Source organism: Nocardia altamirensis NBRC 108246 (assembly GCF_001612685.1).
Classification (GTDB): Bacteria; Actinomycetota; Actinomycetes; order Mycobacteriales; family Mycobacteriaceae; genus Nocardia; species Nocardia altamirensis.
This window is the reverse complement of the sequence record NZ_BDAY01000014.1, coordinates 1-57,671: the sequence shown is the minus strand read 5'-3', so window position 1 is coordinate 57,671 and position 57,671 is coordinate 1. Positions and strand designations below refer to the sequence as shown.

Genomic DNA, 57,671 nt, shown 5'->3' with positions numbered 1-57,671 from the left:
TCGATGCGTTCCTGGCGCCCTGCGGCATCGGGCACATCGGCGAGCTCTACATCGGTGGCCCGCAACTGGCACGTGGCTATCACGGGCGACACGGCCTCACGGCACAGCGTTTCGTCGCGAATCCCTTCGAGGCGGGCGAAAGGCTCTACCGGACCGGCGATCTGGCGCGCTGGCAGGCCGACGGGCAGCTCGAATACCTCGGCCGTGGCGACGATCAGGTCCAGATCAGGGGCTTCCGTGTCGAACTCGGCGAGGTGGAGTCCGCGGTCGCCAACCACATCGACGCCGATCGGGTCGTCGCCGATGTGCGCACCGGTCCGAACGGGGCGCCGAGGCTGGTGGCATACCTGGTCCGCCGCGACACCGAGTGGGCCGCACCGACCATCGATGCGCTGCGCCGCGCGCTGGCGGACGAGCTGCCCGACTACATGATCCCGGCGGCCTTCGTCGGCATCACCGAACTTCCGTTGAGCCCCAACGGAAAGGTCGACAGGACGGCACTTCCCGAGCCGCAACTCGCGAACGGCGATGCGGGCGCGCCGATCGCCGACGACCTGGTGCGCGCCATCTGCTCGGTGTTCGCCGACCTGCTCGACCTTGCCGCCGTCGGTCCCGACGACGACTTCTTCAGCCTCGGTGGCGACAGCATCGTCTCGATCCGGTTGTCCACCAAGCTGAAACAACTCGGCCTCGGGACCACTCCGCGCGATGTGTTCGAGTGCCGCACACCCGCCGCGCTCGCGGCGCGTGGCCGGTCGACCGTCGCGGCGACGGTGCTCGAGCCCGCGGGCTACGGCATCGGCGAGCTGCCACGCACCCCGATCATTGCCAGGGTCATGGCGCACGGTGGGCGGCTCGACCGTTTCTCCCAGGCGATGGTGCTGCACGCGCCTGCGGCGGTCCAGCTGGCGACGCTCACCGAAGCCGTTGCCACGCTGCTGGATACGCACGACATGCTGCGCGCGAGCTTGCGTGGCGAACTGTTGACGGTGGCGGCCCCCGACGAGGTCGACCATGCGCCAGTGGTTTCCGAGCAGCTGCTCGACGCGCCAGGAGACGAGCGGACCGTGCTCGATCGACTCGCCGACGAGCTCGACCTCGCCGCCGGGTCGGTGTTCCGCATCATCCTGCTGCGCTATCGTTCCGGCGCACTCCCCCGGCTCGGCGTGCTCGTGCACCACATCGCCGTCGACGGCGTCTCGTGGCGGGTGCTCCTCGACGACCTTGCGGCCGCCTACGACCTCGCGGCCGCCGGGTCGCCCCTCGCGCTGCCGCCGGTGCCGACTTCGTTCCGGCGCTGGGCCCAGTCGCTCGAAGAGCTCGGCCGCACCGGGCATTTCGACGCCCAGCTCCCCTACTGGCGGGAGACCGCCCGCCGCTCTGGCACACACGCGCTCGCCGCCAGAGCGCTGGACGAGCGACGCGACCTCGCGGCCACCGCCGAGACCATGACCGTCGAGGTGCCCGCCGAGATCACCGAACGTCTGCTGGGCGAGCTGCCACGGCGGTTCAACGCCGGCGTGCAGGACGGCCTGGTTGCCGCGCTGGCCGTGGCCGTGGCCAGCACCACGGGCGATACCGACTTCGTCTTCGATATCGAAGGTCACGGCCGCGAAGAAACCGTTGCCGTCGGCGCCGACCTTTCCCGCACGGTCGGCTGGTTCACCAGCTTCTATCCGGTGCGGGTCGCGCTCGGCGACCTCGACGTGCGCCACGCGATGCAGGGCGGCGCCGCCGCGGGCAGCGCCCTCAAGCTGGCCAAGGAACGCCTGCGTGCGGCGCCCGACAACGGGATCGGCTATTCCGTTCTCGCCGAACTCGATCCCGCCGACCGCCTCGCCGCGCTCGACGGCGACCGACCGGAGGTCCTGTTCAACTATCTGGGCAGGATGGGCACGAGTTCGGTCGATCCGCACCCGTGGACGCCGGCCGACCCGGACCGCCCCCTACAGGTTCGGCGTGACCCGTCGATGCCGTGCAGCCATGCGCTGGTCATCAACGCGATGACGGTGCCGAGCACGGCAGGAAACCTGATCCGCGCGGAATGGTCGTGGCCTGCCGAGCTGCTCGCCGCCGACACCGTCGCGGAACTGCACCGGAACTGGTTGCGCGCGTTGACCGGTCTGTCCACCTACCTCGCCGAGAGCGACACCGCAGGACTGACTCCGTCCGACACCGTGGTCAGCGGGCTCACCCAGGACGAGATCGACGAGTTCGAGGCCGACTGGGACCTCTGACGGCGGCGTCCACCCGCACGAAAGGCCGGGCCCGGTAACCATTCATGGTTACCGAGCCCGGCCTTTGATGCTGTCACCCGCGACTTTTCTTCAGCTGCTCATCGTGTTGTCGACACCGGAACAGGCTCGGCCCAGGACAATCCGTCGGCCGAGGGCACCAGACCGCCGTCGAGCAGCGGCGGCTCGACCGTCGCCGTACCGCTGAGACCGCGCGCCTGCAGCGCGTTCATCTCCTCCATCACCGAGCGGACCACCGGAGCGTTGAACAGGTGGCCCATCCGCTGCCCCGAATCGGTGTCCATGCCACCGGTTTTCGTGGTTGCGGTGGTGAGCGCCTCGGTCGAGGCCCGGAACTTGCCGATCAGCGCCTCCGGGTCGGTGAGCGCGCTCTCGCCCGAGAAGCCGCCCGCGACAAGGGAAACGAACGCGGCGACATCGTCGCGATCCATCTTGGTGACCTTGCGTGCGCGCCAGAAGTAGGAGTCCTCGGACTGTTCCATGTCGTAGAAGGCCGAGAGGAACTCGTAGAACACCGCGTACTCGCGCCGGTAGCGGCCCTCGAACTCGCCGAACGCACGGTCCTCGGTGAGCTCGCCGGACAGCACGCTGTTGATCGAACGCGCCGCCAGCACCGCCGAATACGTGGCCAAGTGGACGCCGGTCGAGAACACCGGGTCGATGAAGCACGCGGCGTCGCCGACCAGCACCATGCCGTTGCCCCAGAACTTGGTGTTGGCGTAGGAGTAGTCCTTGCGGGTGCGGATCTCACCGTAGGTGCCCTCGGTCACCCTGGTCGCGTCCGCGAGCATGTCCTCGACGATGGTGCAGCGGCCGATGAAGCGCCGCAACGCCGCTTCCTGATCACCCTGCACCTTCGCGGCGTGCTCCTTGGCGATGACCGCGCCGACGCTGGTGAGTTCGTCGGTGAGCGGGATGTACCACATCCAGCCCTCGTCGAATGCCGCGCACAGGATATTGCCCGAATCCGGTGCGGGCAGGCGCTTTCCGCCGGTGAAGTAGCCGAACAGGGCCACGTTCTGGAAGAAGTCCGCGTAGACCCGCTCGGCGCCGCTGTGCTTGGTGAGCCTGGTCTTGTTGCCGCTGGCGTCGACGACGTAGCGCGCCTCGATCCGCCGGGTGTTGCCCTCGGCATCGGTGTAGACAACGCCGCAGACGCGGCCGGTCGCATCGTTGACCACCTCGGTGACCCTGGCCTGTTCGCGGACGTCCACTCCCGACTTGGCCGAGTGCCGCAGCAGGATCTCGTCGAACTTCATCCGTTCGACCTGGTACGCGAACGACGAAGGTCCGGAGAACTCGGGAGAAATGGCGAAGAGGAAGTTCCACGGCACCGGGCTGGTGCCCCACCGGAAGCTGCCGCCACGCTTGTGCATGAAGCCTGCCGCCTCGATGTCCTTGTCGACGCCGAGCAGCCGGCAGACGCCGTGAATCGTTGCGGGCAGCAGCGATTCACCGATCTGATAGCGCGGGAACTGCTCCTGCTCCAGCAGCACGACCGACCGGCCGCTCTGGGCAAGCAAGGTCGCGACGGTCGAACCACCAGGCCCGCCGCCGACGACAACCACGTCGACCGTTTCGACTACGCCCATCTGTCATACCTCGAATCTGTCAAACCAAAACTGCTGGGAACCAACAACTCACGGAGCGAGCACGTCGAGCCACACGCCGAGGACCGGATCGGAGGCCAGCGTGACGAAGTCGGCGTGCGCCGCGCCGCCGGCCCGCCACCGCTCGACGAGCGACATCAGCCGGACCGAATCCATCCCGGCGTCGAGCAGATTGGTCTCCTCGGTCAGCTCGGCCGGGGCGATCCCCAGCATGGCGGCGATATCGGCGATCACCGTCTCGCGGTCGACGGTGGTGGTGGCATCCTCGGCCATGGCGTCTGCTCGTTTCTCTGGATATCGATCGGTGCGCGGTGTGCTCAACGGGAGGAGAGTTGGCCGACCGCACCCGGCACGGGCTGTGCCGGGTCGTTGCCGAGCGCGACGATCGCGTTGTCGGCGTCGACGTGCACGACCTTGGGCTGATGGGTCAGCACCTCGGCGGCATCGAGTTGCAGGAAGGACATGATGATCACCAGGTCGCCAGGGTGCACCAGATGTGCCGCCGCGCCGTTGATGCCGATCACGCCCGAGCCTGCGGCCCCGGTGATCACGTAGGTCTCCAGCCGGGCGCCATTGGTGACATCGACGACCTGCACCCGTTCGCCCTCGACCAGATCGCTTGCCCGCATCAGGTCCGCGTCAATGGTGATCGACCCGACGTAGTGCAGATCGGCCTGCGTGACGGTAGCGCGGTGGATCTTTCCGTTGACGAGCGTCCGAAGCATTCACTCTCTCCCACTGGGTAATTCGATGGGCTGAACGGCAGTGTGCCGGACCCCGGTACCGGAGTTAGGCTACACTAACTTTCAGTGAAGTTGCTACCCGAGACGCTGTAGTTCTGTATAGGCTAATAAGTCGGGTCAGTCGTCTTCGGCGTGGTGGTCCAGATTCACCGTGCCGCGCCGCCAGTACCCATCGATCTTGAACTGGGTCTTGGGCAGCTTCAGCTCGTCGACCAGGTAGCGACGGATCGGCTTGAGCGAATCGGCCTCCCCTGCGGCCCAGGCGAACAGCCGCCCGCTCGGCGGCTCGAGCGCACGGACCGCGTCCGCGAGCAAGCTGGTGCTGCCCGGCGCGGCATCGTTGCGATGCAGGTACCGCACCCGCGCCCACTCGGGCAGCGCGATCTCGTCCGCGGCGTCACGGACCTCGATCAACGCGGTCACCTCTTTGCCGACGGGCAGCTCTTCGAGCCAGCGGCTCAGCGCAGGCAGCGCGGTCTCGTCGGCCACCAGCAGATAGCAGTCGTAGCCGACCGGATAGATATGGGAACCACGGGGACCGACCGCGCCGATCCGGTCGCCGGGGCGGGCAGTGGCCGCCCATGTTCCACCGACGCCGTGCGTGTGCAGCACGAAATCGATGGTCAGCGCCCGCTTTTCGGCGTCGAAGGCGCGAATCGTGTAGTCGCGGAACTCCGGTCGCCGCCCGTCGGGGCGCGGTTGCATCCCGGTCGGACCCATGACCGGCATGATCAGCTCGCCGGTCGCCGGATCGGGGAAGAACAGCTTCAGATGGTCGTCGGGAGCCATCGGCACGAACGGGAAGTCCGCCTCCAACTCCGCGCCGCCGAGCACGATCCGCTGCATCCGCGGGGTGAGCCGCTGCGAGTCGAGCACCTCGAGGGTGCGCGGGTGCAGCGGATGCAGCACCAGGCTCACCGTGTCCAGGTCTGGCGTTCGTACGTGGTTCACAACAGTTCCTTCCATGTCGAGGTTTCGCTGACGCGCTGTCTTTCCCGCTCGCGTACCCGCGGAATCACCAGTGGCGTACCGGATTCCGGGTCGTCGATGATCCGGCAGCGCAGACCGAAGACGGACTCGACCAGCTCGGCCGTGATCACCTGCGCCGGTGCGCCTTCGGCGACAACGGCGCCGTCTTTCATCGCGATGAGGTGATCGGCGTAGCGGCACGCGTGGTTGAGGTCGTGCAGCACCGCGACGAGGGTGTGACCGTGGTCGCGGTTGAGATCGGCGAAGAGCTCAAGCAATTCGATCTGATGGGCGATGTCGAGGAAGGTCGTCGGCTCGTCGAGCAGCATCAGCGGCGTCTGCTGCGCGAGCACCATCGCCACCCACACGCGTTGGCGCTGCCCGCCGGACAGCTCGTCGACCAGCCGCGCCGACAGCTCGGTGACCCCGGTCGCCGCCATCGCCGCGACCACCGCCGCCTCATCCGCGGTCGACCACTGCCTGATCAGCTTCTGATGCGGATAGCGACCACGCGCGACCAGATCGCCGACCGAAATCCCTTCGGGGGCAACCGATGTCTGCGGCAGCAAGCCGAGCCGCCTGGCGACCTCCTTCGCCGGATAGGACGATATCGCCTTGCCGTCGAGCAGCACCTGACCCGCGGTGGGCGCAAGCAGGCGCGACAAGGCCCGCAGCAGTGTCGATTTCCCGCACGCGTTCGGGCCGACGATCACGGTGAACGCGCCGTCGGGGATCGCGACGGTCAAATCCGCGCTGATCACCCGTTTGTCGTAGCCGATCGTGATGTCGTTCGCGGACAGTCTCGATGGAGCCGAATTCATCGTCGCACCTCCCTGGCAAGCAGCCAGACGAAATACCCACCGCCGATGGATACCGTGACCACCCCGACCGGCAGCTGGGTCGGGGAAAACACGCGCTGGGCCAGCAGATCGGCGGTAACCAGCAGCAGCGCGCCCATCGCCGCGGCAGGCAGCACCGCGACGGACGACGTCTTGGTCAACCGGCGCGCCAGCTGTGGCGCGGCCAGCGAAACGAACGCGATCGGCCCCGCCGCCGCCGTCGCGAGGGCCGTGAGGCCGACCCCGACCATGACCAGGCCGAGTCGAGTCGGCTCGGTCCTGATACCGAGCGCCCGCGCGGCGTCGTCCCCCAGATCGAGCACCGGTATCCGATAGGCAAGCAGCACCGCGCAAGTCAGCAGCACCGGCAACGCCACGGCCACCGGGACGACCTGCTCCCAGTGCAGTCCGGAGAGCGAGCCGGACCCCCACACCGCCGCCGTCATCGCGGCGGCCAAGTCGACCTTGATGATCAGCCAGACATTCATCGAATGCAGCATCGCGCTGATCGCGATGCCGACGATGATCAGCCGGAAGCCCTGGACGCCGTGCCGGAAGGCGAGCACGTATACCACTGCCGCCGTGGCGATTCCGCCGACCATCGCACCCAGCGCGGTCTGGTAGTAGCCGCCGTTGGTGAACAGGATGACCACCAGTGCTCCGGTATAGGAGCCGGTGTTGAACCCGATGATGTCAGGGCTGCCGAGCGGGTTCCTGGTCAGCGACTGGAAGATGGCGCCGCTCGCGCCGAGCGCGGCGCCGAGCATGATCGCCAGCAGCACCCGAGGCATCCGCCACTGATAGACCACCAACTCGACCTTGCGCGAGGCCGTTCCGAAGATCGCGCGCAGCACCTCGCCCGGCGCGATGGTGTACTCCCCGGTGCCGAGTGCGAGCACCGCGACCGCGGCGGTCACCCCGAGCAGCACCAGGACCACGGTCAGCACGCGCAGACCGATCCGGGCCGAGAAGCGGTCGTTGATCCGGACCACGGCGACCCGACGGCCGAAATCTATTGCGGTGCCTCGTGTCACAGTCCGCTCACCTTCTTGCGCCGGACCAGCACGATCAGCACCGGCGCACCGACGAACGCGGTGACGATGCCGACCTGCAGCTCCGCCGGGCGGACCACCAGCCGCCCGACCACATCGGCGATCAGCAACAGCGCGGGTGCGCCGAACACCGCGTACGGCAGGATCCAGCGCTGATCCGGGCCGACAATCCAGCGGGCGACATGCGGAATCATCAACCCGACAAAGCCGATCGGTCCCGCCGCCGCCGTTGCCGCACCGCACAGCAGCGTCACCGCGAGCACGCCGAGCCTGCGGGTGCCCGCGATATCGGCGCCGAGCGCGCGGGCCATGTCGTCACCGAGCGCAATCGCGTTGAGCGGCCGCGCGATAGCCACCGCGACCGCGAGCCCCGCACCGACGAACCCGGCGACCGCCCACACGACGTCCATATCGGCGCCTGCCGTCGAGCCGGCATTCCAGCTGCGCAGCTGATCGAAGGTGGCCGGATCGAGCAACATGAGCCCGGTGGTGACGCCGCTCAGGACGGCGCCGATCGCCACACCTGCGAGCGTGATCCGGATCGGGGTGGTGCCGCCGCGACCGAGCGAGCCGAGCGCATACACCGCAACGGTGACGACCACCGCACCGAGGAACGCGAACCAGACGTAGGACCAGATGCTGGTGAACCCGAACAGCGTGACGGCGAGCGCGACGAAGAACGCCGCGCCCGCGTTGACCCCGAGAATGCCGGGGTCCGCCAAGGGATTTCGGGTCATCGCCTGGATCAGCGCCCCGGACACCCCGACTGCCATGCCGACGAGCAGTCCGAGGATGGTCCGCGGCACCCGCAGCGACCGCACCACCAGCTGATCCGCCGAGCCGTCGAAATGCCACAGCGAGTCCCACACGGTGGGCAGCGGGATATCGCGTGTGCCGATGGTCAGGCTGAGCACACACGCCACCACCAGGATGCCGAGGACGACGAGCAGCCCGGTCGTGCGCGCGGTGGTCGAGGTGACGGTCCCCACGGGCGCCGTTGCCGCACTGTCTTTCTCGACGGGTGCGCCAGGGGATGCCGCGGCGATCGCGTGGTGTTCCGCTGTCGCAGTGCTGTTCCGCTCCTGCGTCATACCGGGATCCCCGCGCCGATCGTCCACCGTTGTGCCCGTTCTTGTTCGTGCCAGAAGCTCGCATACCTGCCGCCGAGGGCGAGTAGCTCGGTGTGCGTACCGGTCTCGGCGATGCGGCCGTGCTCGAGGAAGACGATGCGGTCGGCGGTGCGCACCGTCTCCAGCCGGTGCGCGATGACAAGGACCGTGCGATCGTGGGTGAGCGCCGTGGTCGCGGACCGGATCGCGGCCGCGTTCTCGGCATCCAGCGCCGACGTCGCCTCGTCGAGCAGCACCACGTCCGCGTCCTTGAGCAGCGCGCGGGCGAACGAGATCCGTTGCCGCTCACCGCCGGACAGCGCGGAGCCGACCTCGCCGACCCTGGTGTCCCAGCCGTGCGGCAGCCGGTCGACGATCTCGTCGACCCTGGCCAGCCGCGCCACCTCGGCCAGCTGCTCCGGCGTGGCGTCGGGGCGCGCGAGCAGCACGTTCTCCCGGATCGTCGCATCGAACAGGAACACGTCCTGGAACACCATCGACACCCGCGCCATCAGGTCGGCCGCACGGAGTTCACGAATATCGGTGCCGCCCACCGTGATCGATCCGCTGTCGACATCACGGAAACGGGCGGCCAGCCGGGCGAGCGTGGTCTTGCCCGACCCGGAGGGGCCGACGACCGCACACACCGAACCCTGCGGCACCTCGAACGAGACACCGTCGAGCACCGGGTCACCTGGTGCATAGCCGAACACCACGTCCCGGAAGACAATCGACGCATCGTCGGTGGTCGCCGAGACGTCGGGTTCGGGAAGCACCGGCGTCTCGATGATCTCGGCAATCTCGGCGATGGTGCGTTCGGCGGCCCAGATGACGCTGCCGGTGCGGCCGAGCGCGGCCGTCGCGTCGACGAGCAAGGCGGCGAGCACGATCACCGTCAGCGCACTCACGACGCCGATCGTCGCCGCACGGAGCAACGCGGTGATCAGCACCGAGGACAGGAACACGGCGGTGCCGAGCTGGAACGCGACCGAGCCGATGATGGCGCCGCGGAAATACGCAGCGGCCGCCGACCGCACCTTGGTCAGTGCCGCGGTCAACTCGGCGTTCGCCTGACCGGCGCGCCCGTAGGCCCGCAGCACCGATTGCTGCCTGGCGAATTCGAGTAGTTCACCGTTGATCTGTTCGGTTGCGGCGTTCTCCGCTGCCGTCACACCACGCAGCAGCCGAGCCGCCGAGAAGAACAGCACCACAAGCAAACCGAGGCCCGCCGTGGCCACCACGCCGGTCACCGGGTCGACGACGACCAAGGTCAACCACACAACCGCGGACAACGTCACCGCTCGAATATTCACCGCGACAACACCATTGAGTGCGGCAGCCAGCATTCTGGCGGCCTCGTTGGTCAGCCGGGTCAACGCATCGGTGCGGGCAGGTCCGAACCAGCCGAGCGGTAGCCGGACCACCTGCTCGGCCAGCCGATGCTGCAACGAGGCAACGATCGCGCTGGTCACCGCGCGCTGGCGGGCCGAGGCCGACCGGCCTGCGGCGACCGCAACCACCAGCAGCCCGACCAGCGCCGCCGCCAACCAGCCTGCCGCCGCGAAACGCTGCTCGAGCAGTGCGCCGAGTAGCGGAACGAGCACGACGAAACACCCGCCCTCGACGAGCGCCGCCGCAGCGACGAGCCCGAAGCACCGGCGCAGCCTGCGCCGCACTGGTTCCGCGACAACCCCGTCGGAGATTCGGATCATCGTGCGGCCGCCTTCACATCATGTGGTGCCGCGCCGTTGGCCGCGGCCCACATCTGCGCATACCGTCCGTTCGAAGCGAGCAACTCGGCGTGGGTGCCGACCTCATCGATGCGGCCCCGGTCGAGCAGCACGATCCGGTCGGCATCGACGATGCTGGCGAGTTGATGCGCGATCACCAGAATTGTCTTGTCCGCCATCAGGTTCGACAGCGCGTCCTGGATCCGCGCCGCCGACTCCGGATCGGCGGACGCGGTCGCCTCGTCCAAGACCAGGATCGGCGCGTCCGCGAGGATCGCCCTGGCGATCGCGACGCGTTGGGCTTCGCCGCCGGAGAGCAGTGCGTCCTCCCCCACCACCGAGGCGTAGCCGCGGGGCAGTTCCTCGATCCTGGTGTCGATGCAGGCCACGCGGGCGGCCGCGGCGACGGCCGCGGCATCGGCGTCCGGCCGACCGAGCCGAATGTTGTCCGCGATCGAACGGCGCAGCAGGTCCGGGTCCTGGAAGACGAGCGCGATCATCCGATAGAGCTGCTCGGGTGGATAATCACGAATATCGCGGCCGCACACCCGGATCGCGCCACCGTCGACATCCCAGAAGCGCGGCAGCAACCGTGCGAGCGTCGATTTGCCCGATCCGGACGCGCCGACCAGGGCGGTCACCGTCCCCGGTGCGAGCCGCAGATCGATGCCACGCAACACCGGAGTGTCGGGCCGGTAGCCGAATCGCACGTCCGCGAACTCGACCGCGGGCGCGGCGTCGACCGGTGCGGCCGCCCGCGTGGTGGTCGGGAGCGCCCGCTCCGCGAAGATCTCGCCGATGCCTGCCGCGACCGCGCGGGCCCGCCGCAGCACGAGCAGCACCAGCGGCAGCGACCACACACCGCGGGAGACGATCCACGACAGCAGCAGGAACGGCACGACGTCGACACCGTCGATCCAGCCCGCCGCGGTGAACACGGTGCCGATCACCGCGGTGCCGACGATGGTGACGAGCCACGAGGACAGGATCGAGGTCGCGCGGGTGCGCCGGGCTTCGACCGCCTCGGCGCGCAGGTAGGCCGCGGCGTACTGGTCCGCGGCCGCATCGAACCGGGCGGTACCGCGCTCGGCGCGGCCGAACATCTTGAACACCGAGATGCCCTGGGCGAGTTCGGTGGTCCTCGCGGTCAACACCCGTGCCGCGTCCTCGAACTCGGCGTCCTCGGCGGAGCGGTCGCGGCCGTGCCTGGTCAGCAGCACCGTCGCCGTCACCGCGGGCGCGAGCACGAGCAACGCCATCCGCCAGTCGACCACCACCAGGTATCCGGTGGCGAGCACCGTGGTGGTCACGAAGCGCGCAAGCATCGGGATCGTCTCGCCGACCAGACCGGTGAGCGAGCCGATGTCGGAGCCGACCGCCTTGCGCACCCGAGCGGAACCGTGCTCGGTGAACCAGCCGAGCGGAATCCGTTGCAGATGCGCGACGACGTCCTGCCGCGCCGTGAACTCGACCCGCCTGCTCGCCGCGAAACTCAGCGCGAACGACACACCATGCGCCGCGGGCACCACGAACTGGGCGATCACCACGACCCAGACCCAGCCCGGGATCGCGGCGGGTGCGCCGTCCCGGATCAGATCGATGAGAATCTGACTCAGTCCGACGAACGAGGCGACTGTCGCGACCGCGGCAACCACCTGCAGTAGTCCCGCAAGCACGAGAACCGCACGCACCGACCGCAACAGCCGGGCCAACTGCGCCAGGCCCGATGGAACGGGCACGGCAGCGGCCGCGACGGTATGTGCCATGGGGCGACCTCCTGAACCCAGCGCCCCGGGCCGGGCGACCTTTCCGTTTACATGCTTGCATAAAGAAAGTACAGGCTAAGTTGTCTGCGATGGGACCCGTCCCTGCGCCGCGACCGCCTCGGCTCGGTCGAAATCCCGCACGACCACGGCATTGACCTTGTCGTCGCACTTCTCGATGCGCGCGATGCTCAGCTTCCCCGAGCCGACGTCAGTCCTGCCAACCGCTGGCGTCGGTGAAGGTGTCCCAGCCGGGAAGCGGACGGTCGGGATGGATCGCGCGCAGGATCTCGGCGGCCAGGCTGACAGGCGGAGCCTTACGCGGGTTGGCGATGGCCTGGGCGGCGATGCTGGCGGTGAGCGCGCGGGTGCCGCCGAGACGCGGGTAGCTGGCGTGCACCAGGTCGGCGTAACCAGGCGGCAGGTCTGTCGGGGCGCCGCCGACGTCGATGCCGATGCCCTGAACGGCGATTCGGATCTCCGGGGGCCTGCGGCGCTGGAAGACAGGGGATTCGATGAAGCCGATGGTGTGCGCGGCGACCGCGTCCCAGATCGTGTCCACTCGCGCGTCGGTGACGCCGTTGTCCTCGAGGAATCGGGCGGCGACGTCAGCGCCGTCGATCTCGAACGGCAAGTCGCCGGTGGCGTTTTCCGCGAGGCCGAGGTCGTGCAGGACGCAGATCAGGTACATGGTTTCTTCGTCGTAGTCGATGCCTGGCTGCAGGCCGCGCTGCTGCGCGATGGCCCGGCCGAACAGGAACCCGCGCACGCTGTGATTGCAGAGGAAAGGCGGCAGCGTCTCGACCATCAGGGCAGTTGCTTTGTTCACCAACGGATTCGACGGCAATGCCAGTGAATCAGAGTGTGCCACCGCTGATACGACGGTATCCACCGTGGCAGCTCCGGCAAGATTGTCACCGGTGCGGCTGGATATAGGCATGCTTCTACTCCCAACTAATGACTTGCGACGAGAAATAGTTCAGCGAGCGGCCGTGCGAAACCGCTTGCGGTAATCACTCGGCGTGGTGCTGAGCGCTTCGAGGAAGGTGCGGCGCAACGTTTCCTCGGAACCGAAACCACTGCGCCGTGCGACCGTGGCGATCGGCTGGTCACCCGCCTCCAGCAGCGCCTGCGCCGCCTCCACCCGAACCTGTTTGACGTACTGCGCGGGCGTCATCCCGATCTCCTGCTGGAACAACCTGCTCAAATGGCGCTCGCTCAGCGCGGCGCGCTGCGCCATCGCAGGCAGGCTGTGGTCGGCCGACAGGTCCGTGACCACCGCGTCCACCGCTCGCCGCAGCCCGGCGCTACGCGCCAACCCGGCACTCTCGCGCACGCTGAACTGCGACTGCCCGCCGGGCCGCCGCAGAAAGACGACGAGGGTTTTCGCCAAGGAACGCGCCACCGCCGCACCATGATCGTCCTCGACAAGCGCCAATGCCATATCGATGCCCGCGGTCACCCCGGCAGACGTTGTCACCCGCCCGTCCCGCACATAGATGGCATCGGCATCCACCTGAACGTCCGGAAACCGTTGCGCCAGTTGCTCACACATCAACCAATGGGTAGTAGCCCGTCGTCCGCGCAACAACCCGGCCTCGGCAAGCACCATTGCGCCGGTGCACACCGAAGCCACCCGCCGCGCCCCCACGCTGACCGTCCGCACCGCAGCAACCAACTCCGCCGACACGTCCTGCTGGTGCGGATACCCCGGCACCAGCAACGTGTCGACCGCCCCGTCCACATCACCGATCGCACAACTCACCCCGAGCGGAACACCGACGTTCGTCCGCACCGCCTCCCCATCGGGCGAAGCGAACCGAACCCGATGCCCGGCCCAATCGAACACCTGCACCGGCCCGGCGACATCGACCAGCATCACACCGTCCGCCACCGCAACGACGACGTCGCCAACCAATTCCATACCGCCAAGTCTCATCGACCCACTCAACGTCCACAAGGACACGAACCCCACAAATCGAGACATCGCATTGAACACCGTTCAGCAAACTTTCCGTAACAGCTCACGGCAGGTCGAATGCGGCATGGTCGATCGTCGCCACCCACGTCAGCGCCCGGATCGGCACGGGCCGCAGCACGTCCGGAGCGATCGTGATGGCGGGGTGCGTCAGTCGCGGAAGCGGTCGCCGACCCAACCCGTGAGGTCGTCGCGGTCGTGGGTGAGGGTGGCGAAGTGGGCGCCGAGATCGCCGGGGTCGGGGTTCGGGATCTGGACATCGCCCTTCGGATAGCGCACGTAGAGGGGCTTGTTGTCTGTGTTCGTCGCCACCAGTTCTTCGTTGGCCAACACATCGACGCCGGGGATGATGATCTTTATCCCGAGCAGGTCGACCTCGGTGGTTTCGGCCTTGACCCGGACATCGTCGGCGGACTGCGAAATGCGGATAGGCACGTCGATTTCGACGTTGGGATTCATCAGCTCCAACTGGTCGACGAAGCGCTGCTGATCGTCGTTCGGGTTGCCGGGGAAGGAATAGGCGGGTTGCGCGCCCGGCAGGGTTTTGCGAAATTGCTCGATTCCCCGTACGCCGCCCCATGATTCGTCCTTGCTCAGATCGGCCCGGCACATGCTCAGAACATCGGGCCAGACACCGCGCGCCTTGTTCGACAAGACGTTGTCCACGCCGATCGTGGTGTCGCCGATGATCGCACCGGACAGGAACAATGGGGTGAAGGCGAATCCACCATCCCCGAACGTCGGCACCAAAGCACCCGCGCGGACAATGGCTTTGGGATGGTTGGCCGGTGCCACCGCGGCCACTCCGACGAGCCCTTCGACCCGATCCTTGGCGTGGTGTGCAGAGAACAGCGCTGCCTGCCCGCCCTGAGAATGCCCGACGATCGCGAACTTCGGCGAGATCACCTCGGGGAAGAGCCTGCGGGTGGTCTCGACGATATCCAGCACGCCGTACGCCTCGGATCGACCGAGCAGGTACGGGTGGCGCCGTCCGGTGACACCGAGACCCTCGTAGTCGGTCATCGCCACGGCCCAGCCCTGATCGAGGAAGTGGTTGAGCAGCGGCTGGGGATACTTGTTCATCAAGTGCGCACCGCGATCGACGGTGTCGCGGGACGGCGCGCACAGATGACAGACGCCGACGGTGCCGTGCGCCCAAGTCACCAGTGGATAGCCCGCCGGGTCGGTCGGCCGATCATGGGGCAGCGCAATGATTCCCGAGACCGCGATGACCTCGCCGTCGACACTGTTCGACCGATACAGCACCAGCCAGTTCCGCCCGTGCGTCAGCTCGGCTTCCGGATTGTCCAGCGGCCGAAGATAGATCGCGTCACCGACCGCGCCACCGGAGAGATCCTCGGGCGGATCGAAAAAGGCGTCACCCTCGGGCGCGTCCGGTCCATCGAATGTCAGATCGTCGTCCATGGCAGTTCCTTACGCGGCGGCACGGTGGCGACGTTGCTCGGAGAAATCCGTCGCCCCGGTTTGTTTCCTGGCGACGTGATCGACACTCCCACAATACTTTTCACGCCGCCGCCCAGACCTGCTTTCCGACAAATCGACGCCCCCTGCTCGCCAGGGGACTACGAACGTTCGGGCCGACGGCGCGGGCGGCAGCGGTCGCCGACCCAACCGATTCGGGATCAGATACCGAGGTCGGCGGCGATCTCGGCAATGGTCGCGAGCTCGGTGGCGACGAGTTCTCGCTCGGCACTGGACAGTTCGATCCCGCGCAGTTGACCGATCAGTTCGACAGCGCCCGCGCGATCGCCGGTGCGCTGACGCAGTTCGGCCAGATAGACCAGCGCAGGAAGCTGCTCGACCGGTGGTGCGTCGGCATGGCGAAGGAGGCCGTTCTCGAGCACGCTGATCGCCCTGGCCTCATCACCGTGCGAGTCACCCTGCCTGGCGGCAGTGGCCACCACGCGCGCCAGCCTGCCCACCGGCGCCGGTTCGTCATCGCCGAACGAACTGATGCGTATCCAGTTCCCACCCGGATCGACAACGGTGAATCCACCACCGGCACCAGACTTCTTGCGCGGCCGAGTCATTCGCGGAATCCCGGACACCGGCACCTTTCCGTACCCGGCACGCAACCCGGCCGCGAAGGCCGCGTGGAGCGCGATCGTATCCGGAACCAACACCACGCAGGTGCCATAGGAGTTGGCGGGGTCGAACGCTGGCATGCCGAAGAAGTGCAGATCAATGCCGCCTCGGCAGACGGAGGCCCATGGATTCGGGCGCTCCTGGCGATAGGTCACCTCGAAACCGAGCGCGGTGTAGAAGGTGAGGAGTTCCTCGAGATCGGAGCAGGGCAAGCCAGGGATGGCTCGTTCACGGAGCATGAAAATACTATACAACGTCCAGAGTATTGCGGAGGCGTTGCGCCGAGAAGGTGAAAACCGTTATCTGCCAAAGACTACGAGGATCCAGGCCGAGGTCGAGGAGGGCGGCGTTCGGAGCGGACCGACCGGAAAATCATTTCCCGCGCCCGCCGGGCTACGGCAGGATCCTTCTCGTGATCAACGCATCTCGCCGACGACCGTCCGGAGTGCACACATGGAATGGGTAAAGCCGTTCTTCGACACCGCAGCCGACTGGTGGGGACCACTGCAACCCCAGGAGTCGGACCGCCAACGCGCCGAATCGATCTCCCGGCTGGCGGGTCCGAACGTCCAGCGCATCCTCGAACTCGGTGCAGGCGACGGCACCACCGCCGCCGCGATGGCCGACCTCGGCTACTCCGTGGTGGCGGTCGAGCTCAGCTCGACCCGCGCGCAGCGCGCCGCCGCCCGCGCCGAGCAGGTCGCGAACCTGCGGATCGTCCACGGTGATTTCTACACAGTCGATCTCGACGAGCAGGTCGACTGTGTCGTCTACTGGAACGGCTTCGGCATCGGCACCGACGCCGAACAGCGCACCCTGCTGCGCCGGGTCAGCCGCGAATGGTTGCGACCGGGCGGCCGGATGATCCTCGATGTGTTCAGCCCGTGGAAGTGGGCACGCATCGCAGGCGAACTCGAATACGACCGCTACGTCATCGACCTCGCGAACTCGAACGACTATGACCCCGTGGCGAATCGGTTCAACGACCGCTGGTGGCCGGTCGGCGACGAAGCACGGGCCATCGACCAGTCCGGCCGCTGCTACACCCCCGCCGATCTCCTGCTGCTGCTCGAAGGCACCGGACTCACCGTCGAACGAATGGAACTCGACGGCAAGGAAATTCGGACCGACCACCGCAACCCCGCCGCCCATCCCCTCTGGGACGCATGGGAATACCGTGTCGTCCTGCGACACGACACCTGACGCTCACTCGTCGTCGAACAGGTGCCGGAGATACCGATCCGGTTCGGCGAGAAAGTCTCTGGTCAACCGCACCGGGAGCGCCTCGTCGTAGTCGACCGCCACGATCGCGCCGTCCTCGGCGATTTCGTAGATCGTCGCCCCCGGCAACGCGAGCAGGATCGGCGAGTGCGTCGCCACCACGATCTGACACCGCTGCTCGACCAGTTCCGCTAATCGAGCGAGCACGGCCATGCAGCCGCGCACCGACAACGCCGCCTCCGGCTCGTCGAGCAGATACAGCCCACCGGGGAAGAACCGCACGCGCATCAGGTCGACGAACGATTCACCGTGCGAACGCTCATGCGGCGACACCCCGTCGAACACCGCAAGCTGCTCGGGCCCGAGCGCCTCGGTTTCGGTGGCCACGTTGTAGTACGACTCGGCCCGCAGAAAGAACCGGCTCCGCGGCTTGGTGATGCCCCACTTCAGCACCAGGTGGGCGCCGAGCGAGGACTCACTCGCGCGCGTCGCGAACCGATAGTGCTGGCTCCCCCCTTCCGGATTCATCCCCGCCGCCACCGCCATCGCCTCGACCAGCGTCGATTTCCCGCTGCCGTTCTCGCCGACCAGGAACGTCACCCCCGGCGCCAACGTCAACCCGCCCACCCGCGCCAGCTGCTCGACCACGGGCAGGGTGAACGGATACTCATCCGGCCGCTCCCCCGCCCCGAGCAGCACCTCGCGGATGTAGCCACCGTCCGTTCGCACACCTCATGCTAGCGAGTAGCCAGGCGACGGGCGCTGCGCTAAACGGCGAAGGCGGCGATCACCAGCGCGCAACAGCCGACCAGCACCGCGTAGGCGATGTACAACCCCCACGGCCGGTTGCCTGCCGGTGGCGGCGGAGCCGCGGTCTCCTGCATCGGCCGCTCTTCGACGTGCGCGGTCAGGAACGGCAACCACCTGCTGATCATGTGTCCGCGTTCGAAGTACTCGCTGTGCGCGAACGTGAACTTCTCTTGCTGAAGTCGTGCGTTGTTCGCCGTGAACCCGGCAAGCCCCGACGGCCCGGTGCCGGAGACGAACCAGCTGACCGCCCTGGTCCACACATCTTCACTGCCGTATTCGTTGCGCACCGCCTGCACTTGCCCGCGTTCGATGAGGAGATCCCAGGGAAAGTTCGTCGGCAGGATGGACCCGCAGAGCAGCACCTTGCGAAAACGCAAGTACGGATAGCGGATCAACGCGTTGCCGAGGATGTAGGTGCCGAAGCTGTGTGCGACGATCGACGGCATCTCGTGTGCGGCCGTTGCGGTGTTGCCGAATTCCCGCTGATAGATCTCTCTGAACCAGCGGACCTTGGCAAGGCGGGCCCACGGCATCAGAAATCGCAGAATCGAGAAATAGCCGAAGTTCCACAGATCCACATGGGTGCCGATGCCGGCGCGGCCTGCCACCTCCGTCAACGACCGCTGCCATGCCGCGTGCGTCCGAATCCCGTGCAGGGCAACGACTGCGGGGCCGCGCACCAGCAGCTGCGGTGCGCGTTTCGACAAGGGCGCAAGGCAGTCGTGCAGTTCGTCGACACTGGTGAACCGGCCCTTCGGATCCTGGCACAGACCACGAGTCAGCGCTGAGCGCAACCGATCGGGCAGCTCAGTGAGCAAACGCTGGTCCGGTTCCCACCCGGTCGGGACCGGGAAGGGCAACCGCGTTCCGGTCACGAGTTCGTAGAGCACGGCAACCACCGCATAGATGTCGGCGCGTCGACCGACCTGGCGGCCCTCCTGCATTTGCTCCGGCGCCGCGTAGGCAAGGTCGCCGACGAATATGCCGGTCTTCGTGAACGAGTCGACCGCCGGATTCTCGTGTCGGGCAATGCCCGAATCCAGCACGGTGACAAGCAGATTCTTGCCTGCGACCAGAATATTGCTCGGCTTGATCTCCCGATGGACGATGCCGCTCTCGTGGATGTGTTTGAGCGCCGCGCAGACCTGGATCACGATCCACACGGACTCGTCGAGGCGCAGGTCCCGGTTCTTGGCCAGCTCGGCGAGATCGATGCCGTCGACGATCTTGCTGACGATGTAGGGCGGATCGCTACCGAGACGGTTCTGCACATCCATGACTTCGACGACATTGGGATGTGGCGTCAGCTTCAACCACACGCGTCCGCCGCGTTGCAGACGCTTCTTCGTGTCCGCGTCGACGGCCTGCACGAGTTTGACGGCAACCAACTCACCCAGAATGTCGTCATAGGCTTTGTACAGATCGCCGGACAAGCCACGCGCCATGTGCTCGAGCAGGTGATAGCGGCCCCCGATCACCTGTCCGGCGAGATCTGCCGAGGTGCTTGTTCCCAATGGTTGAACTGTCGGCCACTGAGACTGACCTGGCACGAACGTGGGACTGTCGTCGATCGGTGGGGAAGCCGTCGGAATGGATCTCTCGAGCGTAATCCCGGCCATCGTCGGCAGCTCAGGCAAGGCCTGATCCAGCGCCGCCTCCGCGGCAGCGGCAAGCTCACCGCACGTGGGGAATCGGTCGTCTCTGTTCTTCGCCAGGGCTCGTGCAATGACCGCGTCGAACGCCTGGAGTCCTTGGCCCCCAAAGGGATGCTCGCCCAGTCGCGGGACCCCGCCGAGTAGGTGTGCGCGGATCAGGGCACCGGGAGTGCGGTAGTTGTACGGGACTACACCGGTCAACATGTGGAACAGCGCGCAGCCGAGCGCGTAGACATCGACGCGCCGATCGAGTTCGGTTCCTTCCAACTGCTCGGGCGCCGCGTAGCTGAGGCTGCCGACGATCTCGCCTTCCTGAGTCAGTTCGCGGGGACCCTCGGACAGCTTCGCGATGCCGAAATCCGCGAGGAACACGCGTTCGGGTTCGTCTGACGTCGGCCGTTCGAGCAAGATGTTCGACGGCTTGATATCGCGGTGCAGAATGCCACGCTCGTGCGCATGGTCCAACGCCTTCGCGATCTCCCGGGTGATCCGGACGGCCCTCGGGGCCGCGATCGGCCCGTCCCGGAGCGCGGCGAGCGCATCGGTGCCGTCGATGAACTGCATCGCTATCCAGCTCAGGCCGTCGGTGTGACCGCGATCGAGAATGGAGACGATGTTCGGGTGCTCGAGCCGGGCGGCAGTGTCGGCCTCGCGCTCGAAACGAACGCGGCTGTCGGCGTCACCGCCGAACATGTCGCTCAACACTTTGAGCGCGATCTTCCTCGGCAGCCTCGGATGCTGTGCTAGATAGACGCTTCCGGCACCACCGCGACCGATCAGTCTCTCTATCGCGTAGCCGGCGAATGTTGCCCCTGGCTGCACGCTGCTGCTCACCGGCATTCCTCCGCCGTGGCCCGTGACGACGATTGATTCCTCGCCACTTGTAGTACAGCAATCGTCCGGCATGGGGGTAAGTGTTAACAACCGCCGTCACGGCACCTGCGCCGTGGCGGCGGCGCAGGTGCTGTGGTCAATGGCGTCGGATCAGCCGGAGACCACCGGGTAGTGGTCGGAGAGGTTGGTGTAGGTGTAGTCCTTGCCCCAGCTGGTGACGGTCCACGGGGCGGACTTTTCCTTGATCACCCGGTTCTGCCAGTTCGCAGGGCGCGCATGCCCCTTGCGGTGCAGGACGTAGTCGAGGTCCTCGCGGGCGTCGTCCGGGTAGCGGTACGCGGCGATGGAGTTCTCCTTCGTGTCGAAGGAGTACGGGTGACCGGTGCGCTGGTTGGCGGGCTCCAGGCCGGCGTTCTCCAGCATCGTCGGGTATTCCGCGCTGTGCGAGTCGACGTTCAGATCGCCGACCACCATGACCTGCTCGGCCGCGGGGATCTTCTTGGCGTCCAAGAACTCCGCGATCTGGCGGAACTGCTTGGCGCGGTCCGACACGGCCTCGCCCGCGCGGCACCGGCTGTCGGTGGACTGCGCGTGCGTGCCGACGACGTGCACCTTGGCGCCGTTGACGTTCAGCACCACGTAGGCAAAGCCCTTGTTGGCCAACCAATCCGCGCCACAGCCGTTGTTGAAGAGGATCTGTTCCTTGCGCACGATCGGCCACTTGCTGAGCACGGTGACGCCGCCGTCCTCCGCGGTGTTGTCGGACCACTTGCCACCGGTGGCGTCCCAGCCGTCCTTGCTGCGCCCGACGACCGGCGTCTGGTGCGGATACTGCCGTGCCGCATCGGCTTTCAGCGAGTTCGAGGTGTCGTTGTCGAGCGCCTCCTGCAGCACGACGACATCGTTGCCCTGGAAGAAGTCGGCCGCCACGATGGCCTTGGCGCGGTGCGCCTGCCCCCAATTCGGGTACAGGGTCGTGCTGAACAGGAAGACGTTGTACGTCAACACCTTCAGCCCTGGCGCAGCCGGGGCAGGGGCGGCCTGCGCGGACTGCGGAAGAGCGACGCCGAGCACCGCGGTGGCGGCAAGGGCGGCAAGAGCTCGCACGGGTTTGCATCCGACTAGCGGCATGCTTTCTCCTTCGATCCAACAAGGCCCGTCCGGTTATCGGACGGCATCGCTGAATACAAATCGCCCGCACTTACGCACAGATGACCAATGGGTGATCGAACCATTATCAATCGATGCCAGCCCGGTGTCTCTCATCGAATTCCATACGGCCGCAATCTTATTGGCAGTGCAGGGCAGATTGTCGATGTCAGTTCCGCCCGATTGTCAAGCGTTCATTCCGCATTTCGAGCGTTCAAGTCCAATATTCTGGAGCCCCATACCTGTTGATTTTTCGGACCCGATGGGGCACGCCAATTCGTGTGCGGGAAAACAAAAAGGGTGCCGATCCTCGGCATGGATTTCGGGCGTCACACCTAGACAGTTCGGAGGTTGCCGAACCCGTCGAGCAGCGCGGTGAGGCCGAGCTGGAAGTGGTCGGCGTCCAGGCCCGCGAGCGGCGCCTCCCCCGTGCGCTCCGCGGTGACGGTGGCGATCGCCCGGCTGAGGATGTGACCGATCACGTACTCGCGCAGACAGCGGGTCAGCTGAGGCGCGACCGCCGGGGAAAAGCCTGCTGCCTGGAGGGTTTCGACCATCCATGCGCCGGTCTCGACGGCCGACGGGCTGTGCACCTGGCGGGTGGCGAAGATCGGCACCGCATTCGGGTGCTTGCGCAAGGTGGAGCGCAGCCGATCGGCGTACGCACGCAGCAGTTCACGCCAGTCCTCCTGCCACGGCAGGCTTTCCATGTCCAGCTCGGCGAACATGTACGCAGCGATGCCGTCGAAGAGGTCCTGCTGATCGGTGTAGTGGCGGTAGACCGCCATCGGGTCGGCGCCGAGCGCGGCACCGAGCTTGCGCATCGAGAACCCGTCCATGCCTTGCGCGTCGACCACCGAGACCGCAACGGCGGCAATGTAGTCGCGATTCAGCGTGGTCCGGACCGTCGGCGCCGGATTGCGCGTACTCATCCGCCGACCACCACCGGTATCCCTTTCCGCCCACTGAACAGCTGCCAGCTACACGGTAGACCACGGCGGAATCCGATTCGCTGCCCTCGCGACCGCGCGTCGCGGGCCGGTCGAGGCAGGCTCCGCCTCGACCGAGTAGCCGGCTACGAACGCTCGGCCGCCGACTCCTTGGTGCGTTCGGCGCGGGCGGCGTGGAAGGACTCGGCGAACGTTTCGAGTTCCGCGACCAGCCGCGGATCGTCGGCCGTCGCGACGATCTGCTCGGCCTCGCTCCATGCGGTATCGAGGTCACGCATTAGCCGAACGAGGCTGGCCTGTGCGGCCTCGTGTGCGGCTTCGGCGGACAGACCGGCCGCCGCGACGGCGCGCAGCCAGGCCATGGCCAGCTCGAATTCTGCGTTGGTGCTTGGCTGTGCTTCGTCTCGACTGCTCACCGTGCTTCGCTTCCTCGCGGACCGACAAACCCCGTCAGGGTGGCAGACTCCGTTGACCAACGCATCCTGGTGCGCGTCATCAAACGATCATCGAGCGTTGAGCTGGAGGATGTCGATTCCCCGGTTGTTGTCGGCTACGTAGGCGAACCCGCGGTGCCAGTACGGGGCCCACGCGGCGGCGTCGGCGGGGCGGTAGTACGCGATCTGCTTGGGGTTGGTCGGATCGCTGACATCCAGGAATCTGGTGCCTTGGGCATAGAACGACTGGACGAGGACCTTGTCGCGCACGTCGAAGTAGTGCGCCGAGCAGTCGGCGGACGCCGGGTCGCTTCCTTCCTGTCCAGCGACACTCCAGGTACCGATGGTGTTGAGCCGGAAGGGTTTCTGCGGCGTGGACCGCCAGCCTTCGCCGCCGTAGGAACCTGTCAGCGAGGCGATGACGAGCACGCCGTCGCCTGCGCAGCCGTCGACGAAGCTCTCCTCGGTGGCGTAGAGCAGGTTTCCATCGCCCCAGTGGCCGGTGTCACCGCCGTCCTTCGCGCGGTTACCGATCGGGCGGAAGCTGTTGTGCATGAACTTGGAGGGGGCCGCCGTCTCCTTGATGCCGCCGCCCGCATAGGGCACCGGATCGGTCGGCGTTGCCAGGCGGAGCTTGCCGGTCACCGGGTCCTTGTGCATGCCTGCTGTCCAATATCCGCGCACGCCACCGCGACCGGAGGCCCAGGCCACACCCGTCTCGTCCACCTGGACGTCGTGCACGTAGTCGGTCTTGCCGTCGTTGCGGGCCAGCTCGATCGGGTTGGGATTGACCTTCGGCTGACGCGGATTCCTGATGTCGGTGACCCAGATCGGGCGACCGCCCCATTCCGCGGGCTGGCTGTCCGCCTTCGCCGGGCCGCCGGTCCACAGGAACTGGCAGTCGTTGATGCAGGTGGTGGTGTGGCCTGCGGGGACCTTGACGTAGCTCATGACGGACGGCTTCGCCGGATCGGCCAGATCGACGACATAGATGCCGGACTCGCCGGTGCGGACGTTGCCGCCGAACGCGCGTGGGTCGCGGGCGAGGAAGACGCGCTTGCGCACGGGATCGACCTCGGTGTCCTCGGTTTCCCACATGCCGGGCAGGTTGAGCTGGCCGATCAGCTTCGGCTTCGCCGGGTTCGCGGTGAGGTCGTAGGTCTTCACGCCGAACTGGCCGGAGACCACCATGACATCGCGGTTACCGTACTGGAGGAACTGCAGTGCGATCGCGCCCTTGGCGTCCGGGACGTTGCCGACCGCCTTGACGTTCTTCTCCGCGCCCGGCGAACCGGTGGGCTGAGCGGCCATGCCGTGCGGGCCGTCCTCCTCTCCGCAGGCGGCCGCAGGCACGGCGGTAGCGGCGGCGGTGGCCAGCACCGTGGCCAACAGCAGGGACGTCCGGAACAACCAGTGACGCACGACTACCTCCCAGCGGGCGTGATCACCTGTATGACCAGGGAGTCCTGGTAGCAGGGATGCCTCACTGTAAGTGTCAACACCGCTTCGGCGCGATACCTCGCAGCGCTGAACACACTTTCATAGCGGTGGCCGCGTAATACCGCGCATAGCTGTGTAATTCGTGCAGGCACGGGTCAATGATGTTGCTATGTCTGGTAATCCACGCCACCACACCGCCCGACTCATCGCCGCGCTCGCCGCACTCCTGCTCGGCATCGCAGGCTGCGCCACGACGCCGGAGCCGCCGACGCCCGGCGTGCTCACGGTCGGCGTCCGCGATCCGGCCAGCCTGCTGCCCGCCGACCTGCGCGACCAGACCGGACAGCTGCTCGTCGGCGCGCTGTGGACGCCGCTGCTCGACTACGACGCGGCGACCGGGCAGCGCACGCCACGGGCCGCGGAGTCGGTCACCAGTGCCGACCAAATGACCTGGGAGATCAAACTCCGCGCCGACGGACAGTTCCACGATGGGACGCCCGTCACCGCGAAGTCCTATGTGGATACCTGGCGGACGGTCGCGGGCGAGCGCTGGGCCGGTTCCGGCGCACTCACCGAAGTGTTGCGGGCCAAGGAGATCAGCGCGCCCGACGACTACACCATCCGGATCGTGCTGGATCGGCCCTTCGGTCAGGTGCCTGCGGTGCTGGCCGCACCGGCGCTGCTCCCCTTGCCCGCATCGGTACTCGCTTCAAGGGACTGGACCGGTTTCTCCGCGAATCCCATTGGCAACGGACCATTCCGGATGGCGGAGCCATGGCACTCCGGTTCAGGCGGGCGACTCGTCCGGGTCGGCGAAGCGGCCGGGAAGGCACGCGAAATCCGGTTGCGGGTAGGCGATCCCACCGCACAGTACGACCAGGTCGAGGCGGGCTCGCTCGACCTGGCCACCGAGGTGCCCGACGGTCGGCACGACGCGATGCATCACGACTTCGCCGACCGGCACGCGATGTGGCCGCTGCCGGAGGCCGACTATCTGGTCTTCCCGGTGTCCGACAAGCGTTTCGAGGACGCGGCCGCGCGGCACGCGTTCGCCATGGCGGTGGACCGCGCAGCAATGGCGGCGGGCCCGCTCGCCCACCAGGTCGACCCGGCGCGCTCGATGCTGTCACCCGGCGTAGCACCGGGAGAACGCTCCGGCACCTGCCGACCGTGTACCCATGACGAGGCGGCCGCGAAGTCGCTGCTCGGACAGGTCGACTTCACCGGTCCGGTCACCATGTACTTCGATGCGAGACAAGAGCGTTGGGCCGCACCCTTCGCCCACCAGATCCGCACCGCGCTCGCGGTGGACCTGACCGCGAGGCCACGCGAGGGCGCCGCGAACGAAACCGTCGACGGCCCCTTCCTGACGACCCGCTCGCTGAGCACAGCGGGCCCGCACGAACTACTCACCGCGCTCGCGAAGACCGCCGGATACACCGACGAAGGCTTCGCCCAGCTGCTGGCCGCCGCCGATGCCGCGGGCTCGGCAGCGGAAAGCGCTCAGCTGTACCGGCTCACCGAGAACCAACTGCTCCGCGATCTTCCGATCGTGCCGCTGTGGTCCGGCCACGGACACGCGGTGTGGACGCAGCGGGTGCGGGATGTGACGGCAACGCCGATGCGCGGCATCGACCTCGCCTCGATCTCGGTGTGAGCGCGGATCGCTTCGGGCAGTTCCGCTTTCGTTTACCCGATGCTCGGCAGCTGCCGAGCATCGGGTAACGGTCCGGAAGATCGTTGCCGGACACACGAACACGGCTCCTTCGTCCGAAGGAGCCGTGTTCTCAGCTGGACGGCGTGCGACCGGCTGTCAGGTCACGGTGTCAGCGTCGGCTTGACCGGCTTCACCTGGGCGGGCGCGGGCGGTTGGGCCGGTTTCTGGTTCGCCGAAGGGATGGTCGGCACCGCAGGTTTCGCCGGCTGCGGAGCGGCCGGGGCCGGCTGCTGCGGCTTAGGCACCGCCGGGACCTGCGGCACCGCCGGGTTCGGCTGTTGCGGCTTAGGCACGGCCGGGACCTGCGGCACCGCCGGGTTCGGCTGTTGCGGCTTGGGCACGGCCGGGTTCGGCTGCTGCGGCTTAGGCACCGTCGGGACCTGCGGCACCGCCGGAATCGGCTGCTGCGGCTTGGGCACCGGCTGAGTTGTGGTGGGCTGAGCCGGTTTCGGTGGCACCGGGGCAACCGAGGATTGCGTCGGCACCTTCGGCGCGGGTCCCGGTGTCTTGACCGAAGGTTGGGCCGGTGTGCGCTCGGTTGTCGGCGGCACCGGGGCAGGCTGCTCCGGCTTCGGCTTGGCCGGACTCTGCGGCGCGGTTGTCGGCTCAGGCTTCGGCTTCGTGGTGGTCACCGGTGCCGGGATCGGCTGCGGCACAGCCGTAGTGACCTGCGTCGGCGCCGGCGGCACCGAAGCGGACGACGGTGTCGGGTTCGCCGTGCTGGATTCCGTTGTGGTAACCGGCGGTTGGGTCGTGGTCACCGGTGGCACGGTCGTGGTCGGCGCGGGGCTGGTCGTGGTCACCGGCGGCACGGTCGTGGTCGGTGCGATAGTCGTCGTCGTGACCGGCGGCTCGGTCGGATAGGGCGCGGTGACTGTCGTGGTGATGATCACCGGGGGCTGCGGTTCGTTCGGCCATGCGGGATCCGACGACGACGGACAGAAGATGCCGCACAGGACCTTGCCCAGGCCGGAGACATTGACGTACAGCTCGATCCGCAGTCCATTGCCGTCGGTCGTCGCCTCGGTCGTGATCGGCGCGTCGGGAGTCGTTGTGACCGGGTCGCTCGGCACATCGGTGGTCGTCTCGGGGATCGGCGCGTTTTCCTCGGCGGGCGGCGTATTCGGGTCTCCCTCGGCCACCGGCTCGGACACGATCATGCTCGACCCGGTCCCCCAGGGCATCGCGGCAAGCAGATCGGGCGGGTTCGGCGCCTGAATGCCTGCACCGCGGTTCTTGTACGCCTCGGACCAGGCGAACACCAGCGCGGCGTAGGACTTGGAATTGTTGTAGCGCAACACCGCTCGCATCGACTGATCGTGGTTACGCATGTCGAGCCCGCCCGAACACAGGTACTTGGCCGCCGCGAGCGCCGCGTCGAAGACATTGTTCGGGTCTTTGGCACCGTCCACGTTGCCGTCGGCGGCGTACATCGACCAGGTGCTCGGGAGGAACTGCATCGGCCCGACAGCGCGTACAGCGCTGCCGTCGGAGGCCTTGATGATCTCGTTGCCCGGCAGCGTGCCGTCCAGTGCCGGACCGTAAATTGCGGTCGGGGTGGTGCCGTTGACATCGGTGCGGCCGTTCGCGGCGTGATTCGACTCCACTTCGCCGATGCCGGCAAGCAAGTGCCATGGCACGGCGCAGTTCGGCGCCGAGGTTTGCATTGCCAGCTCTGCGTTGCGGTACGCCGCGAGGACGATTTCCGGGATGCCGAGCGGTCCGTCACCCGGCACCGCGAGCTTGCCGACCGACCCATCCGGTGGTGGCGCACCGTCCACGGGCCGGGTGACCGTGTCCGAAGTCAACGATTGTTTGAAGCTCACCGGGATCATGTCGGCGAATCTGTCGTGCACCTGCACCGCCGGACCGGCCGCATTGGCCCACGGGGTCTGGGGCGTTTTCGGCGGGCCGAGTTGGTTCGCCGACCCCGCGGTCACCAACCCCATCAATGCCAGCGCCGATACTGCGATAGATCCAGATATCCGCATTGGGAAACCATTCCCCTCGTCATTGTCGAACTCGTCGAGCGCAGCGGCGATCTGTGTGGCGGCGCACAGCAGTGTCAGTTAGGCCGCTTTCAACGAAAATAATTGCCGTGCAAGGCAATTCATGTCGGGTACGCGGTAATCGTATCGGACCGAACGTCCCGCATCGCGTGTTCAATGCATGCGATCTCACTGAGCGAGACCTCGGTCTCACTGACGGCGCGGGATCGTCTGCGACCGAAGACATCCCGCCACACCGCGCGGGGATTCTGCACCGCTCGGGTCAACTCGCCGCTGGGATCATTTACCGCCCGAAATCCGCTGCCGCGTCGACGCATACTGCCCAACCTGCGTCGACCAGGGTCCACAGCGCGGGAAGCTGCTGCCCCGCAGAGTACGCCGCGACGACGACCACCGTGACGATCAGGAATATCGCCGCAGCGAAGACAGCCCTGAGCTCAGCCGCGAATGGTTGCCACCGCGAGCGCATTCGAGCCTCCCCTTCTCGTGGGAAACCTCAGTAGATGTTGTGCACACCGTAAGGGATCCAGCACAGCCACAAAAGCATCGGAACTTTGAACACTGTTGCCTCGCATGTTTTTTGGTCGAGCCATCGGGTTCGTCGTCGACATGTTCTCGCCAGTGATTCCGAGCGGGCCGCCACCCCTGCGGGCGGCCCGCGATCGAATATCCGCTCGTCAATCTTTCCGGTGCTCGAGATGCGCCGCGATCCGCCGCCAGTCCTCGGCGAACCAATATGCCAGCTGAATGATCAGCCAGACATTGTGTGCGGGAAGCGCATCCACGACTTCCTCCAGCCCGGTGTTCGCACCGGCACACAGGTCGAGCCTGCGTAGTAGTGCCCGACCGGACTCGGTGAACCGCAGCGAGGGATCAGCCCTGAGCCGCTGGATCACCACCTTGGGGTCTTTGATCTGGGTGCGGTCGGCGAACCGGTCCGGTTGCGGTCGCTTGGCAGGCGTCTTCCCGAGCGGAACGCTCGGCGTGCCGCGATGCTGCCGCGCAGGCACCGGATCGTCGCCACGACGCAGCCGTTGCCGCACGTCGTGCGCGGTTCCGAGCGAAACGCCCGCCGCCTCGGCAACTTCGCGCAGCGGGGCCTGCGGTGAGCGCGCAATCATCTCGCTGGCGAGCCTGCGCCCCTCTTCGGTGCTCGATGAACGCGGTCGGCCGTCCCTGCCGATGCGCACGTTCGACTGGGTATCCGGCCCAGTCGAACGCCGGAGCACGCCAATTGTCTTGTGCGACAGTCCCGATGTCACACCGATGGCCCGATCCGACCATTCCGGCCGCTCACGGATGATCCGGGCGGCCGCGGCCTTGCGATCTGCCAGCGACAACGGCAGGCCGTGGGTGACGTTCATGCGCACGGCAACGATGAACGCCTCCATCTCGGTCCCGTCGAAGAAGCGCGCGGCGATCGTTTTGTCACCGCGTAACCGGGCCGCACCGACTCGATGCGCACCATCGATCACCCGCATGCTCGGGCGATGCACGAGGATCGGCGGCAGCGCTTCGACCGCCTCCGCCAGTGCGCGAATGTGAGCGGAGTCTTCACCCGCGAGTCGCGGTGAGTCGGCCAGGACCAAGGTGTCGACCCGCACCTCGATAGTGTGGGCACGATTCGTCGGTTGATGGTCATCGGTAAAGACCATCGATAACGGCGAGCTCGGGACGTCACGGCCGGTGGGCGTGACACAGGGTTCTTGGTTCATCGACGTAACTCCCCACACAAGGATGTCACCTTGATCAAGCGAACATGAATAGCAGCGATCACGCGGGTAGCGTGCCGGCTGTATGAAATTGTACTGCAAGGAGGTATTACATTCAGGGGCCGAAGCACTGTTCATGCACGCATTTACAGCGCGGTAACAGCGGAAATCATTTTCGGCCGATGGCCTGATTCGAATTTCAACCGATTGCGCGATCCATACCGTAGAGCAGTGGATGGTTTCAGCTGCAATCGCAGACTTGACAACAAGAGCAGCGCCGAATACTCACAGTCATCAATACCCGCCTAGTTCAATAGGAGAGAAATCCTTTAATAGCGATGACGACATTATAACAATCCGAACAGTAGGTCAACCGTCCGAGAAGATTGGTGGATTCCGCATTTTGCGCACGCTACGATGCCGATCCTCTATACGATATGGGGTTGGGGTCGCTTCCGCACAGAACCTGCTACCGGAGCGCAAACTTCGCCGCTCATCTGTAGTTTCCCGGAAAATTCAGTATCGAGATCGGTACCTTCGCGTACCTTCGGCGATCACAGAGCTACCCGGGGTTCTTAATAGACGGTGTCGCACGGCCGAATACTTGACGTCGGCGGCTCGAATGCGCGCCAGCGAAACCAGCGGCGATGGCGGACCCGCCGCCGGTCAGGGCGTTGGAAGTTCCAGTCGTTCTGCATGATTGCGATCGCAACCCTACGGTGCTCGATGGTGTGCAATCGGTACATCAACCGGTCGCTGACAACGATCCTACCCGGCTCTTCGCCATTGATGTGGTTACGGTGCGCACCCGGTCAAGCGCTTGGGTACCCCACCTTGCAAATCATCAGCGTATTCCACTCATCGCGAATCACGCAGCGCCGCAGGTCGCACCGATTCGGCCGCCTACAACAATCACACAAACGTAACGTCGTAATTCCGACAGCATCGGATTCGTGTGGGATAGTGCGCAGGACGGTCGGCGCAGCCATTCCGGCGCCGGGTCAGGGCGATCTACCTGGGCCCTTGTTCGCCCGTGATCGAGCCGAACCGAGGGCCGCCGCAGACGATCGGCGCACGATGTGCCGGATCCAGCGCGTTGAGCACCATCCGAATCACGACCGGATCAAGGGTGATCGCCATGTGCTCGGAAACGTCGCCGGGGCAAACGTCTTGCAGCGTGATGTTCTCTACGTTCGGGCCAGGCGGCAGAAAGCCGGTGGTGTACGGGGTGGCGAACTCGTCGGTTCTGGTCGCGATCACCGTGTAGTTGATATCTGGCAACGTTTCCCCGTCCCGGTTCAGCTCACGGAAGAAATCCGAGTCAGGCAATTGTTGGATACACGCCGGGCACAGCGCCGTCGGTCCCGCCGACAGGGAGACAGGCAGCTCGAACAGACCCCACGTGGTGCCGTGATTGTCAGGGGCGATGCCGACAAGCGTGTTCACCTTGCTCGCCCCACCGAGGTACTTCAGGTAGTAGCGCGAGAGCACGCCGCCCTGCGAGTGGCCGACGATGTCCACCTGCTGCGCGCCCGTCGCCGTGCGCACGCGGTCGATGAACACCGAAATCTCCTGAGCCGACACCGGCATCGAGCCGACGCCGGCAATCATGTCACCGAGCCCGCGCCCGTAATTGAGCGCATAGACGCAATATCCCGCCGCGGTGAGGGCAGGCGACATGGCGGGCCATGCGCTCAACCGGTTCGCAAATGTGCCATGAACAAGAACGACGGGTCGCGGATGCGCCGTGCTCGGCCTGCACGACCAATCATTGGCCCCCGGCGGTGCAGGGACGAGGTCGCTATCGGCGAGCTCTGAATCGGGCGTAGCGATCGGTGTCAGGCCACCCGGCGCATCAGCCGCTGCCATCCCGGTGGTCGCCGTGAACGCGGTCAGAATCAGGACAGCACCGCATAAGACGGATCTACGCACCGCACACTCCCTTGTGTCCGGCGCCCTCCATCGCCATTCTCTCGATGAAAAAGGCGCAGTGGTGAAGCAGCTCTGATAATTCCGAACGCTACAGGGATTCGGCGGCGGCGATCATCAACGCGAGCGACTCGCGCGGCGGCTCGGCGCGGACCGCGAGCTGGTCCATCACCTCGCGATAGAGCGCGATGTCTTCCCGGCGATCCAGATAGATCGCACTGGTCAGCTGTTCCAGATAGACGATGTCGGGCAGCTCACGCTCGGTGAAGCGCAGCATCGTGAACGAGCTGCCCGCCGCCGGATGACCGCCCGCACGGTACGGCAGCACCTGGATCGTCACGTTCAGCTTCTTCGACATCTCGATCAGGTGCTCGATCTGGTCACGCAGCACCGCCTTGCCGCCGATCGTCCGGTGCAGCACGGCCTCGTCCAGCACCGCCCACAGCGAAGGACCGCCCGGCAGGTCGAGGATCTCCTGGCGCTTCCTGCGCAGCTCGACCCGGCGGGCCGAGTCGGGACTCTTGTGCCCGACCGCGACGACAGCGCGGGTGTAGTCCTCGGTTTGCAGCAGACCCGGAACCAGTTGGCCTTCGAAGGTTCTGATCGTTTGTGCGGCGCCTTCCAGGCCGAGATACGTTTCGAACCACTGCGGAAGCAGATCGCTGTAGCGATGCCACCACCCCGGCTGGTTCGCCCTACGCACCAGACCGAAGAACAATTCCCGCTGTTCCGCTTCGGTGACACCGTAGAGGCTCAGCAGATCCTGGACGTCACGCTCTTTGAAGGCGTGCCGTCCGAGTTCGAGGCGGCTGATCTTCGCGTGCGATCCGCGGATGTACTCCGCGGCGTCCTCGCGCGTAATGCCGCTCTTTTCCCGCAGTCTGCGGAGTTGGCCGCCGATCGCGATCCGCAACGCGGTGGGGCCACGCTCAGCAACATGCGAGTCGACGACGCCGACCCTGACTGGTTCTGGGATCATGACCTTCCTACTCCGACGTTCGAAGATCAACGGGGCAGCACGAAGTGCCTTGCGAACTACACCGCATCCCACCGATGGTATCCCTCGAATACGCGCGGCCAACCGCCGAATCGGCGTTTCGCCATCACGTCCGGCAATTGTTCGGCGAGTTGCGCGTGTTGGACCCCCGCGACTCCTGGCCTCCGCGCCCCTCGCGTGCCGCAGCGTGCGCCGATACGCCGAACGGTCGCGACCGACATCCGTGCGGAAGGTTGCCGGAGCGTGTCGATCGAGCCGAAACCACCGTGTCTGGCAAACACAATCGCCGTTGACAACCGGCGGATTCGCCGAAATGCCGGAGCTGTCAGCGTTTTTGGTCGCCTGTCGAGAAACTGTCCGGTACCCAGGACCGGCGGGGCAGTGCGCCGCAGGCTCTGCGTTCGGCCGACAGCAAGATCAACTCGTCCTGCCGGCACCGGGAGCAGGTGACCAGGCTCACTATCCGACGGGCAGGTTCGGAATAAAACGCTCTGACCGTTGGTTTTGCCCTGAGACGCCGGTGGGAGGGAGGGAAAACCGGGTGATTTGTGTCGGTGCCGAACGGAATACTGACCCGCGCCCGATTAGTACGAGCGACCCACTCCGTCAGAACCACTGTGGCTGCGGGACTCGACCCGGTAGGGCCACCCGTTTCTGTCAGCACTGACCTTCCGGAGGTACCCCGATGTCCGATCCATCCGCTCCCGCCTCGGGAGGGCGGACGCCGACCGTCATCCGGGTGCTGGTGCTCGCGACCTTCGTGGTGATCCTGAACGAGACCATCATGATCAACGCGATCCCGCGGCTGATGAAAGACCTCGAGGTCACCGAGCAGGCGGCGCAGTGGGTGTCCACCGCGTTCATGCTCACCATGGCTGCCGTCATCCCGACCACCGGCTGGTTCCTGCAGCGGGTGTCGACCAGGCAGGCGTACACCGCGGCTATGGGTGTCTTCCTGGCAGGCACCGCGCTGTCGGCGGTCGCGCCGTCGTTCGCGGTGCTGCTGATCGGGCGCATCATTCAGGCAGGCGGCACCGCGGTGATGATGCCGCTGCTGATGACCACGCTGATGACCGTCGTGCACGAGCACGACCGTGGCCGCGTCATGGGCAACGTCACCCTCGCCATCTCGGTGGCGCCTGCGATGGGGCCGGTCATTTCCGGCCTGGTCCTGCAGATCGCTTCCTGGCGTTGGCTTTTCGTGCTGGTGCTGCCGATCGCCGGCATCATCACCTGGCTCGGCCTTCGCCAGCTGAAGAACGTCGGTGAACCGACCACCGGCTCGATCGACGTACTCAGCGTTGCGTTGGCCGCGACCGGATTCGGCGGATTGGTGTTCGGCCTGAGCAAGTTCCAGCCCGACAACCTGGCAGGCCCAGCGCTGATCGTCGGCGCGGGTGTTGCCCTGATTGCCACGTTCGTGTTCCGTCAGCTGCACCTGCAGCGCACCGGCACCCCGCTGCTGGATCTGCGGGTCGTGCTGGCAGGCACCTACACCAAGGGCCTGGTGCTGATGTCGGTCGCGTTCATGGCGATGCTCGGCTCGATGATCCTGCTGCCGCTCTACCTGCAGAACCTGCGCGGGCTGAGCCCGTTGGCCACCGGCCTGCTCGTGATGCCTGGCGGCTTGGCGATGGGTCTGCTCGGACCGACTGTCGGTCGCCTGTTCGACAAGTTCGGCGGACGTCTGCTGGTGATCCCCGGTTCGATCGGCATCGCCGTCGCGCTCGCCGGCTTCACCCAGATCTCGATGACCATGCCGTACTGGCAGCTCATCGCCCTGCACGTCGTGCTGATGGTGTCGCTCGCCGCCGCCTTCACCCCGGTGTTCACGCTGGCCCTCGGCGCGCTGCCGCACCAGCTGTACTCGCACGGCAGCTCCATGCTGGGCACCCTGCAGCAGGTGGCTGCCGCGTTCGGCACCGCCCTGGTGGTGACGGTCATGTCGGCCCGCAGCACCCAGCTGGTCAAGGACGGCGCCAACGCCGTCTCCGCCCACCTGGACGGCATGCGCCTGGCCTTCGGCGTCTCCGCCGCCCTGGCTCTCGTCGTGATCGTCTGCGCGGTGCTGCTTCCCAACCGGGCGGCATCACCCGAAGAAGTCGAGGAACTGACCGACGCCCCTGAACTCGTCAAGGGCTGAACACCATTCGACGCCCGATGCCCCCGGCACATTGTGCCGGGGGCATCGGTGTATCCGGACCCGCCCTGTCGGCTGTTTTCCGACGAATCGGATCAGTGGCCGACGACTACCAGCACGAATTGCTGGGTGGGGTTGTTCTGTGCCGGGCGGGTTACCGCGCCGAAGTCCTTGTCGGCGATCTCGTGGGCATCCAGGTAGCGGTTGCTGGAGGCCTGCTGGATCGTGTATTTCCCACCGCCGATGGACTGGATGCGCCAAAGCTGCGTGGGATTGTTCTGGCCGGGTCGAGTGACCACGCGATAGTCGAGGGACTCGATCTCGTGTGCGTCCAGGTAGCGGTTGCTGCTCACCTGCCGCACTGTGCCGGTTCCGGTGCCGCTGTCATCCCAGTCGATGCGCCACTGCTGGCTCGTGTCACCCTGCTTCGGCCGGGTGACGACGTTGTAATCGTGTGTGCCGTCGTTCCACGCGTCGAGGTAGCGACCGCTGGAAACTTGCTGAATGGTGACGACGTCGTCCGCCTGCTCGGCGTTGGCTGTGGCGGGAACAGCAATGCTGCCGACGACGGTCAGCGTTCCGAAGAACAATCCGGCTGCTGCGCGGCTGATGAAGTGTGTCAAGTACGGGTCTCTCTGCGGGAAGGTCGCTTTCGCCTGGATATACCAATGGTCGAGCAACCGCGACCGATCCAATAGGCACCCTGGGGCGGCGCTCAGCCGCCGCAGGGTGCGGAAATGGCCACCCGAGAGTGGGCCTCCCGCCCCAGCGTTACTCGGCCAGGCACTGATCAACCAAGTACCGATACGAATCAGCTACCGCCGCGTTCTATCGTCGAAGGCGGCACACTTGTGTGCGTCGGTGCGGTCTGCGCCGACGGACGGGTCCATCGAAAGGCGTTCGATGACAACCACTTCCGATGCAGACACGAACATCGGGTACATTCTTGCGGCGTGCGCGCGGCACTCGTCGCAGGTGGCGATCACGCATGCGGGTGGCGAGTGGACGTATGGGGAACTGCTCGAGCGGGTCAACAGGATGGCGCGTGTGCTTGCCGCGCAAGGATTGCGGCGGGGGGATGTGCTTGCGCTCGCGACCGGAGCGGATCCGGATACCTTCGCTTTGAAGTTCGCGGCCAATGCGCTCGGCTGCACTACGTGGGTGCTGTACGACGAGCTCGGGCCGGCATTGCTGGTGGAGATGCTGCGGTATGTCGAACCCAGCGCGGTCGTACTCACTCCCGGTCGTGACGACGATCGAGTGCTGGCGGCACTCGAGCAGGTGCCGGGCACCCGCGTTCTCGCCATGGGCAAGCACTCCGACGCGGTCGACCTCGCGGCTGCGGCCACTGCCGAATCCGCCGAACCGATCACCATCGAGGCGCGTCCTGAGGATCTGTCATCGATCACGCTCACCGGCGGAACGACCGGAGTGCCCAAGGGAATTCCGCGCACCTTCGCCCGCACAAGCACATACTCTCCGGCGACACTCCAACGCTTCGCGATGACGCAGCTGATGTGCACGCCGATCGGGCACCTCGGCGGAACACTGGCTGAGGTCGTGCTCGCGGCGGGCGGCCGGGTGGTACTGCATCAAGAAAACACGTTCGACCCCACCCATGTCCTGGACTCGATCGAACACGAACGGATCCAATTCCTCTGGATGCAGCCGTCGATGCTGCATCGGTTGCTCGACCACCCCGCACTCGAATCCACCGACACCACGAGCCTGCGTTTGCTCATGGTCACCGGCGGCCCCTCCGCTCCGGAGCGCATCAGTCAGGCGCTCAACAGGTTCGGACCCATCATCATGACCGGCTACGGTACCAACGAAATCGGCCAGATCACTCTGCTCAGCCTTGCCGACCATCAGCGGCCAGAGCTGCTGACGACTGTCGGCCAGCCGGTGCCAGGAGTGCAAGTGAGTGTCCGCAGTGTCGACCACGAGTCATTGCCGACGGGAGAAACCGGCGAAATCTGGGTCCGCGGACCAGGATTGATGTCCGGCTACTACAAACGCCCCGACCTGACCGCCGCAGCCGTGCGGGATGACTGGTTCTGCACCGGCGACCTCGGCTTCCTCGACACTGACGGCTACCTCAGTGTCGTCGGCCGCACAAAAGACACGATTGTCGGTGTCGGAGAGACGATTTACCCCGCGCAGATCGAAAAGGTGCTGCACCGCCACCGCGCCGTGCAGCAGGCCGTCGTATTCGGCGTCACGACCGGTACGGATCGCGACGAGAAGATCTGCGCCGCAGTGATTCCCAAGCCCGGTCAGTCCCTGTCGGAGGATGAGGTGGCAGCGTGGGTCCGCGCTGAGATGGGACCTGCCTACGCTCCGGAAGTGGTGCTGATCCTGTCGGCGATGCCGATCATCGGCAGCGACAAACCGGACCGCGTAACGCTGCGCCGTCTTGCCGCGGAACGCATCACCGGTCCGGGAGTGAATTCGTAGCACCGCGCAGCGAATCAGCCGCTACCGGCGGGAATCTCAGCGAACGGCCCTGGCGTCTTCTGGGTCGGCATGTGCCGGTTGGATGCCGAATTGCTGTGCTAGGCGGTCTTGTTCGGCTGCCAGGACGTTCCAGTTGTGGAAGTAGCCGGGGTGCTCGGCGACGTCGAGCAGAACCGCGTCACCGAAGGCCAGGTGGGTGTAGGCACCACGCAGCACGGTGCAACCGCCGCGGAGGTTGGCGTGCCCGCGCAGCACGAACAGGTGTGAGTCGACATGGACTCGGGTTCCGGCGGTCGGCGTCGGCGCCGGACGCCAACCGTCGCGTAACTCCTGTGCGGCACGACCTGCGCGCGCGTCGCCGCGAACCCGGAATCGAACCTCCATCCCGCGCCCGCCGTCCGGGACCGACCACGACACGTTCAGGCCTGCGCCGGAGGGATCGTCGGCGAGATCGGCCATGCCCACCGCGACGAGGACGTGGCCTTGTTCCCGCAATCCCGCGCAGGTCTGGGTGACTCCGTCGATGTAGGTGTCGTCGGGGAAGGTGAAGTCGTAGTGGTGCATGTCGTTGATGGTGGCCAGCACCGCCTCGATCGGGATGCCCTTGGCGACCTCGATGGCGACCAGCCGCTGCATATCGACCTGGTCGATCAGGGAGCCCGACTCGTCGACCGGCTCCTCGAAGAGCCGGTCGGTATCGCCGCGTGCGACGATGACCGACTTCGACAGGAACCGCGCCGCCCGCGAATTCACCTGGTAGACAGCCTCTCCGAGGTCGGTCTCGGCACCGTACCCGAACGCCTCGGCGACAACGCGGCAGTACTTCTCGTCGACCGGAACCCCGCTTGCCGCGATCCGATGCGTTTGGTCGTTGAGCCCCTGCACATCGTCGCTCGCCGGCACGTCGTCCTCGGCGAGGAACAGGCCGAGCACCCGATCGAGGACCAGCAACCCTTCGGCCCCGTGCACCGGGATATCCAGCACGTACGCCAACCGATACGCCCGCGCAGGCCCTTCCTGCGCATTCATCACCGCCGCGTTCGGGTATCCGAGTACTGCCGCGACCACACTGGCCTTGTCCATGCCCCACCTCTGTTGCCCCACGGTGAGACCACCGCGCACTCCCGACACCGTATCTGCCGTTACGGGACATGTGTACCAGTACGGCAGGCGCCGCGCAGCCGGAATCAAGATCGGGGGCCGGGCCCGACGGCGGCCGTCGTTGCCACCTCCCTATGCTGGGGACCGTGCGCGTGCGCGGGCAGAATATTGCTTGCGTGACAGTCGGATTCGTTTCTCCTCGGCACGTTGCCGGGGACGAGGGTAGAGGTATGCGGGATGGGCGCGACGCGTTCTGAGAGCAAGTTGTTGGGCCGCGGTTGGTTGAAGAGCTTCGGCATCATCGTCGTCACAGCTGTCGTGGTGTGGTGGATCGGCACGGCGGCGGCCAATTCCGCGCCGATGCAGGCGCCGGTGTTACGTGCGCCGGCAGGCGGTTCCGCGGTGCTGTCGGTGCCGTCGAGCATGGGGCACGTCAAGGTTCAGGTGCAGTGGGCGGCCCGCGGCGGCAGCGCCGCGCTCTACTTCCTCGATGGTCTCCGCGCGCCTTCCGACCACAGTCAGTGGACGACCGACACCGACGCGCTGCGCCAGTTCGCAGGCGACAACGTCACTTTGGTGTTCCCGGTCGGTGGCCATTCGAGCTTCTACACCGACTGGTATCGACCGAGCAGCACCAATGGTCAAGTGTCGACCTACAAGTGGGAAACCTTCCTCACCAAGGAGCTGCCCGCCTACCTGGCCGGCTATGGCGTTTCGCGGACCAACAACGCCATCGTCGGCGCCTCCATGGGCGGCAACGCCGCGCTGACGCTGGCCGCGCACCACCGCGATCAGTTCAAGTTCGCCGGATCCTTCTCGGGATTCGTGCATCCGACGTTCCCGATGTGGAACGAAGCGATGCGGGCCGCGATGTGGGACGAAGGCAGGTTCAACGTCGACGACATGTGGGGACCGGCAGGCGCACCGGCCTGGCGTCGCAACGACGCCACTGTCCAAGCCGAACTGCTCCGCGGCCTGCCGATGTACATCTGGACAGGCAACGGCGTGCCCGGCCCCCTCGATGTGCCGCAGGGCGTCGGCAACACGATCAATGCGATGGGCCTCGAAGCGATGACCACCGTCGCCAACCAGATGCTCCGAGACCGCCTCGCGGCCTTCGACATCCCCGCCCGCATCGATTTCGTCCAAGGCACGCACACCTGGCCCTACTGGCAGCAAGCCCTGGCCACCGCGCGCCCTGCGATCCTCGACGCCCTTCGCGCCGGCTGAGTTCCGGACCCCAGAAGCGGGGTATTGCTCGCGCGGCACTGCCCGTGCGAAAGTTCGCTGCGACCGCCATCTGGGGAAATTCGTTGCTGGAAAAGGTAGTTCATCGTGCTCACAGCGAAACGCACAGCCACTGCCGTAGCGACGCTCGGCGCCGTCGCCACGGCGATCGCGCTCGCCGCACCGCAGGCGGGGGCCACTGTCACCAGCATCCGGGTCGAGAGCGGGCAGAGCTCCGGTAGCTCGGGGGACGCACTCGGCACCGGGTGCTCCTACTCGGTCGTCGCGAAGACGGAACCGGGTCGGGCGGTGGTCTTTCTCGACGAGTTCAACGCCGACGTCGCCAACAAGACATTCCAGCCGGCCTACGCGACCGCGGATGCCACTGGAACGGCGCGCACCACGTGGGTCCCGAACCAGAAGGGGCCGCACAAGATCTGGGCGATCGAGTACCTGGGCGAAGAGAAGTTCGACCCCTACACCCACGACGTTCCCTACACCGTCGGAACCGGCGTGAACGTCGGCCCCACGTGCGTCGTCCTGCCCTGATCATCCAGATCCGTCACCCGATATCGACCACCCGCGCCCAGCTCGGCGGCCTGTCCGGAACGTAGTCGGGATGGTTCTCACTCCAGGAGATTTCCCGCCGGAACAACCCGACCACCGTCCGGCACTCCGGGCGACCGGCCGGCCATGGCGTCTGCCCGTCGGTCAGCACGACGACCACATCCGGGCGGGGTCGGGCGCGAATCGCCGTGGCGAAACCGGTCCGCAGATCCGTACCGCCACCGCCGACCAGCGATATGCCCTCGCCCCGGCACAGCGGCTGGACGATCCGCGCCGCCGCGTCGCACGACAGCACCGAGACCAGGTCGCGGCGACCGCCGACGGCCCGAGCGATCGCAGCCACTTCCAGCACCGCACTACCCAATTCGGCATCACTGACCGACGCCGAGGTGTCGATGACCACGCTGACCCGGGGCGGCGTGCGCCGCAGACTCGGCAGCACGACGCCGGGCAGGCCGGCCGAGCGCCTGGCCGGCCTGCCACAGGTGTAGTCCTCGCCGGCACCGGGTGCGGAGGCCGCCGAGCGAATGGCCGCCCCCAGTAGTTGCCGCCATGGTTGCGTCGGGTGCATGGCCTCCTCCGCCCAGCGCCGCCAGCCCTCGGGGGTCTGCCCTGGCCTGCCGATGATGCCCCGCGCCACCCGGAATCGGACTGCGTCGCGTTGCTGTTCGGTCAGACCGTCCGCGCCGTCCGGGCCCAGTTCCCACCCGCGGTCCAATCCGTCTGCGCCACTACCGCAGTCGAGCCAGGCCAGGTCCGGATTGTGCGGCCCCAGCCGGAACTGGCCGAGGTAGTCCTCCATCAGCAGGCCTGACGACAGCCCCAAAGTCGAGGGGAGCACCGCACTCTCGGGCTGAATCAGCCCGTCACCGAACGCGTCGTCGTTGATCTCGGCGTCCGCGGCGATGTTCATCCGCAGTCGTTCCCCCGGCCCGCTCAGATCGTGCTCGCGGGCGTATCGGTCACTGCGCCCGTGATGGTCGCGCAGCAGATGGGACACCTCGTGCACCAGGATCGAGGCCAGTTCCTCCACCGGCGTGTGGCCGACGAACGCCGGCGAAACATAGCACCGCCACAACCGGTCGACGGCCATCGTCAGCACTCCGTGCGACTCGACGATGTGCAGCGCGTACAGGGCGGTCGCCAGGTAAGGGCGAGCCCGAACGGCGTGCAGGCGGGCGGCGAAGAGTTTCTCGGAGTCGAGCTTCGACGTTTTCGACGTCATCGGCTCGCCTTGACGGCGACTCGGGCCGCGGCGCGATCCGCGCCCTGGGATACCGAGACCACTCCGGCGAGTTGTTCGATCGACGCGGGCACGTCCCAATCGTCTTGGCGCAGTGCGGCAAGAGTCGTCGCCGGCACGACCACCAGGTCCGGCGCACCGGTTTCCACGGCCTTGACGAGCAGCGCCCACGCCGCGTCCCAGCGGGACTTCGCCGGACGTTTCCGCACCGCCGCTACTACCGCGTCGAGCACCGCTTGGCGTAGGTCCCCGCGCTCGGGCAGCTCGGCGGCGGCCGGATCGGCGAGCAGCACCTCCGGGTCGGGGAGATCCATCCGGTCGATGCTGGTCAGCAGCTCGAAGCCGGGACCATCGCCAACGGTCCCCCGAACCAGCAGGGACAACACATCTTTGGCAGAACCTGCCGCAGTGGCGAAGGCGATCAGTCGCACGGTCATCTCCCAGCTTCGCGGCGAGGGCCAGGCACCGCCCCGACGTGTTTCACTGCTCGGTAGTTGATGCACGAGTTTCGGACGGGCCGCCAGCAGCCCGCACACCACGCGACGAGCGAAAGTCACTGCCTCTTCCAGCTTTTCGGGCGCGAGCCGGGGCAGCGTCGCCCGCGGCCATGTGCCGCCGAGACCGCGGACGACCACGTCGTGGTCGTGGGTCCACTGCAGGTGCACGAACCGATTGGCCAACGGCGGGCTCAGTTCCCACCCGTCGGCCGCCGAGGAGCGCGGGTTGGCGGCGGCGACGATGCGGACGCCGGGCGACAGTTGGAGTGCGCCGATGCGCCGCTCCAGGACCAGGCGTAGCAGTGCGGCTTGTACGGCGGGCGGCGCCGTCGACAGCTCGTCGAGGAACAGCAGACCACGCCCCGCCCGAACGAGTCGGACGGCCCAATCCGGCGGAGCCATCGGAACACCGTGCACGGCGGGGTCGTCGCCGATGATGGGCAGGCCTGAAAAGTCCGACGGCTCATGGACACTCGCGATCACCGTGGTCAGCGGCAGGTTCAGCGACTCGGCGAGTTGGGTCAGGGCCGCGGTCTTGCCGATGCCCGGCTCGCCCCACAGCAGGACGGGCAGATCGGCGGCCACCGCCAGTGTGAGGGCTTCGAGTTGCGTGTCACGGCGCGGTTCGGTGGTGACGTCGCCGAGCAAGGTCAGCAGTTCGCCTGCGACGTCGAGCTGGGCAGTGTGGGGTCGGTACCCGGTCATATGTGAATCACCTTTGGGTTGAGAAGGATTGGGGCATGTCAGGGTGCATCGCCTTGTCGGCTACGCGTGCGGCGGCGGACCGGTCGGCGCCGAGTCCACTTGGGCTCGATGCAGGTTGCGCCTCCGGGTCAGCGCGAGGTCGCGCTGCGCGGATGTCCCCGCTCAGCACGGGGACGCGTGCGACCGGGCCGAATGTCGGCAGATCCGACACCGAGCCCGGCCCGGAACAGTCCGTACGTGATCCGCTGCCGCGCAGCCGACTCCAGCTCGTCCCGCAGCGGGCCTGCACGCAGCGATGCGCCTGCACCGAGTAGCCCCTCGACAATGGCCAACGCCCCGGCGGTGTCGCCATGGTCCAGGCGTTCGCGAACCCCGACGAGACAGTCCGGATGCCGATGCGCCTGGTCGATGGCCTGCAGGCACGGCAGCGGGGTGCCGGTCAAGGCGACGAGCAGCTCCTCACGCCGAATCTCGGCCTGGTCATGATCGAGTGCGACCAGCACACCATCGACCAGCCCGATTCGGTGCCGCTCGCCCCGGCATTCGACCACGTGCGGATGACCTGCCAGGTCCGCTTCGTTGCCGGAATCGGTTCGCGGCCAACCAGATCCGAGCGCCGAGGCAACCAGCGGATGCAGCTGATCGACGGCGATCGCACCGGCACGGACCAGTTCCAGGTCGGGCAGCACCCAGGTCGCCGCGTCGGGCAGGACGGGCAGCGCGGTCATCCCGCCTCGCGGGTATCCCTCAGCAAGACGCAGCGCGGGCGGATCGCTACCGCCCGCAGCGACTTGCACCACGACCCGTCGCTTTGCCCCGAACCGCACCAGACAACCACCGGCCTGCCTGCCCTCGGCGCGCAGCAGAATCGCCGCTTCGGCCGCCCATCGGTCGACAGCACAACCAGCAGGCACCAGTTCCGCCAGCCGGGGGTCGGCGATGCCGGTGTCGGCGAATTGCTCAGCCCCCGAACGTATCCGCAGCTCGTCCACCCGGCGCGCATCCCACAGATGCCGATGCAGATCGAGCCGGAAACGCCGGTTGGGACGCGGATGCGGATGCAAGCCGGTCTCGGAACGGGATCCGTCCCAGACCGCAATGCTGATCCGCTGACCTGCCTCGGCCCACGCCGGCGCGGTCCGGACCACCAGATACACCGAACCTGCTCCGGGACAAGGACTTCGGGGATCCCCGGGATCATATCGAGCCAGCGCGATAGTCAGCCCCGGTCGCAGCAATCCGTCCGGGGCAACCCTCGGCAGATGCCACCGCAACAAATCTGGGGCCAGCTGGCGCAGATCAGCTCGCACTCGCGCCGCGAGCTCCTGGCCGTAATTGTGAGCCAGCGATCGCAAGTCGATATCGACATCGAAACCTGCTGCGGCACATGCCCCCGCCCAGTCTCCGATGCGACGCCGGGCGGTCGCGGTCTCGATCATGGCAGGCGGCACGGCGAACTCACGCACGCGCAGCCAGAAGGGAATACGGGAGTCATCCGCATTCGTGAACGGAGAGCGCATCAGCACTCACCTGGCACGAATGGGACCCCCAATCTTTGATCAGAATGAGTCATCATCACGGCGATCATATCCCCCGGGGTCGATCCCGACCATCCGGCGGTCACCACCACCGGCAGCGCCCCGCGTCGGTCAGCGGGCGACCGCCAGGCCCGGAACTCGCTGGCCAGCGCCGTGTGACCCAGGTAACAGAACTTTGGTCCGGATATAAGTTACATTTCAGCTACCTATGACATGGGTCTCTTTCCCGAGGTCCGATGTCGGCGAAGGTGGTGGCTCGAATGACCGAAGGCAGATCGTTGATTCTGGCTTGGTGGCGTGACCGGGTCGATTACCGCTGGCTGGTCAGCGTCCTCGGCTATCACGGCGCGCTGGGCTGGGTGAAGATCATGCTCGGTGCGGGTGGCGCGGTCATGTGCCTGGTCACCGCGCTTTCGATGATGTCGAACATCGGGCCGCGCAACGCCTTCTTCGAGGCGGGTTGCTGGCTGATCGTGATCATGACCGCGACCTGGGCGCTGCGCTGGTGGGCACTGCCGTGGCCGGGCCGAGTCGAATCGCTGCTCTGGTGCGCAGGCGCGGACATCGCCATCACCTTCGGCGCGTTGGCCGCGGAAAATCGTCTCTACGGCGCATTGGTAGCAACCCTGATGACCGTCCCCGGCATGTACGTGGGAGCGTTCCACGGACAACGCCTGCTCGCCGCCCATGTCGCCTGGTCACTGCTGTCTGTCATCGCGCTGGTCGTCCTGCTCATGCGCGACGGACCCGCGCAGGTCGGCTCCGCCTCGGGCGACCTCCGTCTCGGCATCGCCATCATCCTGATTGCCGTGTCGCTCAACGTCGTCGGATTGCCGACGGCCCAATTCTGCCGCTGGGTATGGCGTTTGAACGCCATCGAAGATCCGCTCACCATGCTGCTGAACCGGCGCGGACTCGACTACCACCTGTGGCGCTATCTCGGCCCCGACCAACGCGACACGGTGTACGTCGCGAGTTTGGACCTGGACCGCTTCAAGCTCGTCAACGACACCTTCGGCCATCTGTTCGGCGACGAGGTCCTGCGGCACACCGCCGACCGGCTCCGCACGACGGTCGCCGCCGACGCCATTGTCGCCCGCACCGGCGGTGAAGAGTTCGTCGTCGTCGGCTATCTCGGCGATGCCGACCCCCGTGCGGTCGCCGAACAACTGCGCAACGCCATCGAGTCGATGCCGGACCTGCCCGTCACCATCACCGCAAGCGTCGGCCTGGTGACCATGGCGACGTCACGTACACGGCACCCCGCCGCCGAGCAACACGCCCTTCGCCATTCGGACATCGCGATGTATCGCGCAAAACACATGGGCGGCAACACCATCGCGATCGCCGAAGCCACCGAAGACGATTCGAACGCGGCTCGCGTCTACTGACCGTGTTCGGCGGCTCCTCCGTGTTCACCAGTGTTCAACTGGGGTTTTACCAATGTTCCGCACCGGCATACCCTCCGAGAATCGGGATTTGATCCATCCTCCGGAGGAGCCGACATGCCCTCAATCTTCCTCAGCAACAGAACTGTTCGCGTTATCGGCGCGGTCGCTGCGGTACCCATTGCGCTCTCGCTCGCCGTGGCGGGAGCGGTATACGCCGACCCCGGCGCGCCACCCGGGGCGCAGGTGGCCGAGATCAAGGCGCCTGCCGTCAAGGAGCACCTGAACAAATTCCAGTCCATCGCCAACGCCAACGGCCGGACCCGCGCCGCTGGCACCGCGGGCTACGACGCCTCCCGCGACTATGTGGCCGAAAAGCTGCGCGGCGCAGGCTATACGGTGACGTTGCAGGCGTTCTCCTTCCAGGCCTTCCGTGAGAAGACGACGGCGGTCATGGAGAAGGTCTCCGCAGGCGCCACGACCTACAAGGCGACCCCGCCGAGCTTCAGCGAGGTCGGCGACTTCGCCACCTCGACCTATTCGGGGTCCGGCGAGGCCAAGGCGACGGTCCAGAACGTCGATCTGAAGCTGCCTGTCGGGTCGGAGCCGAACTCCTCGACCTCCGGTTGTGAGGCCGCGGACTTCTCCGGTTTCAAGCGCGGCAACATCGCCCTGATTCAGCGCGGCACCTGCACCTTCGCCGACAAGGCCCGAAATGCCCAGGCCGCAGGTGCTTCCGGCGTGATCATCTTCAACGAGGGCCAGCAGGGCCGGACCGACACCTTCACCGAGCCGCTCGACCAGACCGGCATCACCATCCCGGTGGTCGGCTCCAGCTTCGCCGTCGGCAAGAACCTCGCTGGCACGAAGGACTCCGTCGTGCGGCTGAAGACCGACACCGAAAGTCTGCCTGCCACAACACATAACGTGATCGCAGAGTCCAAGCAGGGCAATGCGGACAAGGTCGTGATGGCAGGGGCGCACCTCGATTCCGTGCGAGCAGGCGCAGGCATCAACGACAACGGTTCCGGCAGTGCGGGATTGCTCGAGGTCGCGCTGCAGATGGCCGCGGTCACGCCGAAGAACAAGCTCCGGTTCGCTTGGTGGGGCGCCGAGGAACTCGGCCTGGTCGGCTCCAAGTACTACGTCAACAACCTGTCCCAGGCCAACCGCGCCAAGATCGCGTTGTACCTCAACTTCGACATGATCGGCTCGACGAACTTCGCGTACAAGATCTACGACGGCAGCGCGGGCGGACCGGCAGGCTCCGCCCAAATCGAGAAGGACTTCGCCGACTACTTCGACTCGAAGGGTCTCCCGCACAACACCACACCGTTCGACGGTCGCTCGGACTACGGGCCGTTCATCCGCGTCGGAATCCCCGCGGGCGGGCTGTTCACCGGCGCGGAAGGCATCAAGACCCGCCAAGAAGCGCAGCTTTTCGGCGGTACGGCGGGACGCGCGTACGACCCCTGCTACCACCGGTCGTGCGACACGACCACCAACATCAGTGACACGGCGCTGACCGTGAACACCAACGCGATTGCCAACTCGATCCAGAAGTACGCCGCCGCCACCACCCTGCCAAGGGGCACGGCGGGATAGTCCGCTCCTCACCGAACAACTTTCACTGCACTCGAGGCAACGCCGCGCAATGCGGTGTCCGACAGTGGCGTGCGAAAAGGGAAGACTATGAGCAAATTACGCAATATCATCGCAACTACTTCCGTGGTGGTCGTCGGTGGCTTCTCCACACTTTTCTTCAATCCATTGCTGGCCAATGCCGCCGATGACACGCCCTACTACTGGGACGTTCCGGTGCCGTCGAAGACACAGGTCGAAATCCTCGAAAAGGCCGGAATCGAAACGGTTCCCGCGGGCCAAGGCAAGGTGACGATCGCGGTCGACGAGGCAGGCGCGCAGGCGCTGCGGGACAAGGGACTGAATCCGACGAAGAAGGGGCCGGTATACCAGTCGCTGCCGCAGGAACGAAAAGCCCCTGACGCCACCTACTACGGTGGTTACCACACTGCGGCGGACCTGCTCAAGCATGCCAAGGACGTCGCGACGAAGAATCCGGGAATCGCCCAGTCGTACGACATCGGCAAATCCTGGAAGGCCCAAAACGGCACCGGCGGCCACACCATGAACGTCATCTGCCTGACCGGTGCGGCGAAGGCCACCACCGACCAGGAGAAGGTCGCCGCGAAAACCACGGCCAAGCCGGATGGTTGCGCACTGGCACCCAACTCGGCCAAGCCGCGCTTCCTGCTCACCGCGCAGATCCACGCCCGCGAGCTGGCGACCGGTGAACTGGCATGGAAGTGGATCGACTACCTCGCCACCGGCTACGGCACCGATCCGGCGGTGACCAAGATCCTGGACACCACCGAGGTCTGGGTCGTTCCGGTGACCAACCCGGACGGTGTGGATGTGACCGCGAGCGGCGGTAACCGGCCCAAGATGCAACGCAAGAACGTCGACAACAGCCAAACGCCGCAGTCTTGCTCCGTCGTCGACGGGTCGGGCAACGGTCCTGGCGTCGACCTGAACCGCAACTTCCCGACCCGCTGGGGTGCCGACTCGAGAAACCCATGCTCGCAGACCTTCCAAGGTCCGCGTGGCGGCTCCGAACCGGAAACCCAGGCGATCCAGAAGCTGTACGCGAGCCTGTTCACCAATCAGCGGCCCGCGGGCAGCCGTGACGTCCCGGATACCGCGAAGGGCGTAGTCATCGATCTGCATGCCTACGGCAACTACGGGATCATTCCGGGCGCTGCGACCCCGAAGAACAGGGAACAGTTGCGGGCACTGATCAAGAAGGTCGTGCCGAGCGGATTCGTCGTCGGCACCGACCAGGAGACCGTCGGATACTCGACCTCGGGAACGACCGATGATCAGGCCCATGGCGGCCTGGGACTGGCGTCCTTCACCATCGAAATCGGACCGAACAGCGGAGGGAGCTGCACCGGCTTCATGCCTCGCTACTCGTGCGTGAACGACACCTTCTGGCCCCAGATGAAGAAGTCGTTCAGCACCGCCGCCCTGGCCGCCGGAGCACCGTACAAGCAAGCGCAGAACACTCCGACCGCCAATTGATGCACGCGACGTAAGTCGTAGCTGGACAAGAAGGTTCCGCCTGTGTGAACAGGCGGAACCTTCGCGTCGTCAAGGGGTCAGCGGTAGACCCAGATGCCGCCGCCCCCGAGGGGGACGACCCGGTCCACCGGGTGCGCGACACCGTTGTCGTCGTTCTGCGTGCAGTCGTACGGGAACAGGGAGTAGTGCCCGTCGCCGCCGCTGCACATGAGCGGGCGGGTCGTGCCATACGGGCTGATCAAGATCCGCGACGAGAGGATCAGATTGTTCTGTGAAGCGAACTCCCTCGACCAGTCGTGGCGGTTGGCCAGCCTGGCGTCGGCGTCAGGGTCGGCGGACGCGATCGGAGCTACGACCAGCAGAGCGGCCGCAACAGCACCTACACATGCGAGTACTCGTTTCATGGAGGGACTATCGGTAATGCGGCCAAGCTATTACACCTTGTACATCGACACAGAGACGTGTGTCATAGACGAACGGTCGCACTTTTGGCGACCCCTCGCTGGTGATCTGGCCTCTCAGCGGGGCATCTCCTTGTCGGCCACATGGATGGTCCCGCCCTTCAAGATCGAGCTCAGCAGCAGATATTCGGCGGTGGTCGGCGTGCGGCCGAGCAGCGCGGTGATCGCGGCATCACCCTGGTAGGAGATCGCACTCGCGGTGGGTGTGCGTGCCGAGGCAGGAGCCACCGGCGCGGGACCCGGCTCGGGTGCGGGTGCCGGCGCAGGCGGCGGACCGAAGCCGGGGATCATCGGGAACAGACCCTCGAGCGGAGTGCCCGCGAACGGCCGCGAGGTACTGGGCATCCCGGTCTCCGCGGGCCGGGTGTCCGGCGTGGTGACACCGGGGATCACCGGCAGACCCGGCATCGGCACCACCGGCGGCAAACCCTTCGCCGACTCCAGCGCACGCGGCCGCAGGTTCTCCGGCAACGGCGGCAACGGATTCACCGCGGGCGCGGTGAAGCAGCTCGGACCGGCCAGCTCGCCGTAGCGCGGGCAGTCGGCCACCGTATACGGCTCATACGGGGTCAGCGGGAGTACGAAGCCCAGGTTCCACACCATCTGACCCTGCGGCCCCCAGACGAAGACGGTGTTCCACCTGCGGGTCAGCTCACCCAAATCGAGGAGCGTCCGAGTGATCAAGCTCGGGTCTGCCGCCACCGCACCGAACATGTCGCTCGTGCCCGCGGTCACCTGCTTGCCGATATCACCGTTGCGGGCGAACAGATTATTGACGGTGTCGACCGTGTTGCCGGTGCCGGTGATCAGCGAGACCAGCTCGCTGCGCCGATCGGCGATGGTGCGCGCGGTGTTCACCGAGGTGCCGAGCACGTCGAGCAGCTCAGGCGCGGACTGGTTCAGCGCATGCACCGAACTGGAGAAATCGCCAAGCAGCACACCGAGATTCGGGATCGACTCATCGACCGACAGCAACCAGCGGTCGAACCGCTCCACCGAAGAGCCAGGCATCCGGCCACTGCCATCCAGCGCCTGCGACAAAGTGCCGAGCACCCGACCGAACTGCACCGGATCGATCCGATCGAGGATGTTGCGCACGGTCGTGAGAGTGTCCTGCAGTGCGATGGTGCCCGCGCTGCGATCCTCCTCGATCACCGCACCCTCACGCAGAGATTGATCGGCCGGACCGTTGAAGACCAACTCGACCGCGGTCACTGCGAAGAGATTGCTCGGCACCACTCTGGCAGTGACAGTGGACGGCACATCCTCGGCGAATTCCGGTTTCAGCTCGATCTGCACCTTCTGCAGCTCGCCCTTGGCCGCGACCTCGACGCCGGACACCGCACCGACGAGCACACCACGAAATTTCACGTCGGCCTGCGCGGGCAGTCCGTCACCGGTGGTGGTCAGGTTCGCAACAACATTCACCTTGTCCACGAAATAACCGGTGTAGCGCGCCACCAAGAACGCCAGCACCAACGCGAACACCACCAGAGCAGACGCACCGGCGAACAGCAGCTGCCGCATGGTCGGACCGCGGCCGCTGGGATCGATGACCACCATCTCGACCTACCCGGAAATCCGGATACAGACAACCTCGGCGTCCCAAACCGCCTGCGGCACTGACAGATTTGTATACACGACCGCGCCCCCTCCCGACGCCGGTTGGTCGCCCCGGCGACTCCTTGTGTTGGACGCAGCCTACAACGCAGCCATGAATAACACACCATTCTCGCGTGCCTGCATTCATAGATCCGGCCACTTTCGGCGAATCACTAAGAGACACAAGCCGATATTGGGCAATTATCCAAACGGGCGCGGCTACAAACGTAACCGATATGACGAATTCATTTGGCAGGCACGCATATTGCTCGGCCCGAGCACCGGGCGGATCGGCGGCACGGTGACAGCGGTGGTCAACCGGCGTTGAGGGCGTCCAATGCTGCCGCTTGGGTGGCGAAGTTGGGGTGGTCGTCGGGGCGCAGCGGACCTTGCCAGCGGAAGCCGTACCGATCGGCGTCGCCGGTCAACGAGTTGGCCTGGCGAACAAGGAATTCCTTGGTGGCGGTGGACTTTCCGGTGTCGACGAGCTCGCGATAGTCGCGGACGAAAACTCCCTTGAAGGTGTACGCGTCACCGCAGTCCGGGCCGGGACAGGTGCCGGCGGCCGCGTATTCGTCCAGCACACCGTCTCGGATGAAGGGCGAACCGTCCCTGGTCGTTGCCGTAGCGATCGCGTCTGCCGCGGTGAGTAATTCGCGTCGTCCAGTGGCTCGATACAGCGCGACCGCGCCGCGGATCACCGCGCCTTGGTCGTAGGTCCAGCGGATGTTCTCCTCGACCAGAACGCACGTGTTGTCGCCGAACTTGTCGAGGTGGTCGTTGATCAGACCGGAACGGTCGAACAGCGCACGACCCGCCTTCTCGGTGAACCAGGCCCAAGTCGACTGTGCGCGAGCAAGATACATCGACCGGTCAGCCCCTTCCGTCCGGGTGCTCAGCGATGCGGTCGCGGTCAAGTACAGCGCGTTGGTGATCGTGTTCACCTGGAACTGATCCGCGCCCGTACTCCCCCACACCAGCCCGCCATCGCAGAACGATGCCTTCGCGTCCTCGAGTCCGTCCACGATGGTCCGCGCGGCCGTCAAATAGCGGGTCTCCCCGGTGCGGTCGTAGGCGGCGATCCACGCCAACGCCCACCACAGTTCGTCGTCGCTGTTCCTGGTCTTGCGTGGCACCCCTGATCGGGCGACATCACCGTGCCGGTAGGTCTCCTCGACGTAGCTCAGATACTGGTCATCGTCGGTGCGCCGGATGTAGTCGAGCACGGCGGTCAGCGCGTTGGCGCTCTGCCATGTGCTGCGATCGCCCCGCCAGAGTCCCTCCTCGTGGTTGTAGGACTCCAGCAACCGTTCGAGGGCCCGCTGCCGCCGGTCCGGTGGCGGGTCCGTCGCGGCGGTCCACCGAGTGCACCGGATCTCCGCCCGGTCGCCGACCTTTCCGCAGGCCCGCAGCAGACTGCCGGAGTACCGGAAGAACCCGGTGCGCTGCGCCGTGGCTGCCACCGAAACGGTTGCGGCGCCGAGCATTCCGTCCGGTACATCGCGGGTGTCGCGGGCACGATCGAGCCACACCGCGTCGCCATGCTGCCCGTTCTCGATGCCTGCGGACGCCCCGCAGTCGGCCATGACCAACGTGACCGTGCGCGACCACAACCGAACCTGCGGATTCTCCCCTCGGGTCCCGCTCGCGGCCTGCGGATCGCCGCCGTCGATCGGCTGACCGGTACAGCTCGGTCGGCTGTGCGAGAGCTCCGACTGCACCACCAGGTACGTCGCCAACGTCAACCCGACCACGCCGACGACGATCCCTAGGCGAGCCCGTTTGCTTCCGATCACACCGTGCACGCTAGTTGCTGATCTTCGAACGGCACGGCGCGTGGTCGGGTGCTGCTAGGGCCGCGGCATTTCGATCGCGGCGAGTCTGGCCGGGTCGGCGACGATGTGAATGGCAGTGATCCGGCCGTCGGTGACCGCGAAGGCAATGACGGAGAAGGGCGTTCCGTCGAGGAGCCACGACATGTAGCCGGGGTTGCCGTTGACCAGCACGGGTCGCTGACGAACGACCTCGCCGGCGAACATGCGGGCGCGGGAGGCGACCTCGGTGGCACCGAGCACGACCACGGCGCCGTCGGGGGTGTCGACGGTCAACTTCACGTTCGGGTCGAGCACCCGCAGCAGCGCTTCGAAGTCGCCGCCGAGCGCGGCGGCGCGAAATGCCGTAGCGACCGCTCGACTTTCGCGACCGCCGTCCGCCGGTCGGTCCACGGTGTGGACCTTGCGGCGGGCGCGGCTGGCGATCATCTTGGTGGCGTCGACGGATTTGCCGAGTATCTGACCGATCTCGTGGAACGGGACCGCGAACATGTCGTGCAGGACGAACGCGAGACGCTCGCTCGGAGTGAGCGAATCGAGCACGACGAGCAGCGCGAAGCCGACCGAATCGGCAAGCGCCACTTGCCCGTCCGGGGCGGGTTCGTCGTCCGGCGTCACCACGAAGTCCGAAGGCTCGTGCCCATATGAGGTTTCCGGGTGGGTCTGCCGGGAACGCAACAGGTCCAGGCTGATTCGGCCGACCACGGTGGTCAACCAGCCAGACAGGTTGGCGATGGTCGCCGGGTCCTGGCGGGCCAGGCGCAGCCAGGCTTCCTGGACCACGTCCTCGGCGTCGGCGTGCGAGCCGAGCACGCGGTACGCGACGGCGTGCAACCGCGCACGCTGGGCTTCGAACGCCTCGGTCGAGTGGGCGGTCACGGTGTGCGCCGCTCACGGAGCGAGATCTGGTTGCCATCCGGATCCGTCGCTTCGACGCGGAGTCCGAACGGGTACTCCTCGGGTTCGGACTGACCGAAGGTGACGCCGCGCTGCCGCATGATGTCGAAATCCTTTCTCAGATCATCGGATTCGAGGATGACCGGGCCGGGTGCGATCTGCTCACCCACACCGACCGGCTGGCCTGCGGCGGCCGCGTGCGACCACAGGAGGATCTGCACCGGGCTATCGGGCACGCCGACGGTGAGGAACCGTCCGTCGGGCCCCGCGACGTCGATCCGCGTCTCCAGGCCGAGTCCGCCGGTGTAGAACGCGAGCGCGCGGTCTTGGTCGGTGACGTAAACCGTCACGTACATGATGGTGGTCAGCATCTCGTTCTCCAGTTCGTTGACAGGTGCGACGACCGTTCCGCTTTCGTCGTCGCACCTATGACGAGCGCTGGCCCGCGAAGGTAACAACATCCGCTCGCCGGCACCCGCCCCGACTCCATGATTCAGTCTGCGGCGGCGAGACGGATGTGCTGAGCGAGGGCCGCGAGCGCAGTCGACGAGGCTTTGGCCTTGGTGCCCCACGCCAAGAGGTGGTGGCGACGCGACCACGCGTCGGAAAGCTCGCACACCTGCACCGATTGGTCGGCGACGACCGCGTTGCGCGGCACGATGGCCAAGCCGACACCCGCGGCGACCAGGGTGATCACCGTGCTGAGGTGCGCGACGCGGGTGCGATGGCGCGCGAGCGGACCACCGTCGGCGCCGACATTCCGCTCGATCCACTGCTGCAGCGACGAGCCGGTGTCCAGGCCGACCAGCGGATGCTCGGCGACTTCCCGGTACGTCACAGTGGTTCGCCCGGCGAGGATCCCGCCCGTCTGACCGATCACCACAAGAGAGCCGTCGCACAGCGGTTCGACCTCCAACCCGCAATCGCCTGCCTCGTTGTCGATCACCACCCCGAGGTCGGCGTCACCGTCGGTCAGCATCCGCACCATCTGGGGCGTACGACGTTCGGCGACAACAACATCGACACCGGGCTGCACGCGCAGAAACGAGATCAGCGCTTGCGGAATGATCCGATGCATGGCCCCGCCACCGCCGAGCAAGGTCAGCGAAACCTCGGGCGAGCGCGTGTATCCGGCCAGCGCACCGTCCAATCGGGCCGTTTGCCGCAACACTTCGCGCGCGTGCCTGGCCAGGGTAGAACCGGCGGGAGTCGGCCGTACGCCACGCCGACCACGGATCAACAGCGGGATGCCCGCCTGATTCTCCAGTGCACGCACCCTCGCGCTGGCCGACGGCAGGCTCAGATGCATCCGCTGTGCGCCCGCCGTGATGGAACCCTCCGTGACGATGTCGAGGAACAAACGCAGGTCGACCAAGTCGTATTGCACCTGTCGAGCCTATGTTGTCGCCTTAGGCTGCGTGCGTGGATCGCGCATTGTGCGAACCTGCCGATTCGACGACTCTTGGTATCTAACGTGCTGATTCGCACCAGAAATCAAGAAGAACCACGATAGGGAGGTGCTGTGGTGACACCGCCAGCCACAAGCCCTGGTGTACTGCTCACGACAACAAGCCAGCCCGGCACCAGAACCCCCGACATCGATGAAGCATCTGCCGACGTCGCCCGCCTACTCCGAGTCTTCGGCCGCCGAGCACTATTCCTGGCGGCGCTGGCCCTACTGGCCGGGCTACAGCCTTTGGCGTTGCTCCTCGCCCTCGCGGGTCTCGGCCTGCTGGTCGTACCCGAATCGACCCGCCCGCACCCGAGCGCCGTGCCGTCAGCTCGATTCGGCGAGTGTCGTGACATCGTAGATCGGCCGGTAACCCAGCTCACGCTGCGCTTTGCCGGAATCGTAGACACGGTCGATCGACCTCGGTAGCGGCCAACCTCGTTGCCGGAACAAGGCCACAATCCCTGGAGCGCGGTCGCCTAACACGGTCGCCGCATCCGCTAACAGTTGCCGTGTATCGTTGGGACGGAACAGCATTGGGCCCGCGACATTGAAGATGCCGCGCACCTCGGGGCGTGCTATGGCCAGGCGGTGCGCACGAGCCACGTCGCGGACGTCGACCCCGCGATACAGCCGGTGCGCAGCCTGGACCGCGGGCTCCTCGGGAAAGCAGCGGGCGATGCGCAACACGATCGTCGTGAATCGGTGCCGCTGCCCGACGAGAGTCTCTGCGCCGAGCTTGGTCTCGTCGTAAATATCCCGCGGCTGCGCCCGCAGGGACTCCTCGACCCACACCGCTCGGCTGTCTGGCACCAGCGCATGCCCGTACACCGAGGTGCTGCTGGTGTACACCACTCGCCGCACATCACCTTCGGCAGCCTGGCGGAGCAGGGCGGCGGTGGCATCGACATTGACCGCCCGAAACTCGCCATCGTGAACCAGACCTACATGCGGTGCATGCAGTGCCGCCGCGTGCACGATGACCTCAGCGCCCGCCACCGCACGGGCGCGCAGCGTCGCATCGCGCAGATCGCCGCAGTGGGTCGTCCACCGGCCGGGTCGCACATCCCAACCGCGTATTTCCCAACCGGCCGTGTGCATTTCGTCGGCGACCGCAGACCCCACTATGCCGGAAGAACCGGTCACCAGCACCACACCCGACGCCACGTCAGCCGACTCTACCGCGCTGCGCCGCTCACCCACACAGTGACAGGGTCAGCGAACCGCGGACGTCACCCTCGGTCGGTGTGCCGGTGTAGGAGAAGGTGACGGCGCGCCCGGCCGTGGTCGCACCGGACACGGTGGAGAAGCCATCGACGCCGCCCAGGTGCCCGACAAACTTTGTGCCACAAGGTAGTTCGGCGTACCCGACGCCGAGCCCGTAGGACATGCCGTCACCGTTGCCCATGTCGACCCCGTCGAACATGTCCCGCAGTTGCGCCTGCGGAACCACCCGCCCTGCCACCAACGCGGTATAGAAGCGGTTCAAGTCGGCGCCAGTGCTGACCAGCGCGCCCGATGTCCACGGGATCGACGGCTCCAGTCGCGTCACGTCGGTCACCGCGCCGCCGACGATGCCGTAGCCGGTCAGATGCGGATCGCGCAGGCCTGTCTCGCCGGTGGCAGGCAGATAGGTGTTCGCCAAACCCAGGGGCGTGAGGATGCGCTCGCGCAGTTCATCGGCATAGCGATGCCCGGTCACCGCCTCGATCATCATGCCCGCGACAAGGTAATTGGTGTTGGTGTACTCGAATCGGGCTCCGGGAGCGAACTGCGCGGGATGCCGCAAGACGAGGGCGATCTCCTGCGCGGGGGTGAAGGTGCGGCCAGCCAATGCCGCCTGGTGCCCGTTGGTCTCCGGGGATTCCGCCGGTTGAGGCAGCCCACTGCGATGCCCCAGCAGCTGGCGAACGGTGATGGCGCGCCCGTCGACACCGTCGCCGACGAGCAGGCCGGGCAGATAGGTATCGATCGAGCGATCGAGGTCGATCCGATGTTCGGCCACCAGTTGCAGCACGATCGCGGCGGTGAATGTCTTGGTGATGCTGCCGACCCTGACGTGCTCGGGACGATCGGTGCTGATCGGGGTCCCCGCGGCGAGATCGGCGCGACCAGCGGACACCACGGTGTCGACGCCGTTTTCGGTCAGCGTGGCGAGAGCACCGACCGCGCCGGAACGGGTCGCCGCCTCGAGATCGCCACGCACCTTGTCGGCCCTGGCGGCAGCGCTGGCAGGAACGGAGGACGACTCGACCGAACTTGTCGCACAGGCGGACAGCAGCATCGCCACTGCGCAGATCGGGAGAGCGAAGGCTCGTACACGCATGCCCCGACGGTAGGAACCCAAGGTCCACATGCACATTGGACCGCAGTACTACAAGGACACCGGACCGAAGTATGGGGCGAAGCGTTGCGTCGAAGGCCCGCCACCGCACACATTTTGTGTTCCCGCACAC

General features: G+C 66.4%; 48 protein-coding genes (1 of these 48 running past the window's edge). 10 read left to right on the top strand and 38 right to left on the bottom strand.

The window, feature by feature from the left end:
- On the top strand, positions 1 to 2,237 hold the 3' portion of the coding sequence (locus NA11_RS09635; RefSeq protein ID WP_069161467.1) for a non-ribosomal peptide synthetase. 2,344 nt of this gene lie to the left of the window's left edge; the window shows 2,237 of its 4,581 coding nt (coding positions 2,345-4,581); the start codon falls outside the window, past its left edge; it ends in the stop codon at positions 2,235 to 2,237.
- A gap of 98 nt (positions 2,238 to 2,335) precedes the next feature.
- Here the strand turns inward: NA11_RS09635 and NA11_RS09630 are convergent, their stop codons facing one another.
- From NA11_RS09630 to NA11_RS09570, 13 genes are all read right to left on the bottom strand, one after another.
- Complete coding sequence (locus tag NA11_RS09630) at positions 2,336 to 3,847, bottom strand: tryptophan 7-halogenase (protein ID WP_069161466.1); 1,512 nt, start codon at positions 3,845 to 3,847, stop codon at positions 2,336 to 2,338.
- A gap of 48 nt (positions 3,848 to 3,895) precedes the next feature.
- Positions 3,896 to 4,138, bottom strand: a complete 243-nt coding sequence (locus tag NA11_RS09625; protein WP_069161465.1) for a phosphopantetheine-binding protein — start codon at positions 4,136 to 4,138, stop codon at positions 3,896 to 3,898.
- Between the two features lie 44 nt (positions 4,139 to 4,182).
- The gene (panD, locus tag NA11_RS09620; protein ID WP_069161464.1) at positions 4,183 to 4,590 is read right to left on the bottom strand and encodes an aspartate 1-decarboxylase; all 408 of its coding nucleotides are present in this window, start codon (positions 4,588 to 4,590) and stop codon (positions 4,183 to 4,185) included.
- A gap of 135 nt (positions 4,591 to 4,725) precedes the next feature.
- Positions 4,726 to 5,559 (bottom strand): siderophore-interacting protein, encoded by an 834-nt coding sequence (locus tag NA11_RS09615; protein ID WP_245745799.1) that lies wholly within the window; start codon positions 5,557 to 5,559, stop codon positions 4,726 to 4,728.
- On the bottom strand, positions 5,556 to 6,398 hold the full coding sequence (locus NA11_RS09610; protein ID WP_069161462.1) for an ABC transporter ATP-binding protein: 843 nt from the start codon (positions 6,396 to 6,398) through the stop codon (positions 5,556 to 5,558). The genes NA11_RS09615 and NA11_RS09610 overlap by 4 nt, the downstream gene beginning before the upstream one ends.
- Positions 6,395 to 7,450, bottom strand: coding sequence for a FecCD family ABC transporter permease (locus NA11_RS09605; RefSeq protein WP_069161461.1), 1,056 nt, complete (start codon positions 7,448 to 7,450; stop codon positions 6,395 to 6,397). The genes NA11_RS09610 and NA11_RS09605 overlap by 4 nt, the downstream gene beginning before the upstream one ends.
- Positions 7,447 to 8,559 (bottom strand): FecCD family ABC transporter permease, encoded by a 1,113-nt coding sequence (locus tag NA11_RS09600; RefSeq protein ID WP_084654422.1) that lies wholly within the window; start codon positions 8,557 to 8,559, stop codon positions 7,447 to 7,449. Before NA11_RS09600 ends, NA11_RS09605 begins: the two co-directional genes overlap by 4 nt.
- A complete protein-coding gene (locus NA11_RS09595) occupies positions 8,556 to 10,289 on the bottom strand; it encodes an ABC transporter ATP-binding protein (RefSeq protein ID WP_069161460.1) in 1,734 nt (577 codons plus the stop codon). Before NA11_RS09595 ends, NA11_RS09600 begins: the two co-directional genes overlap by 4 nt.
- Positions 10,286 to 12,073 (bottom strand): ABC transporter ATP-binding protein, encoded by a 1,788-nt coding sequence (locus NA11_RS09590; RefSeq protein ID WP_069161459.1) that lies wholly within the window; start codon positions 12,071 to 12,073, stop codon positions 10,286 to 10,288. Before NA11_RS09590 ends, NA11_RS09595 begins: the two co-directional genes overlap by 4 nt.
- Before the next feature lie 208 nt (positions 12,074 to 12,281).
- Positions 12,282 to 12,899, bottom strand: a complete 618-nt coding sequence (locus tag NA11_RS09585) for an HD domain-containing protein (protein WP_245745798.1) — start codon at positions 12,897 to 12,899, stop codon at positions 12,282 to 12,284.
- 150 nt (positions 12,900 to 13,049) lie between these two features.
- A complete protein-coding gene (locus NA11_RS09580; protein WP_069161457.1) occupies positions 13,050 to 13,994 on the bottom strand; it encodes a GlxA family transcriptional regulator in 945 nt (314 codons plus the stop codon).
- A gap of 204 nt (positions 13,995 to 14,198) precedes the next feature.
- Positions 14,199 to 15,473, bottom strand: coding sequence for an alpha/beta hydrolase family protein (locus NA11_RS09575; RefSeq protein ID WP_069161456.1), 1,275 nt, complete (start codon positions 15,471 to 15,473; stop codon positions 14,199 to 14,201).
- A gap of 218 nt (positions 15,474 to 15,691) precedes the next feature.
- Positions 15,692 to 16,393, bottom strand: coding sequence for a bleomycin resistance protein (locus NA11_RS09570; protein WP_069161455.1), 702 nt, complete (start codon positions 16,391 to 16,393; stop codon positions 15,692 to 15,694).
- Between the two features lie 214 nt (positions 16,394 to 16,607).
- Here NA11_RS09570 and NA11_RS09565 point away from each other — a divergent pair, with 214 nt between their 5' ends.
- Positions 16,608 to 17,357 (top strand): class I SAM-dependent methyltransferase, encoded by a 750-nt coding sequence (locus tag NA11_RS09565; protein WP_069161454.1) that lies wholly within the window; start codon positions 16,608 to 16,610, stop codon positions 17,355 to 17,357.
- 3 nt (positions 17,358 to 17,360) lie between these two features.
- Here NA11_RS09565 and NA11_RS09560 read toward each other — a convergent pair whose 3' ends face one another.
- The 6 genes from NA11_RS09560 to NA11_RS09535 all read right to left on the bottom strand — a co-directional run bounded on the left by NA11_RS09560 (position 17,361) and on the right by NA11_RS09535 (position 24,629).
- Positions 17,361 to 18,104, bottom strand: a complete 744-nt coding sequence (locus tag NA11_RS09560) for an AAA family ATPase (RefSeq protein ID WP_141717497.1) — start codon at positions 18,102 to 18,104, stop codon at positions 17,361 to 17,363.
- Positions 18,105 to 18,142: 38 nt separating this feature from the next.
- Positions 18,143 to 20,674: a serine/threonine-protein kinase gene (locus NA11_RS09555; protein ID WP_167837610.1), complete on the bottom strand. Its 2,532-nt coding sequence runs from the start codon at positions 20,672 to 20,674 to the stop codon at positions 18,143 to 18,145.
- 150 nt (positions 20,675 to 20,824) lie between these two features.
- Positions 20,825 to 21,805: a sphingomyelin phosphodiesterase gene (gene sph / locus NA11_RS09550; RefSeq protein ID WP_069161452.1), complete on the bottom strand. Its 981-nt coding sequence runs from the start codon at positions 21,803 to 21,805 to the stop codon at positions 20,825 to 20,827.
- A 353-nt stretch (positions 21,806 to 22,158) separates the two neighbouring features.
- On the bottom strand, positions 22,159 to 22,755 hold the full coding sequence (locus tag NA11_RS09545; RefSeq protein ID WP_069161451.1) for a TetR/AcrR family transcriptional regulator: 597 nt from the start codon (positions 22,753 to 22,755) through the stop codon (positions 22,159 to 22,161).
- Between the two features lie 143 nt (positions 22,756 to 22,898).
- On the bottom strand, positions 22,899 to 23,189 hold the full coding sequence (locus tag NA11_RS09540) for a hypothetical protein (RefSeq protein WP_069161450.1): 291 nt from the start codon (positions 23,187 to 23,189) through the stop codon (positions 22,899 to 22,901).
- Positions 23,190 to 23,276: 87 nt separating this feature from the next.
- Entirely contained in the window at positions 23,277 to 24,629 is a 1,353-nt protein-coding gene (locus tag NA11_RS09535) for an LVIVD repeat-containing protein (protein ID WP_069161449.1), read from the bottom strand.
- Positions 24,630 to 24,816: 187 nt separating this feature from the next.
- On the opposite strand from NA11_RS09535, the gene NA11_RS09530 reads away from it, so the two are divergent.
- Positions 24,817 to 26,304, top strand: coding sequence for an ABC transporter substrate-binding protein (locus tag NA11_RS09530; RefSeq protein ID WP_069161448.1), 1,488 nt, complete (start codon positions 24,817 to 24,819; stop codon positions 26,302 to 26,304).
- Between the two features lie 161 nt (positions 26,305 to 26,465).
- Here NA11_RS09530 and NA11_RS09525 read toward each other — a convergent pair whose 3' ends face one another.
- The 6 genes from NA11_RS09525 to NA11_RS09505 form a co-directional block, all read right to left on the bottom strand.
- Positions 26,466 to 28,355, bottom strand: a complete 1,890-nt coding sequence (locus tag NA11_RS09525; protein ID WP_084654416.1) for a lytic transglycosylase domain-containing protein — start codon at positions 28,353 to 28,355, stop codon at positions 26,466 to 26,468.
- 301 nt (positions 28,356 to 28,656) lie between these two features.
- Positions 28,657 to 28,842 carry a hypothetical protein gene (locus NA11_RS09520; protein WP_069161446.1) on the bottom strand — a complete coding sequence of 62 codons (186 nt, stop codon included), beginning with the start codon at positions 28,840 to 28,842 and terminating at the stop codon, positions 28,657 to 28,659.
- Between the two features lie 208 nt (positions 28,843 to 29,050).
- Positions 29,051 to 29,977: a ParB/RepB/Spo0J family partition protein gene (locus tag NA11_RS09515; protein ID WP_218023276.1), complete on the bottom strand. Its 927-nt coding sequence runs from the start codon at positions 29,975 to 29,977 to the stop codon at positions 29,051 to 29,053.
- Positions 29,978 to 30,647: 670 nt separating this feature from the next.
- Positions 30,648 to 30,797: an MYXO-CTERM sorting domain-containing protein gene (locus NA11_RS47150; RefSeq protein ID WP_369691119.1), complete on the bottom strand. Its 150-nt coding sequence runs from the start codon at positions 30,795 to 30,797 to the stop codon at positions 30,648 to 30,650.
- A 299-nt stretch (positions 30,798 to 31,096) separates the two neighbouring features.
- A complete protein-coding gene (locus NA11_RS09510) occupies positions 31,097 to 31,954 on the bottom strand; it encodes an esterase/lipase family protein (protein WP_084654414.1) in 858 nt (285 codons plus the stop codon).
- A gap of 151 nt (positions 31,955 to 32,105) precedes the next feature.
- Positions 32,106 to 32,993, bottom strand: a complete 888-nt coding sequence (locus NA11_RS09505) for a Sco1979 family transcriptional regulator (RefSeq protein WP_069161443.1) — start codon at positions 32,991 to 32,993, stop codon at positions 32,106 to 32,108.
- 703 nt (positions 32,994 to 33,696) lie between these two features.
- Between NA11_RS09505 and NA11_RS09495 the strand changes: the two genes are divergently transcribed.
- Positions 33,697 to 35,154, top strand: a complete 1,458-nt coding sequence (locus NA11_RS09495) for an MDR family MFS transporter (RefSeq protein WP_069161441.1) — start codon at positions 33,697 to 33,699, stop codon at positions 35,152 to 35,154.
- Positions 35,155 to 35,246: 92 nt separating this feature from the next.
- Here NA11_RS09495 and NA11_RS09490 read toward each other — a convergent pair whose 3' ends face one another.
- Positions 35,247 to 35,774: an RICIN domain-containing protein gene (locus NA11_RS09490; protein ID WP_167837608.1), complete on the bottom strand. Its 528-nt coding sequence runs from the start codon at positions 35,772 to 35,774 to the stop codon at positions 35,247 to 35,249.
- Between the two features lie 280 nt (positions 35,775 to 36,054).
- On the opposite strand from NA11_RS09490, the gene NA11_RS09485 reads away from it, so the two are divergent.
- The gene (locus NA11_RS09485) at positions 36,055 to 37,608 is read left to right on the top strand and encodes an AMP-binding protein (RefSeq protein WP_069161439.1); all 1,554 of its coding nucleotides are present in this window, start codon (positions 36,055 to 36,057) and stop codon (positions 37,606 to 37,608) included.
- Between the two features lie 36 nt (positions 37,609 to 37,644).
- Here NA11_RS09485 and NA11_RS09480 read toward each other — a convergent pair whose 3' ends face one another.
- On the bottom strand, positions 37,645 to 38,691 hold the full coding sequence (locus tag NA11_RS09480; protein WP_069161438.1) for a hypothetical protein: 1,047 nt from the start codon (positions 38,689 to 38,691) through the stop codon (positions 37,645 to 37,647).
- A gap of 255 nt (positions 38,692 to 38,946) precedes the next feature.
- Here NA11_RS09480 and NA11_RS09475 point away from each other — a divergent pair, with 255 nt between their 5' ends.
- Positions 38,947 to 39,939 (top strand): alpha/beta hydrolase, encoded by a 993-nt coding sequence (locus tag NA11_RS09475; protein ID WP_084654411.1) that lies wholly within the window; start codon positions 38,947 to 38,949, stop codon positions 39,937 to 39,939.
- Positions 39,940 to 40,044: 105 nt separating this feature from the next.
- Positions 40,045 to 40,485, top strand: coding sequence for a hypothetical protein (locus NA11_RS09470; RefSeq protein WP_069161437.1), 441 nt, complete (start codon positions 40,045 to 40,047; stop codon positions 40,483 to 40,485).
- Between the two features lie 13 nt (positions 40,486 to 40,498).
- Here the strand turns inward: NA11_RS09470 and NA11_RS09465 are convergent, their stop codons facing one another.
- From NA11_RS09465 to NA11_RS09455, 3 genes are all read right to left on the bottom strand, one after another.
- A complete protein-coding gene (locus NA11_RS09465; protein WP_069161436.1) occupies positions 40,499 to 41,728 on the bottom strand; it encodes a vWA domain-containing protein in 1,230 nt (409 codons plus the stop codon).
- On the bottom strand, positions 41,725 to 42,948 hold the full coding sequence (locus tag NA11_RS09460; protein ID WP_069161435.1) for an AAA family ATPase: 1,224 nt from the start codon (positions 42,946 to 42,948) through the stop codon (positions 41,725 to 41,727). The genes NA11_RS09465 and NA11_RS09460 overlap by 4 nt, the downstream gene beginning before the upstream one ends.
- A gap of 128 nt (positions 42,949 to 43,076) precedes the next feature.
- Positions 43,077 to 44,468 (bottom strand): hypothetical protein, encoded by a 1,392-nt coding sequence (locus NA11_RS09455; protein ID WP_069161570.1) that lies wholly within the window; start codon positions 44,466 to 44,468, stop codon positions 43,077 to 43,079.
- A 278-nt stretch (positions 44,469 to 44,746) separates the two neighbouring features.
- Between NA11_RS09455 and NA11_RS09450 the strand changes: the two genes are divergently transcribed.
- The 3 genes from NA11_RS09450 to NA11_RS09440 all read left to right on the top strand — a co-directional run bounded on the left by NA11_RS09450 (position 44,747) and on the right by NA11_RS09440 (position 48,973).
- Positions 44,747 to 45,877, top strand: coding sequence for a GGDEF domain-containing protein (locus NA11_RS09450; RefSeq protein WP_069161434.1), 1,131 nt, complete (start codon positions 44,747 to 44,749; stop codon positions 45,875 to 45,877).
- A gap of 114 nt (positions 45,878 to 45,991) precedes the next feature.
- Positions 45,992 to 47,479, top strand: a complete 1,488-nt coding sequence (locus tag NA11_RS09445) for a M28 family metallopeptidase (protein WP_069161433.1) — start codon at positions 45,992 to 45,994, stop codon at positions 47,477 to 47,479.
- An 87-nt stretch (positions 47,480 to 47,566) separates the two neighbouring features.
- The gene (locus NA11_RS09440) at positions 47,567 to 48,973 is read left to right on the top strand and encodes a M14 family zinc carboxypeptidase (RefSeq protein WP_069161432.1); all 1,407 of its coding nucleotides are present in this window, start codon (positions 47,567 to 47,569) and stop codon (positions 48,971 to 48,973) included.
- Positions 48,974 to 49,050: 77 nt separating this feature from the next.
- Here the strand turns inward: NA11_RS09440 and NA11_RS09435 are convergent, their stop codons facing one another.
- From NA11_RS09435 to NA11_RS09400, 8 genes are all read right to left on the bottom strand, one after another.
- Positions 49,051 to 49,377 (bottom strand): hypothetical protein, encoded by a 327-nt coding sequence (locus NA11_RS09435; protein ID WP_069161431.1) that lies wholly within the window; start codon positions 49,375 to 49,377, stop codon positions 49,051 to 49,053.
- Between the two features lie 114 nt (positions 49,378 to 49,491).
- A complete protein-coding gene (locus tag NA11_RS09430) occupies positions 49,492 to 50,997 on the bottom strand; it encodes an MlaD family protein (RefSeq protein ID WP_245745797.1) in 1,506 nt (501 codons plus the stop codon).
- A 353-nt stretch (positions 50,998 to 51,350) separates the two neighbouring features.
- Positions 51,351 to 52,832: a glycoside hydrolase family 76 protein gene (locus tag NA11_RS09425; protein ID WP_141717495.1), complete on the bottom strand. Its 1,482-nt coding sequence runs from the start codon at positions 52,830 to 52,832 to the stop codon at positions 51,351 to 51,353.
- A 54-nt stretch (positions 52,833 to 52,886) separates the two neighbouring features.
- Positions 52,887 to 53,747 (bottom strand): sigma-70 family RNA polymerase sigma factor, encoded by an 861-nt coding sequence (locus tag NA11_RS09420; protein WP_069161429.1) that lies wholly within the window; start codon positions 53,745 to 53,747, stop codon positions 52,887 to 52,889.
- The gene (locus NA11_RS09415) at positions 53,744 to 54,136 is read right to left on the bottom strand and encodes a VOC family protein (protein WP_069161568.1); all 393 of its coding nucleotides are present in this window, start codon (positions 54,134 to 54,136) and stop codon (positions 53,744 to 53,746) included. The genes NA11_RS09420 and NA11_RS09415 overlap by 4 nt, the downstream gene beginning before the upstream one ends.
- Positions 54,137 to 54,258: 122 nt before the next feature.
- Positions 54,259 to 55,152, bottom strand: coding sequence for a LysR family transcriptional regulator (locus NA11_RS09410; RefSeq protein WP_069161428.1), 894 nt, complete (start codon positions 55,150 to 55,152; stop codon positions 54,259 to 54,261).
- Positions 55,153 to 55,542: 390 nt separating this feature from the next.
- Complete coding sequence (locus NA11_RS09405) at positions 55,543 to 56,382, bottom strand: NAD-dependent epimerase/dehydratase family protein (protein WP_218023275.1); 840 nt, start codon at positions 56,380 to 56,382, stop codon at positions 55,543 to 55,545.
- Positions 56,383 to 56,410: 28 nt separating this feature from the next.
- Positions 56,411 to 57,541: a serine hydrolase domain-containing protein gene (locus NA11_RS09400; protein ID WP_245745796.1), complete on the bottom strand. Its 1,131-nt coding sequence runs from the start codon at positions 57,539 to 57,541 to the stop codon at positions 56,411 to 56,413.
- Positions 57,542 to 57,671 lie beyond the last annotated feature (130 nt).

What these genes read in the sequence shown, in the direction of transcription:
- NA11_RS09630 (WP_069161466.1), bottom strand. Translation starts at nt 3,847, where the DNA reads ATGGGCGTAGTCGAAACGGTCGACGTGGTTGTCGTCGGCGGCGGGCCT.
- NA11_RS09625 (WP_069161465.1), bottom strand. Translation starts at nt 4,138, where the DNA reads ATGGCCGAGGATGCCACCACCACCGTCGACCGCGAGACGGTGATCGCC.
- panD (WP_069161464.1), bottom strand. Translation starts at nt 4,590, where the DNA reads ATGCTTCGGACGCTCGTCAACGGAAAGATCCACCGCGCTACCGTCACG.
- NA11_RS09610 (WP_069161462.1), bottom strand. Translation starts at nt 6,398, where the DNA reads ATGAATTCGGCTCCATCGAGACTGTCCGCGAACGACATCACGATCGGC.
- NA11_RS09600 (WP_084654422.1), bottom strand. Translation starts at nt 8,559, where the DNA reads ATGACGCAGGAGCGGAACAGCACTGCGACAGCGGAACACCACGCGATC.
- NA11_RS09595 (WP_069161460.1), bottom strand. Translation starts at nt 10,289, where the DNA reads ATGATCCGAATCTCCGACGGGGTTGTCGCGGAACCAGTGCGGCGCAGG.
- NA11_RS09590 (WP_069161459.1), bottom strand. Translation starts at nt 12,073, where the DNA reads ATGGCACATACCGTCGCGGCCGCTGCCGTGCCCGTTCCATCGGGCCTG.
- NA11_RS09580 (WP_069161457.1), bottom strand. Translation starts at nt 13,994, where the DNA reads ATGGAATTGGTTGGCGACGTCGTCGTTGCGGTGGCGGACGGTGTGATG.
- NA11_RS09575 (WP_069161456.1), bottom strand. Translation starts at nt 15,473, where the DNA reads ATGGACGACGATCTGACATTCGATGGACCGGACGCGCCCGAGGGTGAC.
- NA11_RS09570 (WP_069161455.1), bottom strand. Translation starts at nt 16,393, where the DNA reads ATGCTCCGTGAACGAGCCATCCCTGGCTTGCCCTGCTCCGATCTCGAG.
- NA11_RS09565 (WP_069161454.1), top strand. Translation starts at nt 16,608, where the DNA reads ATGGAATGGGTAAAGCCGTTCTTCGACACCGCAGCCGACTGGTGGGGA.
- sph (WP_069161452.1), bottom strand. Translation starts at nt 21,805, where the DNA reads ATGCCGCTAGTCGGATGCAAACCCGTGCGAGCTCTTGCCGCCCTTGCC.
- NA11_RS09545 (WP_069161451.1), bottom strand. Translation starts at nt 22,755, where the DNA reads ATGAGTACGCGCAATCCGGCGCCGACGGTCCGGACCACGCTGAATCGC.
- NA11_RS09530 (WP_069161448.1), top strand. Translation starts at nt 24,817, where the DNA reads ATGTCTGGTAATCCACGCCACCACACCGCCCGACTCATCGCCGCGCTC.
- NA11_RS09525 (WP_084654416.1), bottom strand. Translation starts at nt 28,355, where the DNA reads ATGCGGATATCTGGATCTATCGCAGTATCGGCGCTGGCATTGATGGGG.
- NA11_RS09520 (WP_069161446.1), bottom strand. Translation starts at nt 28,842, where the DNA reads ATGCGCTCGCGGTGGCAACCATTCGCGGCTGAGCTCAGGGCTGTCTTC.
- NA11_RS09510 (WP_084654414.1), bottom strand. Translation starts at nt 31,954, where the DNA reads ATGGCAGCGGCTGATGCGCCGGGTGGCCTGACACCGATCGCTACGCCC.
- NA11_RS09505 (WP_069161443.1), bottom strand. Translation starts at nt 32,993, where the DNA reads ATGATCCCAGAACCAGTCAGGGTCGGCGTCGTCGACTCGCATGTTGCT.
- NA11_RS09495 (WP_069161441.1), top strand. Translation starts at nt 33,697, where the DNA reads ATGTCCGATCCATCCGCTCCCGCCTCGGGAGGGCGGACGCCGACCGTC.
- NA11_RS09485 (WP_069161439.1), top strand. Translation starts at nt 36,055, where the DNA reads ATGACAACCACTTCCGATGCAGACACGAACATCGGGTACATTCTTGCG.
- NA11_RS09480 (WP_069161438.1), bottom strand. Translation starts at nt 38,691, where the DNA reads ATGGACAAGGCCAGTGTGGTCGCGGCAGTACTCGGATACCCGAACGCG.
- NA11_RS09475 (WP_084654411.1), top strand. Translation starts at nt 38,947, where the DNA reads ATGGGCGCGACGCGTTCTGAGAGCAAGTTGTTGGGCCGCGGTTGGTTG.
- NA11_RS09465 (WP_069161436.1), bottom strand. Translation starts at nt 41,728, where the DNA reads ATGACGTCGAAAACGTCGAAGCTCGACTCCGAGAAACTCTTCGCCGCC.
- NA11_RS09460 (WP_069161435.1), bottom strand. Translation starts at nt 42,948, where the DNA reads ATGACCGGGTACCGACCCCACACTGCCCAGCTCGACGTCGCAGGCGAA.
- NA11_RS09455 (WP_069161570.1), bottom strand. Translation starts at nt 44,468, where the DNA reads ATGCGCTCTCCGTTCACGAATGCGGATGACTCCCGTATTCCCTTCTGG.
- NA11_RS09450 (WP_069161434.1), top strand. Translation starts at nt 44,747, where the DNA reads ATGACCGAAGGCAGATCGTTGATTCTGGCTTGGTGGCGTGACCGGGTC.
- NA11_RS09445 (WP_069161433.1), top strand. Translation starts at nt 45,992, where the DNA reads ATGCCCTCAATCTTCCTCAGCAACAGAACTGTTCGCGTTATCGGCGCG.
- NA11_RS09440 (WP_069161432.1), top strand. Translation starts at nt 47,567, where the DNA reads ATGAGCAAATTACGCAATATCATCGCAACTACTTCCGTGGTGGTCGTC.
- NA11_RS09435 (WP_069161431.1), bottom strand. Translation starts at nt 49,377, where the DNA reads ATGAAACGAGTACTCGCATGTGTAGGTGCTGTTGCGGCCGCTCTGCTG.
- NA11_RS09430 (WP_245745797.1), bottom strand. Translation starts at nt 50,997, where the DNA reads ATGGTGGTCATCGATCCCAGCGGCCGCGGTCCGACCATGCGGCAGCTG.
- NA11_RS09415 (WP_069161568.1), bottom strand. Translation starts at nt 54,136, where the DNA reads ATGCTGACCACCATCATGTACGTGACGGTTTACGTCACCGACCAAGAC.
- NA11_RS09400 (WP_245745796.1), bottom strand. Translation starts at nt 57,541, where the DNA reads ATGCGTGTACGAGCCTTCGCTCTCCCGATCTGCGCAGTGGCGATGCTG.